At 50.5% G+C, this 57,107-nt stretch carries 62 protein-coding genes (1 of these 62 running past the window's edge); 55 read left to right on the top strand and 7 right to left on the bottom strand.

Translation table 11 applies throughout. The features are described 5' to 3' along the window. The 35 genes from BM231_RS21260 to BM231_RS21095 form a co-directional block, all read left to right on the top strand. Positions 1–611: the end of a phage portal protein gene (locus BM231_RS21260; RefSeq protein WP_093522636.1), read on the top strand. 1,021 nt of this gene lie to the left of the window's left edge; the window shows 611 of its 1,632 coding nt (coding positions 1,022–1,632); its start codon lies beyond the left edge, outside the window; the stop codon is at positions 609–611. Further along, positions 604–864: a hypothetical protein gene (locus BM231_RS21255; protein WP_093522634.1), complete on the top strand. Its 261-nt coding sequence runs from the start codon at positions 604–606 to the stop codon at positions 862–864. Before BM231_RS21260 ends, BM231_RS21255 begins: the two co-directional genes overlap by 8 nt. Before the next feature lie 24 nt (positions 865–888). Then, positions 889–1,965, top strand: a complete 1,077-nt coding sequence (locus BM231_RS21250) for a head maturation protease, ClpP-related (RefSeq protein WP_093522632.1) — start codon at positions 889–891, stop codon at positions 1,963–1,965. Next, positions 1,962–2,312: a hypothetical protein gene (locus BM231_RS21245; RefSeq protein WP_093522630.1), complete on the top strand. Its 351-nt coding sequence runs from the start codon at positions 1,962–1,964 to the stop codon at positions 2,310–2,312. The genes BM231_RS21250 and BM231_RS21245 overlap by 4 nt, the downstream gene beginning before the upstream one ends. Before the next feature lie 13 nt (positions 2,313–2,325). Next, positions 2,326–3,381 (top strand): major capsid protein, encoded by a 1,056-nt coding sequence (locus BM231_RS21240; protein ID WP_093522628.1) that lies wholly within the window; start codon positions 2,326–2,328, stop codon positions 3,379–3,381. Further along, positions 3,381–3,674: a hypothetical protein gene (locus BM231_RS21235; RefSeq protein WP_093522626.1), complete on the top strand. Its 294-nt coding sequence runs from the start codon at positions 3,381–3,383 to the stop codon at positions 3,672–3,674. Before BM231_RS21240 ends, BM231_RS21235 begins: the two co-directional genes overlap by 1 nt. A 2-nt stretch (positions 3,675–3,676) precedes the next feature. Beyond that, positions 3,677–4,051 carry a hypothetical protein gene (locus BM231_RS21230; protein ID WP_093522624.1) on the top strand — a complete coding sequence of 125 codons (375 nt, stop codon included), beginning with the start codon at positions 3,677–3,679 and terminating at the stop codon, positions 4,049–4,051. After that, positions 4,051–4,839: a hypothetical protein gene (locus BM231_RS21225; protein ID WP_093522622.1), complete on the top strand. Its 789-nt coding sequence runs from the start codon at positions 4,051–4,053 to the stop codon at positions 4,837–4,839. The genes BM231_RS21230 and BM231_RS21225 overlap by 1 nt, the downstream gene beginning before the upstream one ends. A 15-nt stretch (positions 4,840–4,854) precedes the next feature. Next, positions 4,855–5,469, top strand: coding sequence for a phage baseplate assembly protein V (locus BM231_RS21220; RefSeq protein WP_093522620.1), 615 nt, complete (start codon positions 4,855–4,857; stop codon positions 5,467–5,469). Positions 5,470–5,481: 12 nt separating this feature from the next. Next, a complete protein-coding gene (locus tag BM231_RS21215; protein WP_093522618.1) occupies positions 5,482–5,682 on the top strand; it encodes a hypothetical protein in 201 nt (66 codons plus the stop codon). Positions 5,683–5,685: 3 nt separating this feature from the next. After that, positions 5,686–6,060, top strand: a complete 375-nt coding sequence (locus BM231_RS21210) for a GPW/gp25 family protein (RefSeq protein ID WP_093522616.1) — start codon at positions 5,686–5,688, stop codon at positions 6,058–6,060. 22 nt (positions 6,061–6,082) lie between these two features. Further along, positions 6,083–7,042, top strand: coding sequence for a baseplate assembly protein (locus BM231_RS21205; RefSeq protein WP_093522614.1), 960 nt, complete (start codon positions 6,083–6,085; stop codon positions 7,040–7,042). Then, positions 7,035–7,775 carry a phage tail protein I gene (locus BM231_RS21200; RefSeq protein WP_093522612.1) on the top strand — a complete coding sequence of 247 codons (741 nt, stop codon included), beginning with the start codon at positions 7,035–7,037 and terminating at the stop codon, positions 7,773–7,775. The genes BM231_RS21205 and BM231_RS21200 overlap by 8 nt, the downstream gene beginning before the upstream one ends. After that, complete coding sequence (locus BM231_RS21195) at positions 7,772–8,467, top strand: phage tail-collar fiber domain-containing protein (protein ID WP_093522610.1); 696 nt, start codon at positions 7,772–7,774, stop codon at positions 8,465–8,467. The genes BM231_RS21200 and BM231_RS21195 overlap by 4 nt, the downstream gene beginning before the upstream one ends. Next, the gene (locus tag BM231_RS21190) at positions 8,464–9,210 is read left to right on the top strand and encodes a hypothetical protein (RefSeq protein WP_093522608.1); all 747 of its coding nucleotides are present in this window, start codon (positions 8,464–8,466) and stop codon (positions 9,208–9,210) included. Before BM231_RS21195 ends, BM231_RS21190 begins: the two co-directional genes overlap by 4 nt. A 48-nt stretch (positions 9,211–9,258) precedes the next feature. Further along, on the top strand, positions 9,259–9,690 hold the full coding sequence (locus BM231_RS21185) for a hypothetical protein (RefSeq protein ID WP_093522606.1): 432 nt from the start codon (positions 9,259–9,261) through the stop codon (positions 9,688–9,690). A gap of 71 nt (positions 9,691–9,761) precedes the next feature. Beyond that, complete coding sequence (locus BM231_RS21180) at positions 9,762–11,162, top strand: phage tail sheath C-terminal domain-containing protein (RefSeq protein WP_093522604.1); 1,401 nt, start codon at positions 9,762–9,764, stop codon at positions 11,160–11,162. A 9-nt stretch (positions 11,163–11,171) separates the two neighbouring features. Further along, positions 11,172–11,678 (top strand): phage major tail tube protein, encoded by a 507-nt coding sequence (locus BM231_RS21175; RefSeq protein WP_093522602.1) that lies wholly within the window; start codon positions 11,172–11,174, stop codon positions 11,676–11,678. Positions 11,679–11,687: 9 nt separating this feature from the next. Beyond that, positions 11,688–11,996 carry a phage tail assembly protein gene (locus BM231_RS21170; RefSeq protein ID WP_093522600.1) on the top strand — a complete coding sequence of 103 codons (309 nt, stop codon included), beginning with the start codon at positions 11,688–11,690 and terminating at the stop codon, positions 11,994–11,996. Positions 11,997–12,164: 168 nt separating this feature from the next. Continuing rightward, positions 12,165–15,314 carry a phage tail tape measure protein gene (locus tag BM231_RS21165; RefSeq protein ID WP_093522598.1) on the top strand — a complete coding sequence of 1,050 codons (3,150 nt, stop codon included), beginning with the start codon at positions 12,165–12,167 and terminating at the stop codon, positions 15,312–15,314. Between the two features lie 44 nt (positions 15,315–15,358). After that, positions 15,359–15,787 carry a phage tail protein gene (locus BM231_RS21160; RefSeq protein ID WP_093522596.1) on the top strand — a complete coding sequence of 143 codons (429 nt, stop codon included), beginning with the start codon at positions 15,359–15,361 and terminating at the stop codon, positions 15,785–15,787. 19 nt (positions 15,788–15,806) lie between these two features. Then, entirely contained in the window at positions 15,807–16,016 is a 210-nt protein-coding gene (locus BM231_RS21155; RefSeq protein ID WP_208860557.1) for a tail protein X, read from the top strand. Between the two features lie 3 nt (positions 16,017–16,019). Further along, positions 16,020–17,012, top strand: coding sequence for a phage late control D family protein (locus tag BM231_RS21150; RefSeq protein ID WP_093522594.1), 993 nt, complete (start codon positions 16,020–16,022; stop codon positions 17,010–17,012). Positions 17,013–17,653: 641 nt separating this feature from the next. Then, on the top strand, positions 17,654–18,121 hold the full coding sequence (locus BM231_RS21145) for a D-Ala-D-Ala carboxypeptidase family metallohydrolase (protein WP_093522592.1): 468 nt from the start codon (positions 17,654–17,656) through the stop codon (positions 18,119–18,121). 34 nt (positions 18,122–18,155) lie between these two features. After that, positions 18,156–18,662: a hypothetical protein gene (locus BM231_RS21140; protein WP_093522590.1), complete on the top strand. Its 507-nt coding sequence runs from the start codon at positions 18,156–18,158 to the stop codon at positions 18,660–18,662. Further along, the gene (locus tag BM231_RS21135) at positions 18,659–18,880 is read left to right on the top strand and encodes a hypothetical protein (RefSeq protein ID WP_093522588.1); all 222 of its coding nucleotides are present in this window, start codon (positions 18,659–18,661) and stop codon (positions 18,878–18,880) included. Before BM231_RS21140 ends, BM231_RS21135 begins: the two co-directional genes overlap by 4 nt. Next, on the top strand, positions 18,843–19,217 hold the full coding sequence (locus tag BM231_RS26975) for a hypothetical protein (RefSeq protein ID WP_159437980.1): 375 nt from the start codon (positions 18,843–18,845) through the stop codon (positions 19,215–19,217). The genes BM231_RS21135 and BM231_RS26975 overlap by 38 nt, the downstream gene beginning before the upstream one ends. Beyond that, a complete protein-coding gene (locus tag BM231_RS21130; protein WP_159437979.1) occupies positions 19,210–19,602 on the top strand; it encodes a thermonuclease family protein in 393 nt (130 codons plus the stop codon). Before BM231_RS26975 ends, BM231_RS21130 begins: the two co-directional genes overlap by 8 nt. 77 nt (positions 19,603–19,679) lie before the next feature. Next, the gene (locus BM231_RS21125) at positions 19,680–19,874 is read left to right on the top strand and encodes a hypothetical protein (protein WP_093522584.1); all 195 of its coding nucleotides are present in this window, start codon (positions 19,680–19,682) and stop codon (positions 19,872–19,874) included. Between the two features lie 110 nt (positions 19,875–19,984). Further along, entirely contained in the window at positions 19,985–20,557 is a 573-nt protein-coding gene (locus tag BM231_RS21120; protein ID WP_093522582.1) for a hypothetical protein, read from the top strand. Positions 20,558–20,795: 238 nt separating this feature from the next. Beyond that, entirely contained in the window at positions 20,796–21,566 is a 771-nt protein-coding gene (locus BM231_RS21115) for a hypothetical protein (RefSeq protein ID WP_093522580.1), read from the top strand. A gap of 169 nt (positions 21,567–21,735) precedes the next feature. Next, complete coding sequence (locus BM231_RS21110) at positions 21,736–22,725, top strand: hypothetical protein (protein WP_093522578.1); 990 nt, start codon at positions 21,736–21,738, stop codon at positions 22,723–22,725. Between the two features lie 277 nt (positions 22,726–23,002). Then, positions 23,003–25,243, top strand: coding sequence for an nSTAND3 domain-containing NTPase (locus BM231_RS21105; RefSeq protein ID WP_093522576.1), 2,241 nt, complete (start codon positions 23,003–23,005; stop codon positions 25,241–25,243). Positions 25,244–25,528: 285 nt separating this feature from the next. Beyond that, entirely contained in the window at positions 25,529–25,786 is a 258-nt protein-coding gene (locus BM231_RS21100) for a hypothetical protein (RefSeq protein WP_093522574.1), read from the top strand. Continuing rightward, the gene (locus BM231_RS21095; protein ID WP_093522572.1) at positions 25,783–26,643 is read left to right on the top strand and encodes a BRO-N domain-containing protein; all 861 of its coding nucleotides are present in this window, start codon (positions 25,783–25,785) and stop codon (positions 26,641–26,643) included. Before BM231_RS21100 ends, BM231_RS21095 begins: the two co-directional genes overlap by 4 nt. Positions 26,644–26,669: 26 nt before the next feature. On the opposite strand, the gene BM231_RS21090 is transcribed toward BM231_RS21095, so the two are convergent. After that, the gene (locus BM231_RS21090) at positions 26,670–27,536 is read right to left on the bottom strand and encodes a hypothetical protein (RefSeq protein ID WP_139226382.1); all 867 of its coding nucleotides are present in this window, start codon (positions 27,534–27,536) and stop codon (positions 26,670–26,672) included. Between the two features lie 105 nt (positions 27,537–27,641). Further along, positions 27,642–28,466 (bottom strand): hypothetical protein, encoded by an 825-nt coding sequence (locus BM231_RS21085; RefSeq protein WP_093522568.1) that lies wholly within the window; start codon positions 28,464–28,466, stop codon positions 27,642–27,644. 141 nt (positions 28,467–28,607) lie between these two features. Between BM231_RS21085 and BM231_RS21080 the strand changes: the two genes are divergently transcribed. Then, positions 28,608–29,696 carry an endonuclease/exonuclease/phosphatase family protein gene (locus tag BM231_RS21080; protein WP_208860556.1) on the top strand — a complete coding sequence of 363 codons (1,089 nt, stop codon included), beginning with the start codon at positions 28,608–28,610 and terminating at the stop codon, positions 29,694–29,696. A gap of 36 nt (positions 29,697–29,732) precedes the next feature. Here the strand turns inward: BM231_RS21080 and BM231_RS21075 are convergent, their stop codons facing one another. Beyond that, positions 29,733–30,260, bottom strand: a complete 528-nt coding sequence (locus BM231_RS21075; RefSeq protein ID WP_093522564.1) for a hypothetical protein — start codon at positions 30,258–30,260, stop codon at positions 29,733–29,735. 560 nt (positions 30,261–30,820) lie between these two features. Between BM231_RS21075 and bioB the strand changes: the two genes are divergently transcribed. The 5 genes from bioB to BM231_RS21045 are packed head-to-tail and all read left to right on the top strand — an operon-like array spanning position 30,821 to position 35,818. After that, positions 30,821–31,822 (top strand): biotin synthase BioB, encoded by a 1,002-nt coding sequence (bioB, locus tag BM231_RS21065; protein WP_244278243.1) that lies wholly within the window; start codon positions 30,821–30,823, stop codon positions 31,820–31,822. Then, positions 31,806–32,945 (top strand): 8-amino-7-oxononanoate synthase, encoded by a 1,140-nt coding sequence (locus BM231_RS21060; RefSeq protein ID WP_093522560.1) that lies wholly within the window; start codon positions 31,806–31,808, stop codon positions 32,943–32,945. Before bioB ends, BM231_RS21060 begins: the two co-directional genes overlap by 17 nt. Then, positions 32,942–33,580: a dethiobiotin synthase gene (gene bioD / locus BM231_RS21055; protein ID WP_093522558.1), complete on the top strand. Its 639-nt coding sequence runs from the start codon at positions 32,942–32,944 to the stop codon at positions 33,578–33,580. The genes BM231_RS21060 and bioD overlap by 4 nt, the downstream gene beginning before the upstream one ends. Continuing rightward, positions 33,580–34,839: an adenosylmethionine--8-amino-7-oxononanoate transaminase gene (locus BM231_RS21050; protein ID WP_093522556.1), complete on the top strand. Its 1,260-nt coding sequence runs from the start codon at positions 33,580–33,582 to the stop codon at positions 34,837–34,839. The genes bioD and BM231_RS21050 overlap by 1 nt, the downstream gene beginning before the upstream one ends. Then, a complete protein-coding gene (locus tag BM231_RS21045) occupies positions 34,826–35,818 on the top strand; it encodes a beta-ketoacyl-ACP synthase III (RefSeq protein ID WP_093522554.1) in 993 nt (330 codons plus the stop codon). Before BM231_RS21050 ends, BM231_RS21045 begins: the two co-directional genes overlap by 14 nt. A 56-nt stretch (positions 35,819–35,874) precedes the next feature. Here BM231_RS21045 and BM231_RS21040 read toward each other — a convergent pair whose 3' ends face one another. Further along, a complete protein-coding gene (locus tag BM231_RS21040; protein WP_093522551.1) occupies positions 35,875–36,816 on the bottom strand; it encodes a c-type cytochrome in 942 nt (313 codons plus the stop codon). A 25-nt stretch (positions 36,817–36,841) separates the two neighbouring features. Between BM231_RS21040 and BM231_RS21035 the strand changes: the two genes are divergently transcribed. From BM231_RS21035 to BM231_RS21025, 3 genes are all read left to right on the top strand, one after another. Further along, positions 36,842–37,438, top strand: a complete 597-nt coding sequence (locus BM231_RS21035; RefSeq protein ID WP_244527201.1) for an RNA polymerase sigma factor — start codon at positions 36,842–36,844, stop codon at positions 37,436–37,438. Continuing rightward, a complete protein-coding gene (locus BM231_RS21030) occupies positions 37,435–38,196 on the top strand; it encodes an anti-sigma factor (protein ID WP_093522546.1) in 762 nt (253 codons plus the stop codon). Before BM231_RS21035 ends, BM231_RS21030 begins: the two co-directional genes overlap by 4 nt. A 108-nt stretch (positions 38,197–38,304) precedes the next feature. After that, positions 38,305–38,763, top strand: coding sequence for a MarR family winged helix-turn-helix transcriptional regulator (locus BM231_RS21025; RefSeq protein ID WP_093522544.1), 459 nt, complete (start codon positions 38,305–38,307; stop codon positions 38,761–38,763). 32 nt (positions 38,764–38,795) lie between these two features. Here the strand turns inward: BM231_RS21025 and BM231_RS21020 are convergent, their stop codons facing one another. The 3 genes from BM231_RS21020 to BM231_RS21010 form a co-directional block, all read right to left on the bottom strand. Beyond that, positions 38,796–40,763, bottom strand: coding sequence for a TonB-dependent receptor plug domain-containing protein (locus tag BM231_RS21020; protein ID WP_093522542.1), 1,968 nt, complete (start codon positions 40,761–40,763; stop codon positions 38,796–38,798). A gap of 307 nt (positions 40,764–41,070) precedes the next feature. Then, positions 41,071–41,565, bottom strand: coding sequence for a ferritin (locus tag BM231_RS21015; RefSeq protein WP_093522540.1), 495 nt, complete (start codon positions 41,563–41,565; stop codon positions 41,071–41,073). Positions 41,566–41,710: 145 nt separating this feature from the next. Then, positions 41,711–42,526 (bottom strand): helix-turn-helix domain-containing protein, encoded by an 816-nt coding sequence (locus tag BM231_RS21010; protein WP_208860555.1) that lies wholly within the window; start codon positions 42,524–42,526, stop codon positions 41,711–41,713. A gap of 308 nt (positions 42,527–42,834) precedes the next feature. Between BM231_RS21010 and BM231_RS21005 the strand changes: the two genes are divergently transcribed. From BM231_RS21005 to BM231_RS27235, 11 genes are all read left to right on the top strand, one after another. Further along, positions 42,835–44,871 carry a TonB-dependent receptor domain-containing protein gene (locus BM231_RS21005; RefSeq protein WP_093522538.1) on the top strand — a complete coding sequence of 679 codons (2,037 nt, stop codon included), beginning with the start codon at positions 42,835–42,837 and terminating at the stop codon, positions 44,869–44,871. Positions 44,872–44,979: 108 nt separating this feature from the next. Continuing rightward, positions 44,980–46,536, top strand: a complete 1,557-nt coding sequence (locus tag BM231_RS21000) for an alpha/beta hydrolase-fold protein (protein WP_208860554.1) — start codon at positions 44,980–44,982, stop codon at positions 46,534–46,536. 156 nt (positions 46,537–46,692) lie between these two features. Continuing rightward, positions 46,693–47,601 (top strand): siderophore ABC transporter substrate-binding protein, encoded by a 909-nt coding sequence (locus tag BM231_RS20995; protein WP_093522534.1) that lies wholly within the window; start codon positions 46,693–46,695, stop codon positions 47,599–47,601. 59 nt (positions 47,602–47,660) lie between these two features. Continuing rightward, positions 47,661–48,614: an ABC transporter permease gene (locus tag BM231_RS20990; protein ID WP_093522532.1), complete on the top strand. Its 954-nt coding sequence runs from the start codon at positions 47,661–47,663 to the stop codon at positions 48,612–48,614. Beyond that, complete coding sequence (locus BM231_RS20985; RefSeq protein WP_093522530.1) at positions 48,589–49,548, top strand: iron chelate uptake ABC transporter family permease subunit; 960 nt, start codon at positions 48,589–48,591, stop codon at positions 49,546–49,548. Before BM231_RS20990 ends, BM231_RS20985 begins: the two co-directional genes overlap by 26 nt. Continuing rightward, the gene (locus BM231_RS20980; RefSeq protein ID WP_093522528.1) at positions 49,545–50,303 is read left to right on the top strand and encodes an iron ABC transporter ATP-binding protein; all 759 of its coding nucleotides are present in this window, start codon (positions 49,545–49,547) and stop codon (positions 50,301–50,303) included. Before BM231_RS20985 ends, BM231_RS20980 begins: the two co-directional genes overlap by 4 nt. A gap of 482 nt (positions 50,304–50,785) precedes the next feature. Next, on the top strand, positions 50,786–51,115 hold the full coding sequence (locus BM231_RS20975) for a hypothetical protein (protein WP_093522526.1): 330 nt from the start codon (positions 50,786–50,788) through the stop codon (positions 51,113–51,115). A 132-nt stretch (positions 51,116–51,247) separates the two neighbouring features. Continuing rightward, entirely contained in the window at positions 51,248–54,589 is a 3,342-nt protein-coding gene (locus BM231_RS20970; RefSeq protein ID WP_093522524.1) for a M10 family metallopeptidase C-terminal domain-containing protein, read from the top strand. Positions 54,590–54,688: 99 nt separating this feature from the next. Beyond that, positions 54,689–55,096, top strand: coding sequence for a hypothetical protein (locus BM231_RS20965; RefSeq protein WP_093522522.1), 408 nt, complete (start codon positions 54,689–54,691; stop codon positions 55,094–55,096). Positions 55,097–55,917: 821 nt separating this feature from the next. Then, entirely contained in the window at positions 55,918–56,739 is an 822-nt protein-coding gene (locus BM231_RS20955; protein ID WP_208860552.1) for a tyrosine-type recombinase/integrase, read from the top strand. Between the two features lie 6 nt (positions 56,740–56,745). After that, positions 56,746–57,107, top strand: a 362-nt coding sequence (locus BM231_RS27235; RefSeq protein ID WP_208860561.1) for a site-specific integrase, incomplete at its 3' end; no start/stop codon positions are given.

Genomic DNA, 57,107 nt, shown 5'->3' with positions numbered 1-57,107 from the left:
ATCCAACGGTGTCACATATCGCGCCGGGCGAAGATTTTGAAATCAAGACAGCTGGTACACCGGGGCCTCACTATCTGCCGTTCTCAGGTTCACTTGGGCGGGAAATGGCACGGGCGATTGGGATTACCTATGGTGGCCTCACCATGGATTATTCCAATGCCACTTACTCCAGTGTGCGCATGGAAAATGCGAGCATCTGGCCGGTTGTGACCAGGCGGCGAGAGCGCATTGCTGCGCCAACTTATCAGGCTGTTTACGAAAGCTGGCTTGATGAGGAAGTGGGAGAGGGCCGTATCCCGTTCAAGGGCGGATATGAAGCTTATTCGGCTTTGCGTGAGGAAGCATCCTGGGCTCAGTGGCAAGGTCCAGCCAAACCAACGGCAGATGATGCAAAAAGCGCCAAGGCTTCCAGCACTCGGTTGGAGAATGGCACTTCGTCCCTTGCACATGAATGCTCTGAGATGGGCATTGATGAAGAGGAGCTGTTTGAGCAGCGCCTCTCAGAGCACCGGCGTTATCTCGAAGCTGGCATGCGCTCGCCTTATGAGCCGAAAACTTCACAAGCAACCGAAGTCACTAATGATGGAGCACAAGGGGTAACCGATGAATGATCAGGTCAAAATCGGTTCTGACATGGTCTCAATCAATCAGCCTTGTGCCATTGCAACCGCGCTTCGCAAGATTGAGCTGGTTGTGGCCTCTGGTGGGCGCCGGGAAACCGTTCGCTTTGGGCGCGATGAAGTGACGTACTCTGCCGCCAACCTGCCAGCTCTGCAAAAACTCATTGCTCAGTATGAGGCCAAATGCAGCTTGGCTGCTGGCGGTAAGGTTCTTCGCCGAGCGCGCTCAGTTCGCTGGTGCTGAACCCAACCTTTAAGGATTTTCAAAATGCCGGAAATTTTACAGGACGGCGAACTCATTCTTTATGGGTTCGTTGGTGAAAGCTATTGGGGTGAAGGCTTTACAGCGCGGGAAGTGCTGAACGCTCTTGCTCTGCATGGCCGTGATGAGCCAATCGCTGTGCGGATTAACTCAGGTGGCGGCTATACCGATGAAGGCATTGCCATCTTCAATGCATTAAAGACGCATAAGGGCAAAGTGTCCGTCATTATTGACGCAATGGCTGCTTCCGCTGCCTCCGTTATTGCCATGGCTGGTGATGAACGGACCATGCGCACCGGGGCCATGATGATGATCCATGACCCGGCTGGAGAAAAACGCGGCACTGCGGCAGAGCATGAAGCGATGGGCGAGCTGCTGCACAAGCAAGCCGATCTGCTTGCAGGCATATACGCAGATGTAACCGGAAAGACAGCTGAAGAGCTACGCCAGATGATGGTTGAAGAAACCTGGATGAATGGCAGTGAAGCTCAGGCTCAAGGTTTTGCAACCGTTGATGAGGCTGCTCAGGCCGTGAGTGTATCTGCCTTTGACTACCAGACTTACAACTGCGCGCCCGACACTTTGAAACAACTTTCCAAGACAAAGAACTGGAGCGCTGAAGCTCAGCGCTCTCCGGCGGCATCCGTCGCACAAACGACTGTCAATCAGGAGATACAGCCTATGACGACACAACCTGCGGCGGATGCCAACTCCGCCAGCCCTAACACCGACAAGACGCAGTCAAACGCTGCCGATGAGGCAACAGCGGAACGTGAGCGCATCGGTAAGATCCTCAATTGTGATGAAGCTGCTGGCCGCACCGAACTTGCGAAGTACCTCGCGTTTGAGACCTCAACGAACTTTGAAGATAGTCAAAAGGTGCTTGATAAGGCAGCTAAAGCTGGTGAGGGCAATGCGCCGAAGAGTGACGGACAAAGAACTCAGGCCAGTACTTACGAACAGCAGCGTCTATCTGCTAGTTCCCAAGCATCTAGTTACAGCAACCCATCAGATTTGACCGACGATGACAAAGGGACACGCCTGGTCAATCGAGCAAAGAGCATGTTTGGAGGTGCTAAATGAGCCAGCTGGCTGGAAATACCAATCACGGAACGTCTCCCGTCGATAATCTTCATGGTGGGAACGTTAAAACCCAACCTAACACAGTTGCCGCAGGTACTTATAAACGCGGCCAAGTGCTTGAGTATGACAGTGCCAACAAGGTGTTTGTTGCGCTTACCGATGCGAGCAAGGCCAGTGTTGTGATGACCGTTGGCATTACGCTGGAGGCCGACAGCTCCATGGGCGTTTACGTTCAAGGTGAAGATTTCAACCTAAATGAAATGTACTTTGGTGGCCTGGATGCTGAAGTGGTGAAACAAGCGCTACGCGGCAACGGTATCTTGGCGCGTTATTGGCAAGCGGCTTAAGGAGATTACGTTCATGGATATTTACACCCTAAGCGATCTGATGACCGTGATCGAAACAATTTTCACGCCTAAACGGCATTTCATTGATAAGTTTTTCAAGCTTGAGTATCTCTCCGACAAAGAAGAGATCCACTTTGATAGTGTATTCAGAGACCAGGTATCTCTTGCACCTTTCGTGATGCCTCTGAATGCGGGCAAGCCGCAGGAGCGTGCTGGATATACGGCTAAATCTTTCAAACCTGCTTATGTGAAGCCGCTGAATATGATCAAGCCAAACGATGCTGTTACGCGTATGGCTGGTGAAAAGTTCTCTGGTGAACTTACTGCTATGGATCGGTTTGAACGTGCTGTTTCCATCGCCCTGTATGAGCAAAAAATGCAAGTTGAAGCGCGATGGGAATGGCTTGCGCGTTTCGCTTTGAAAGACGGCAAAGTCACTATTGCTGGTGAAGATTATCCCGCTCGCCTGGTGGATTTTGGCCGTGCACCTGAAATGGTGGACTTGATCACTGATGATGACCAGAAATGGTCCAATGCTGACTACGAGCTTTTCTCTCTGCTGGAAGAAGGTTCTGCGGAGGTTGCTAAAAAGACAGGGTCTCGGGCAACAGAAGTTTATATGGCGCCGGATGTGTGGCGACATTTCAAAGTGAATAAAAGCGTGAAGGCAGAGATGGATCTGACCAAGCGCAATGACAGCACTTTGACGGCGTCCCCATCTGCAACAGATCCAGAAAATCCAGTTGAGTTCAAAGGAACCGTTGGCAACTTTAACATCTATGTCGATCACAGCACTTATCGTGATGTTGATGGGACCGAAAAGCCTTATCTGGAATCCGGTGAAGTCATGCTGATTGCACCAGTTGGTGAAAGTGGTACCTCTGGCGTTTACGGGGTTCGTGCATTTGGCACCATCATGGACAAAAAGGCTGGTCTTCAGGCGATGCCTATGTTCCCGAAAGTGTGGGAGCAAGACAATCCGTCCATTGATCAGGCAATGACGCAGTCCGCACCATTGATGATCCCTGGTCGACCGAATGGTGTCAAAGTCTGGAAAGGGGTGGTCTGATGGCTGGAGCAGGTACAGTCAAAATCGCAACTGCTCGGTTACGGACCTCTAAAGGCGTGATTAAGCCCGGTGAGCAACTGCCGACAGGTTTGAAAAAGGCTGAGCTAAGCAAACTGGATGCCTTTGGCGGACTTACTGAGGTTTCACTTCCTCCGAAACCAACAGCTGTGCAGAGTGACACCTCTGGGTCTCAAGGTGGTAAGTCAGCAAAGGGTCAATCTGGAGAAGGTGATGGCTCTGGTGGCAAAAATCCAGAAGACCAAGCCAGCACTGGTGGCTCAGCACAGGACTGATCATGTCAGAACTTGATGACCTTCGGGCCGAACTCACCGAAGAGGTGGATGGCGTCATGGGAGAGCCGGTTTTGCTGGCTTTCCTTGATGGTGAGCAGCAAAGCGATCCTACCCGCGAAAACACGGCGCTGAACGCGGTCTTGCGCAGTGGTGCAGGGCATGTGTTCAACCTTTCCAAGGGATCGAAAAAAGAACGCACCAGCCTTTCTGCTGAACCATCCTTTTTAGAACTTGCCCGCTCTGATTATGACGGACCGATGCCCAGGGCTGGCGACAAGGTGCAAGCCCTCGCGCGCGCTGGCAAGCCGTGGTTTGAAGTCCTTGATGTTTCTGATCGCGGTGCTTCGCGCATCATCTTAGAACTTGGAGAAGCCTGATGTCTCTTGCCCGAATTGCTGTGCGTTACTGCGTAGTGGAGGCGCTCAAAGCTGCTGGAACACTGGTTGGTACCAATATCCTTGATAGTAAGGTAGCTGCGCTTCAGGTGAGCAGTGACGGCAGTCTGCGCACCGATGAAGAAGGCCCCTTCATTGCCGTTTACACGGATAGTTCCAAGGCGGCTGAGCTGAGTGGGCGTTCGCTGCGCATGAATGGTCACCTGGATCTGGTCTTTAACTACGGCATTACAGCTGCAATGACCCAGACCAATGAGAAGGGTGAGAGTGTTGTGGTTGGGCTGGAGGTGCCTGCAACCAGTCCTAACTTTGAGTTCTTTCTTGATGCCTTAACCCGGCAGATCAAGTTTACTCTTCTTGATCCAACCAACCCATGGTCTGAGCTGCTGAAGGGCTTTGCTCCTGATTTCACCTCTTGTGAAGAGATGCGCCATGGCAATGTCCGCGATGGGGTGCGATTGGTAAGCGGTCAGTTGCGATTGACTGTTGAGCTGGTTGCAGATCCGGTTCCCGGCGCAGCGCTGCCGGAGACCGGGATCTGGAGCCGGTTTTTTGCAAAGCTTGCCGAGACGGATCCTGAGCACTGTGAGCGCTTGCAAAGTTTACTTGCCTGGGATGGGCAAGCGCAGGAACACCAGTTGCTCTCACTTTATGGTCTGACTGGCCTTGAAGCTGATGCCTTACATCTGACCAGTGCATCTGCGCTCAACCCTTCAGCTGCCTTTTCCAATGACCTACCGGAGAGCTCTCATCGCGCCGGTTCCCCCTAAAATGGAGCATGTGCAATGGCGCAGGATATGCCGGACCTATTTGCCGAGCTATATTTTGAGGTTACTGAGATTGAGCGCCGCCTTGCCAATCGTACGCGCGAAGGAGTGATTGCTGAGGTTGATGCGGCCAAAGGTAAGGCACGGGTCAGGTTGACGGATTCTGATACGCCCATGCTGACGGGCTGGCTTCCTTGGACGGAGCCGGCAAGCGGGGCCAATAAGACCCACAACCCGCCCTCAATAGGTCAGCAAGTCTCTCTTACCAGTGAGAGTGGGGATTTAACCGATGCCCGCATTGGGGCAGCGCTTCCAAGTGACGAGAACCCAAGGCCGAGTGCAAAAGGGGATGATCACGTTCTCGCGCAGGTCGGGGCGACAAAAATAATCATTTCAGGTGGCGGCGATAAACTCCAACTCAGCGTAGGCAATGCGTCCATTGCTCTGGTTGATGGGCAGATGACTTTCAGCGTTGCCGGCACCTCCATCACCTTAACGCCGTCGGGCATCACAACCGCAGGTGATGTGGACTTGAACTCCGGCTATGTGAAGTCGGAAGGCACCACAATTGATCACACCCACATTCATTCTGGAGTGACACCTGGTCCATCAAAGACTGGGACTCCTGTTTAATTGGAGAACACTATGGAAAAGAAACGCTACCGTGTTTTGAGAGCAGGCTTTTTGCATGGCACCTATCGCCGGGAAGGTGAAGAGGTTGATCTGTTTGAAAAACAGGCCAAAGTTGATCTTCCGCCGCTTGGTAGCCGGCTTGCTGAAGTGAGCACGAAGACCACGAAGCCAGCAGCTGCAAAAGGCAAGGCTTCCTCCCGCAAGGCCGGATAGAACATGGCCGGCAAAGACCTTGATGAGATAACAGGCGGGGAAGTTTCTGGTTGGGCTCACGTGGTCCAGTCCATCAACCGGTTGTTCTCAACTCCAAAAAACACGCGGGTTTTCCTGCGTGAGTTTGGATCTGATCTACCAAACTTGGTGGATGTGCCGTCCAATGATGCAGGTATTCTGGCGCTTTTTGTGGCTGTGGCCACAGCACTGGAACAATGGGAACCAAGGTTTTCTCTCAGCTCATTGAGCGTTTCGCAGGTCGGACCTGGCAAAATCCTCTTAAACCTGGTTGGTACCTATGTGCCAAGAGGTCACCAGGGCGACACAACGCCTGAAGGTGAGACCCAGACCCTATCTGTGCCGGTTGCCGGCCTTTAACTCCTTACATCAGGATATCACCATGAGCCGCTACGCTGCGCTTGATCTGGCAACTTTGCCAGAGCCCTCCGCCGTGGTGGAGCTGGACTATGATGCCTTGCTTGAAGCCCGCCTTGTTGAGCTGGACCGTCATTTGCGTGATGGTCGCTTTGAACAGGCTGAAGCTGATGAGATCATGGCACTGGCGCGCTCCATTGCCGCTTCGCCCGCACGCTATTTGAGTGAAGCTGGCGCTTCTCGCGAGCTTTACATGAACGCGCGCATTAATGCGGCAGTGAAATCAGTTTTGCTGGCGACTGCAAAAAGATCAGATCTTGACCACCTGGGAGCAGGCCGCAGTGTTACCCGGCTGGTGCTCGATGACAGTGACCCAGACAATATCATTTATGAGGATGATGAGAGCTACAGGGCGCGTATTCAGCTGGTACTGGAAAGCTACTCGCCCTATGGGCCGGAAGGCGCTTATGTGTACTGGGCTTTGCAAGCCTCCGGTGACGTGCTGGACGTTGTCCCTTATGGGCCTGATGACAATCTGGACCCGCCAGTTCCGCCTGCTGAGCCTGTGATTTGCGTTCTTTCGCGAATTGGAGACGGGGCTGCAAATGCGAAGCTGTTGGATCGTGTTTATCAGAACCTGAAAGCTGATAAGCGCCGGCCTGTGGGTGATAAGCTGACGGTGATCTCTGCAACGCCTGTTCATTATGAAGTGGAAGCTGAGCTGCACGTGGTCTCTGCCTCAACAGCATCTATCGTTGAAGAGCAGGCACAAGCCACTTTGCAAAAATTCATCTCAACCCGCCTTGCAATCGGTCGCCCGCTTTACCGAACCACTCTTGCAGCTGCTTTAAAGGTTGATGGTGTGGAGGAGGTGCTCATCACAAAGCCTGAGGCTGATGTGATGGTAAGCCCTTTTGAAGCACCTTTTGCAGCCTCAGTTAAAATCACTGTTTCCTCCATCACCGGAGGGTGGCGCAATGTCTGATGAGCAGCCTTCACGCCGAACCATGCTGCCGCCCAACTCTGCGGCTGTTGCCGTGGCGCTGGATCTTGTTGAGGATCGCATGTCCGGCCTTCCTGCGGACGTCATCCGCGATTGCCTTGACCCATTGAGGGCACCGGCGAGCTTGCTCGATCATTTGGGCTGGGAACTGTCTGTTGATGTGTGGGACCGGGCATGGCCTGAACAAGTCAAGCGCAGGGTGCTCTCCATCTCTGAAGAGGTGCATAAATACAAAGGCACTCCATATTCAATCAAGACTGCGCTCAAAGCTCTTGGGGTCACAGCGCACTTGTTGGAGTGGTGGCAGGAGGGCGGCTCCGGTGTTCCTGGCACGTTTGAGATTACAGCTTATGCAAATGAGCAGGTTTTCGCAGATGGGCCGGTGCTGGATGCCAGATTGCAGGAAAATATCCTGAGCACAATCTCAGCAACCAAACCCAAATCGCGGGGCTTTAGCTTCCAGATTGGTGCGCAGTTTGAAAGCTCGCTCAGCATTGGCCTTGCGGGCAGGTCTAACGCTTTCACGCAGCCCATGGGCGCAATGGTTCTTCCTCAAAGCGGGGCGATGCTGGGTGCGGGCACAATGGCGCGTAGCGTGGCTTTTTTACCCAAAACAGCCGAGCCGGTTTTGCCGCAGATGGGAACAGACCTCGGCTGCGCTGCGACTGCTCGTGGGCACTCATTCCTTTCACTTCATGGAGAGCTTTTGACATGAGCCTTAAGGCCATCAATCCAACACTCACTCGTGCCGGCATGCGAGCAATATTTAGTGCTTCAGATGCTGGACTTCATGCCAGGATCACACATCTGGCTTTTGGGAGTTCGCGTTATTCGCCGGCGGGTGATGAAACCAGTTTGAAATCAGAAAAAGCCCGTGTCGAGATTATCGGATCTCGCTATCTGGATGATTTTCAAATGGAGATCACTGCCCAGATTGACGGAGACACAGGGTTCACTCTGGCAGAACTTGGCGTGATGTTAGAAGACGGTACGTTGCTGGCTGTCTGGTCTGACCCTGATACGCCTTTGGCTCAGTATACACCTGGCGTGCCGATCTCGTTTTCCTTCGTGCTTGCTCTAACCGGCCTTCCGCAAAACGTCATCCAAGTTACAGGCGATGTGGATCTTCAGCTTTTCTTTGGGGAAGAGTTTGCTGGCTCGGCCACTTCTATGATCGCCCTTCAACTTGAAAACTTCCTGCTGAACCAAACAGCGCGTGGTTTGAGCAAGGAGCTTTCTATTGCTCAAACCGCTCGTGCTGAGTTGCTGCGCCGCCTGGAGGTGGTGGAAGCAAAAATAGACCAGCAAGCTAACGCCCACACCGAGCAGCTTACTTTAGATGCTTCAATCACATCCTCACTCCTCACAGTTCAACGCCACACTATTGAAAAGGATCAGTTGCAATGAGCCTGACACAAAGCCTGAATGAGGTGGTTCAATCCACTAAAGATCTTATCGAAACGGTCAAAACAACCTACTCGCAGCACGATGTTGAGATCCAGAAAATTTTGGCAGTCGCGCCCGAGCTACAACGGGTATTCTACGTGGATGCCGTAAATGGGTCTGATGAGAACGACGGATCTGAAAACGCTCCCTTCAGACGCCTAAAAAAAGCTGCTGACTTGGTTCCTCGTCATGGTCGTGGCCATATCTATTTGCTAAGCGACTACCACATGACAGAGCCCGTTTTTGCGCATGATTGTCACCTCAATATTTTTGGCAATAAAGATGTTTTTCGCAAGGTGACGTTCGAGCAGTACTCTCATGGAACAGATGGCAATGATTATCGCGCATTCCAAGGGTTCCGTTGGGTTGGTTCTGGCTATTTCAACTTCTGTTACCTGGATATGGTATTGCCGGTACTTGACCCGCAGTATAACGGGCTTCCGACCAGTAATTACGCTTCCATTGTAAGCTGTGCAACCTCTTCACATACAGGCAACCAGGGTGTGACATTCCGTTATGGAGACATTCGCATCCCAACTGCTGAAGAAGGCACACCAGCCGGTCATATCCTTGGGCACTATAGCCCAATTAGTGTCTACCTCTCCAATGTGACTGCTTCAGGGGCAAGTCTGAAGGAGCGTTTCAGCAGAAATGATCGGGCTCGCTCTTACACCATGAACTTCAACTTTGATGAGCTGCCTTAAGCTTAAATCAGTCATCCTTTTTTGCCCCTCTATCACGAGAGTAAAACTATGTCAGATTACTACGATCAACCTGAAGGCCAGAGCCTGAGTCTGAAGCATGCAGGCCGATCTTTCATCGCCTGGGGCGAAGCAGAGCTAAAAGCTGCTGGCGTGCCTCAGGCCGCCATTGATGAAGCCCAAAAAGGTGCTCGTCTTACAACCATCAAAGCGGAATGCCGCAAGCGCATTTATGCGCAGGCAAGCTCTGAGACTCAAATTAACATGGCAACGGCTGCTGCTGCCATTGCTGGCAAAGCCGTTGCTGATCGAAGCGCTGAGGAAGCCACGCTTTTGACCAGCACCAAGGCTGCTCTGGATTGGGTGGGCGCTATGCGCTCCAAATGCCTGGAGCTTGCTGAAGGTCCTGGCACCGATTTTACGCTGGATGCGAGCTGGCCGGAGTGCCCACCTGAAGTGGTTGCTCTGACAGAGCAGTTCTAAACCCGCGCCTCTCATCTTTGAGTTTTATCCGTATCCGGCCTTTTGGGTCGGATTTTTTTATGGAGATTTGAATGGCTGATGTCAGCTTTCATCACGGGGTGCGGGTGTTTGAATCCGCTGAAAACCCGATCCTGATTGAAATTGCCCAAACCTCTACCATCGCGTTGATTGGTACTGCTGAAGGGGCCGATGCAGAAGCCTTTCCCCTAAATGAGCCGGTGTTGCTGCTGGGAGACCAGAGCAAGGCGGCAAAACTTGGGGAAGGCAATCTACGTGATGGTGTGGATGCGGTGTTTAAACAGGTGGGCACTTATCTGTTTGTGATCCGCGTTGCAGAAGGTGCAAATGCAGCTGCAACACTTTCCAACGTGATTGGCGATGCCTCGGCACTTACGGGCATTCATGCACTGAAGAAGTGCCAGCCAGCTTATGGGCTGAAGCCACGCCTCATTGCCATTCCCGGCTTTACGGGCAGTTTTGAAGACAAGGGCCTGCAATCCATCAACGTGACCAATGGTGGGGCCGGATACACTGATGCCACAACGGTGAAAGTCACTGGCGATGGTACTGGGGCTGAAGCAACTGCAATCCTCTCAGAAGGGGCGATAACTGAGGTTGTGATCACCAAAGGCGGGTCAGGCTATACCAATGCAGCCATTACCTTTGAAGGGGATGGTAACGGGGCTACTGCAACAGTTAACATTGGTGCGGTCGGTGATCCGGTGATTGCCGAGCTGGGCGGTGTCCTGCATGAGCTGGAAGCCATTGGCATCGTGGATGGACCTGATACCACCGATCAAGACGCGGTGAACTTTAAAGAAGTGAACGCCCATCCGCGTATTTACATTGTTGATCCAAAGGCGGGTGACTGGGACACGGATCTGAACGCCAATCGGTTCAAACCGGCTGCGCCCTACTTTTGCGGCGTTCAGGCAAATACGGATCGCACCAAAGGCTTCTGGTGGTCACTTTCCAATAAGCCAATCAACGGCATCACCGCAGTGTCCCGCCCAATTGCCTATGGACCGCAGACCGACTACCTCAATGAACGCGGGATTGCGACCATCATCAATGATGGAGAAGGGTTTAAGACCTGGGGCAATCGGCTTTCTGGCGGGGATGATCTTTGGCGCTTTATGTCTGTGCGCCGTACGGCGGATTTTATCAATGCTGCCATCCTCAGCGCTTACATGGAGTTTGTTGACAAGCCGTTCTCCAAAGCCAACCTGCGGTTCATGGTTGAGAGCGGGAATGCCTTCATGGCCAAGCTCAAGGCCGAAGGGGCAATCCTTGGTGGTCGCGTCTGGCTGGATATGGAACGCAACACCAATGAAGCCATGGCAGGTGGCAAAATCACGCTGGCCGTGGACTTTGAACCGCCAGCTCCCATGGAAGATATCCGCTTCATCGCTCACCGCAACATCACCTATTACACCGAACTTTTGAACGGTGTTCTGACCACCTCCGTTTAAGGAAACCCCATGAAAGAGACACCGCAATACATCTTGCGCAACTGCACCATTTTCGTGGATCGCGATTCCAAAGTGGGCAATGCAAGTGAAATCACCATTCCCAAGCTCACGGTGAAAACTGAGAGCATGCGCAATGCCGGCATGATCAAAGAGCGTGACGTGGTCCTTGGTTATGAGAAGCTGGAAATGAGCTTCAAAATGACAGCCTTTGACCCGGAGACGTTGAAACTCTTCGGGCTGGCTGCTGGGGTTGAGAAGGACTTTTTGGCCACTGGGGCGCTGGTTGATGAGGATGGCACCTCGCACAGCGCCACCTGTTACATGCGCGGCTTCCTGCGTGAAGTCGATGCCGGTGGCTGGAAGCCCGGCGATAAATCTGAGACCGATTATCAGGTTTCCGTCCACTCCATGAAACTGGAAATCAATGGCGCTTCTATCGTTGAGATGGATGATTTTGACGTGAAAATTGGCGGTGTGTCGCAATATGACAGCATCCGCAGTGCTCTCCAGCTTTAAGGGATCAAGATGGATCAGATTACGGTAAAACTGACCAAACCTGTTGAGCATGACGGGCGGATTTACAATGAGCTTGTGTTCCGTGAACCCACCGTTGCGGACATGATCACAGCAGAGAAGTTTGAAAAAGACACTCTGGAGAGCAATGCAGTGTTGCTGGCCGCTATGGCTGATGTGAGCCTGCCTGTCATCAAGCGATTGAAGCTCTATGACTACACCATCTGCGATACGCTCACAGTCCCGCTGTTCCTTCCACCAGACGGCAGACCGGGTGAGGGAGAAGACCCAAACGCGGAAGCGGTGACGGAAGAAGCTTAAGCTGGCTACAGGTGGCGGCAGAGATTGCCGCTCACCTGTCCACGCCGCTCAGCCACGTGGAACAATTATCACCGCAAAAAGCCATCGACTATTTTTATGAAGCCCAGAGGATCAAGCGTGAAGCGTTTGAGACCTCTCAGCACTAGCTAAATCAGACTGGAGCATGCCATGCGCAAGATTGAAACCCAATTGAACTTGCGTGTGGTCTCCAATATGACCCGCGAGTTCCAAAAGACCACGGGTGCAAGTGCGCAAGCAGCTAAGAAGTTTGCCGAGCTATGGGTGCGTGAGGTTAAAACCCTCAATAGCAAAATGAACCAACTCGGGGACTTCAAGAAGCTGGAAGGTCAGCTTGATAGCCTGAAGAGCAAAACCAAAGCAGCTTACGACACGCTCTCAGGACGGCGTGAGCAGCTGGCGGGTTTGAATAATCAGGCGACGTTACTAGCGGGATCTTATGAAGCCGCAAGTGAGCGGGTGAGGCAGCTTGCCGACCGTATGCAACGCCTTAAAGCTGAGCAAGCTGAAACCAGTAAACAGCTGGCGAGTAATCAGGCTGCGCGAAAAGCTCTTGAAGAGCAGATGCGGGCGGCGAAAAAAGCCAAAGAGCCGATTGATGGTCTGAAAGCAGCTATTGCAGAATTAAAGGCAGAAGAGCAGGGCCTGAAAGCAACTCGGGCTGCTCAGAAAGAACAGCTGATTGGGCTTAATGCTGAAACCAAAGAGGCTGGACAAGAGGCCAAAACCCTTTCCAAGCAACTTGCCAGTACAACGCGCGAAGTTAAGAAAGTTGGCCGGGCTTATCATCAGGCTGAGGAGGGTGCTGAAAAGCTCTCAAGAGAGACCAGGAAGGTTTCTAAGTCTCTTACAGATATGAAAAACGGTCTGCGTTCAGCTGGCATGAACGTGAAGGACCTGACGGCAGAAGAGCGTAAGCTCACCGCTGCGATGGACAAAACCAGTGAAGCGATCGATGCGCAAAATACCAAGCTCTCTCAGCAGAAGAAGGCTGCACAGGTGCGGGAGCAAAAACAGCAGGCCATGAAGGGCAAGGCTGTTAAGGCGGGTGCTATTGGTGCTGGTGGGGCAGCGGCTTTCTATGGTGGCCAAAGGGCTTTGCGAGCTTGGTACAATCCGGTTGATGTTGCGATTGATGTGGAAGATGCTTTTGCGGGTGTGAAAGCCAAGACCACCTTTGAAAATGAGGAGGAAGAGAAGAAATTCAAACAGGCGACGATTGATAAGTCGACGAAGATTGCCATGCCTTTGACAGAGCTGTTCGCCTTGCAGGAAGAGGGCAGTGGAGCTGGCATTGCCAAGGAGGATCTGATGCGTTTTACGGAGCTTGCTGGTAAAACAGGTGTGGCATTCGATCTTGATGGCGGACTGACAGGTAAAGTTCTGGCAAAGACGAAGACTGCTTTAGGCACGGATCTTGACGGACTGTCGGATTATGTTGATGCAGTGAACCACCTTTCCAATAAGACATCATCCCAGGCTCCTGACCTGCTCAATTACTTCTCTCGTGTCGCTGGCAGATTTGGGAAAGCAGGTTTTACTCAAAATCAAACGCTAGCACTTGGCTCGTCCATGATAGCGAGTAATTTTGCGCCGGAAGTTGTTGCTACTACATTTAAGAATGTAATCAATACTCTGAGCGGTGCTGATACCCTAAGCAAGGATAAGCGGGAGGCCTTTCAGGAAATTGGCATGGACCCTGTCCAGGTTGCTAAGGATATGCAGGTTGACGCTTTTGGTACTTTGCTCAAGGTGATTGAAAAGCTGGGAAGCGTGGAAGAATACCGCCGTTTGGCGATTGAAAATAAGCTGTTTGGTCAGGAAGCGGCTGCTTTTGGCGGTTTGACTGCGAATGTCCAGTTGCTGAAAGACACCTACAAGCTCGTAGAAAATGATGGCCAGTATGATCCCAATAACGACTATGCAGGTTACAAAGGATCGGCGGAAGCAGAGTTCAAGTCTCGCTCAGCGACGACCCAAAATGAGCAGCAACTGATGTTCAATGAGCTTTATGCTCTTAAAGCAGAGTTTGGGGAAACCATGCTGCCCGTTGTGCGGGCTGTCTCCAAAAGTATCCGGGAGTTCCTGGCACCACTTCGGCAATGGGTGCGTGAGAACCCGGATCAAGCCAAGCTTGCTGGTACGATTGCAGCTGTTGTGGCTGGACTGGTTGCCGTGGGCGGGGCGTTGACTACGCTGGTTGCAACCGCAACGGTTGCTGCGTTTGGTCTGAAGATGGCCACCAGTACCATCAAGGGGCGCCGCGCTTCCAGTCTTCTAGGGGAGGTGTTGCTTGGTGAAGGTGCAGATGGCACCGGCAAAAAGACAGGCTCAGCAGGAAAGGCAAAAAAAGGTCTTTGGAGTTCCGTTGGTGGCATTCTTGGTAAGGCAGGCAGGCTGGCAGGAGCTGTAACCGGTGCTTTGGCTTATAGAGAGGTTGCTGAAGCTGGGGCTGGCGGGCTTGATTGGGCGGCAGGAAAGGCATTTCCGTCTCATGCCGAGGCTGGTCAGAAGGCGGATCTGCTCCAGCAAAAACAGGATGAGTATTGGGATACGCGAGAGGATTGGTGGCAGCGCTATAATCCGCTGGCAGAAACGCCAAAAGAACTGACTGCGATCCGCGATCAGATTTATGGACCGCGCGAAACCAAAACCCAGAATGCTTTCGCTGGGGATCTGGCGACCGCCAAGGAAAAGCTGGCGTTCGTTGATGACAAGATTGCTAAGGTAAAGGGCACACCTTTAGAGGCGTCTCAGCTCATGACCCTGAACCGTATGCGCGAGCAGCTGACACAAACCATTGCAAAGCTGGAAAAGGAATTGCAAGCCTCTCAGATTGCCCAGGCTTTGCAGCAAAAGGCAGACCAGATTAAAGCAGTGGCCGTGCAAATGGCTATGCCTCAGGCTAAGCCTGTGCCGGCTTTTGCGAAGGGTGGTGTAACAGGTCGTGGGCCTGCTCTTGTTGGAGAAAACGGGCCGGAATACATCTGGACCGATAAAGGCCAATATGTTTCCAACAACAATCAGCTGAAGCAGATCCGAGCGCTTGCAGCATCTGCCGCGATTGCAATGCCTCTTGGCTTGTCTTTACCGCAACCACCCACTCAGGCAGCTCTGTTCACCCCGCCAGCTGTTCAGCAGCAAGGGGCTGGCGGATCAGCCCGCAGTGCCCCTCTGGTTGGAGAGCTTCACGTGCATGTACCTGGTGGTAGTGGCCGAGATGCGCGCTCACTGGGTAGGGACGTGGGCCGTGAGACCGTTAAGGCGATCCGTCAGTACCATTCAGATGGTGGCATCTAGGCGGGAAGTCTTCTTCTTAAAAAAGCAAACTGGAAGGGGGTGCTATGGCTGGACCAATTCCCATGGCGCTTGGGCCGTTTATGTTCCATGCGCACGGCTTTGGCTACACTGATATTGAACGATCACTGGAAACCCGTTGGTCAACTTTGGAAACTGCCGGGCGCATGGATGCCCAGCAGTGGACTGGACCGGGCTCTGAAACCATCCTCATCAACGGTGTTTTATTCCCGCAGGAATTTGGCGGGCAAACAACGCTTGATGGTGTGCGTCTTGCAGCCAGGCAGGGCGTGCCACTCATGTTGGTCTCTATTGGTGGGCGGGTGTTTGGCACTCACACAATCCAAGGAGTGGAGGAAACTCAAAGCCTTCACGACCGGATCGGTACGCCGGGGCAAAATGAATACTCCATCGAATTGCTGGCCTATCCGGGCAGCTTTTTAAATGTGATTGGGGCAGTCGCTTCGATCTTCTAACTCTGTTTGTGAGGCACCTTTGGCGGAACTGATTAAAGTGGACATGGATCGTCCGTTGGACTTGATCTGCTCGCGATATTACGGACACACAAAAGGCAGCGTTGAAGCGGTGCTGAATGCCAACACGCATCTTGTAGATCTTGCGCAGATGGTGCCGCGCGGAACCAAAATCTCCATGCCGATTTTAAGCCAGAACGGTGCCGCAACCACTCTCAAGCTCTGGGATTAAATCATGCGGCCAATCGTAAAAGTTACCATTGATGGCAAGCCGGTCTCAGGTCTGTTTCTGCAACGTTTGATTTCTATTCGTGTGGTGGATCGGGAAGGAACACGCTCAGATACTGTTGATCTTGAGCTGGAGGACGGGCCGCCCTTTGTCGAGTTGCCAAAGCCGAAAGCCAAGATCAAGGTTTGGATGGGGTATGAGGCCGGTGGCTTGGTGTACAAGGGCGAGTATACCGCTAGCGAAGTTGAAGTGCAGTGCTTGCCGTACCTTCTCAACGTGCCAGGAACTGGCGCGGATGTGACTGAGGAGCTGAAGACCCAGAAAGAGCGCCATTTCGACAATAAGTCCGTCAAAGACATTGTAAAGCAGATTGCCGGAGAGCATGGCTTGAAGCCTGTCATTGATGATGGTGTTGCCGCCCACGTTTATGAGTGGCTTGGTCAACAAAGTGAATCGGATATGCACTTGCTGGAGCGCCTTGCCCGGCGTCATGGAGCCTTGTTTGCGATCAAAGATGGGCGGCTCGTTTTTGCTGAAAAAGGCACTGGCAAAAGCGCAGGTGGAAAAGAGCTGCCGGTTCAAACCATTATCCCATCCCAGATCATTGAAGGTTCCTGCCGGGTGCGGTTTGGCGACCGTGGCCGCTATAAGACGATTAAAGCCTATTACCAGGACCCGAATAAAGCCAGGCGCGTTGGAGTGGAGGCAAAAGGCGATAAGGACGGAAAGGGCACCTACAAGATCCGTGAGACTTTCAGCTCTGAAAGCGAGGCAAGAGAAGCTGCCAAAGCGCGGGCGAAAGAGCTTTTGCGCGGTGAGGTGACCTCAGCTGTCACGATCGAGGGCAGACCTGAATTTCTGGCCGGACAACCGTTCTCCTATGTCGGCGTGCGACCGGGCGTCGATGGGCTGGAGTTCATCGCTGAAAGCGTGACGCACACCTACTCAAAAGGCGGTGGTCTGATAACCGAAATCGAAGGCAGGGCCAAAGCGGCATAGCGTTAGCTCAGCATACTCAAAGATGTTTCGGGCTCAAGGAATTACGAAAACCAACCGAAATTGAACCCGATCAGAATTAGGATCACGATGGAAAGACCGATAGAGGCGATTGCCAGTTTATCTTGCGTTGACATGATTGTGCTCCTATATTGAAAGCCAAGTAGTCCCCCTGTGCTAGAGAGGGACTACCGGCTTCAGGTTACCAATGGTGTATGATGTTCACTAGGAGCATCAAGCCCACGATAATCTGAAGGAGAATTGCGAAGAATTGAAGCTTCATATCGCTTTCTCCTTTTGTGGTGGGGATGGGCCATCCATCCCCCTCACCACACTTCTAACATAGTGGGTCATTCCGAATTATTCATCTCTTAGTTGTTGGCCGAGCTTACTAATCTCCGCGCGATGTTTGTTCTCATCGCGAGAGGGAGCTACGATTTTGCTGATTACTGGATTTAATTTGAATAAGATTACCTCTCTTTCGTTAGTTTATTTGTGTAAGTAATGTTGCATAATAAAATTTATAGTATTTAAACGTACCCCCTGCGAATTAAAGGGATGTGCATTTGCAATTTGCACACCTTAATCTTTAAAGTAACTGCTCACCCGCCTTCCGAGGCGGGTTTTTTATTGGAGAAATTCCCTTGATCATCACTGAACTTAAAAGCGTGGAGGGCTTTGCCGCCTTCTGCGAAGGGCTCAACTTGCGCCATTTTTCACCACATGAGCTGCTGAGCAAAGGGCAAGCGCATGAGACACCGGGGCATCGTGGATACGGTCTCAACACAGATCCGCCTGCGGAGCTCTGGCCCAATGTTGTCCCCGCCATCACCATGGCGGATAGAATAAGAGAACACTTCGGACGTCCGGTTGTCATTCTCTCTGCCTACCGTAATACGGCCTACAACACGGCTATTGGTGGAGCCTCCCGCAGCCAGCACCTGAAGTTTACCGCGCTGGATCTGAGCTGTCCGGGCATCACCCCGCAAGCCTGTTTTGACTGGCTCTGCATCCAGCGCGAGTACGGCGCATTCCGCGGTGGTCTCGGCCTTTACCGCAGTTTCATCCACGTGGACGGGCGTGGCACCAACGCCACCTGGAACAACACCTGACCGTCCCACCTCAACCTTGAAAAGGACATTTCTGATGCAACGGATCTATTCCCTTGCAATGGGCCTGTGCGCCCTTTGCCTTGCGCTTCTCAGCTTTACCGGCACTGTCTGGGCGGCAACTGAGGCCAGCTACACCATCGACCTTGCCCCGTTGGCAGATGCTGTCATGCCAACGCTGATTGCGCTGCTGGGAGCGCTTGTTTCTGCCGCCTTGGCATGGGCCGCGCGATTGCTACACCGATACCTGGGTGTATCGCTGGATGAACGCCACCGCAAAACTCTGGAGGAAATTGTCGTTTCCAAACTGCGCCAGATGTTGACGGATGCTTATGAGGGCAACCGGGCGTCCATGCGCATCCACTCCAGATCTCAGCTCGTGGCCGAGGTTGCAGGATACGCCACCCGAAAAGCTCCCGATGCCATCCGCCACTTCAAGCTGCAACCGGCAGATCTGGCGGAGTTCGTCTCCGGACGTGTGGGGCCCCGAACCTTGCAGAAGATCCAGCAGGGCGATCGGGCAAATGGGCAGGGCAGCACATGAGCCAGCTGCTGCGTCTTTTCCTCAAAGCCATTGCCGAGGCGGTGTTTGACCGCCTTGACCAGAAGCGCACGCAGGCCCGCGCCGCTCAGCTTATCAAAACGGAGGAGCATCATGACTTCGAGCAGCAGGCCAGGGCGGCAGAGGCCGCCGCTCTTCAAGCTCAGCTGGAGGATAGCCCTGATGACCTGCCTGAGCGCCTGCGCAAGCACGGGCTCTGATCCGCCAGAACCATCCCAACGCTATCACTGGCGCTTTCCTACCCCAACGCTTCAGCCGTACAGCCTCACATACTCTGCCGCGGTTGCGCAGGAGCTGGAGACTCTGCCGCGGCATTCAAAGCTGCGGCAGATCACTGCGCACTATCAGGCTCTGCGGCGGGCTGTGTGCGCAATCGACACATGGCAGCAACCGGCCTGCCAAATCCTGAAAGGTCCCCATGAAACATCTTCTGACAACCATCCTGTGCCTGACGATCTGGGCGGGCGCACAGCAGGCGCTGGCCAAGAGCCGGACGCTGCCCGGGCCCTACACGGCCAAGACCATCAAGGTGATTGATGCTGATACCCTGCGTGTGTTTGTGGAAGTCTGGCCCATGGACTTTAAACGCGTGGATGTGCGGCTGAATGGCATTGATACGCCGGAAAAGCGCAGCACAGGCTGCGCCGCGCTCTATGGCGGCAAAGCTGCGGATGTGCCGGTGCATATCAAGCAGCGGGAGAAGCAACTGGGCCTCAAAGCCACGGAGTTTGTAAAGGCCCATGTGAAGCCACAGGACACGATGGTGCTGACTAATGTGAAGCTCGGCAAGTATGCAGGTCGGGCCGTCGGCAGGCTGGCTCTGAATGATGGCAGGGATCTGGCAGAGCTCCTCATCCAGAACGGCCACGCAGTGCCCTACGACGGCGGCACCAAGACCGCGCCCTGGTGTCTGGATCAGTAGGCAGACACCCAGAACGATGCTTAGACCCGGTCTCACAAAAGGCCGGGTTTTCTTTTGCTTTTTAAGGAGAGGGCTGCATGATCACCCGCAATGAGATTTCTACCGCAGCAGCCTTAGGCTCTGCCTGGGTCGCCAATATCTGGGAGGGCTATGCAGAACCACTCCTGCAGGCCGCGATCATTCTGCTGACCGTGCTCGGCGCTGCCTTCATGGTCTGGCTGCGGTTTCTGGATATTCAGCTGAAGCGCAAGCAACTGCGGGAAAAAGGGTAGTTTGAAAATTTCGGTAATCTGCATACCTCAACAACTCAGGGAGAGCCTTCAATGGCAAGTTAAAACCTCCAGCACATGCTTTGGTTTGCAATCAACAAAAAGGAAAAAGCATGATTGGACGTATCGCATTTGCAGCGGCAACTCTCCTGTTCGCAACCTCAGCAATGGCAGTAGACAAAAACGGTGTGACCTTTAGCGGCGCATCATCTGTGACTGTGCTAAAAACCATCAACTCCTACAAGGACATCAAGCCGACTAGCAGCAAAAACAAGCTGACGTTTGCAATCGATCGGCATGGCAATTCGGATGCTGCAAACTTGTTTAAAAGCGGTCTTTACATGATGAACATGGATAACTTTCTGCCAAGCTTCAAAAAAGCCAATCTGGCCGCCGAGATGGATTTGAAGTTCACCATCAACGGTAAAGATTACACAGTAAGCAGTCTGCGTCTTGCGCAGTACCATGATGGCTGGAACAACCCATGGGCCATCGGTGGCAAAAACTGCATCATGCTTGGTCGAAATGTCACCGTGAACAAGTCGAAGGCTTCCACTGTAATGGGCTGTAGTGCTCTTGATGAAAACAACAAGCGCGTAACCTTGTTCTTCCAGACAGTGGCTGACAACAAGAGCCTTAACTATGACGAGATCAAGGTGTCAGAAGGGGCCTATGGATCCCTTTGATGTGAGAAGTAAGTCTCCTGAAAAAGAGCCGGTCTGCACATGTGGGCTGGCTCATTTCATGTGCGCGAAAAACCGAAAGTCGCGCACAAATGCAAGCAGCATAAAATGCGGGGGTGTAGGTAAAAGGGGTGTACACCTTAGGGTGAGATAGGGCTTGGGTGTTGGTGCCGACAAAACTTAGGGTTGGCGCGTTTATATCTGAACAACTCCAGAAAAAGACCAATAAAGGAAACTGGAAATGTTATTGCCCATCAATTACCGCTCTGTTTTGGAGTGTGCACAGAGCTTTGTTTTGGCGAGCGAGCAGGTGCTCAATGTCTATGCCTATCACGAAGTTGATTTCCTCAAAAATGAGAGGTTCTCAAACTTTGACAATCTGAAGAACAGCAGTTTCCTTGAGCAGCTCGATGCTGCCACAGATGAGCTCACCAGGCGGATACAGTCCGCTTACACCGTCTCCACCTTTGGGGTCTATGGCATGGCGGGGAGTGGAAGTAATCCCTGTATTGGCATTGTGAATGAGGCGCCGTTTGTGCTTACCGATTGCTCCGGTTTTATCAATCACGTGGTCTCTCATGTGAGCGGCGGTGTTGGGGCGGCGCTCAATGCGCATGGAGATAAGAAGCTCGCGGATGACTATGCAACGCAAGGGTCAGACGAGTTTTTCGTGAAGCAGAACATCACGGCGCTGAAGGACGGCAGTGTCAACATCGGGCCCTATTACATTGCCCGTGGGTCCATCCTGGCGTGGTCGCTGCCCAAAGATGAGCATCCGACGGATACCGGGCATGTGATGGTGGTGGCGGAAGATACCGTTCTGCACACCACAGGAGAGACCCAGTATCTGACCATTATTGATTGCAGTGAGGTGAGGGCGGACAAGTCATCCGGCGTCAGCCAAAGAACCATTTCCATGAAGCCATACGATGGCAGATGGCATGTGTCGCTCGCCTGTGATGACGATCCTCAAAGCGAACTTGATCACATCAATGTCCTGAGGCTCAAGTAGTCTTGTTTTAGACCGCAGCCAATGTGGTTTGGCTGCTGATACAGTAGGTGCAAAATCTATTTTCGTAGTCGCAAATTTCTGGCTTGTTAAGAGATTGCAAACAATAAAAGTAAGCTCTATTACTCAACCATTAATTGTAAATACACAAAGCAAACTGAATATCTAACATATGCAAGAAATTACAGATAATCTCGAAGAATTATACGAAAAATATCGAAAGGTATCTGAGGAGAATTCGTTTCTCAAAAGAGATCTTTCTATTAATCTGGAAATTATCAATCAAATGATTGTTTTTCAGGAGGCTTATAGCAAACGTAACAAGCTTACAGTTTCTATTTTTGCACTTTCATTTCTATCTATAGTTATTTCATCTATTACTATTATTTCTCAAGGCGGATTTTATGCTGCTACTGGTGTTTTTAGCGTTCCAGGTTTTGAGATTGTATATGAGAACCGACACATTTTGTTATCTATCTCGTTAGTGCTTCTCATCGTATCTCTGTCTTTGGCATACCTTCGTCCAGCCTTGCCGTCATGGCCGAAGTTCGATCCAAGCTCAGAAGATACTGGAGCCGCATTCAAACCAGCGTTTGAGGTCAGGGGGGCACCGTCTTTCTCACAACAGAAAACTGCTCAACAGTTTACGCACCAAGGGTCTTTTATAAGATTTAATAAGGAAATAAGTAGGCTCGAAACACGAGGCATGTTCAATTTGATAATTGGGGTGGCTGCAACTTCAATTTCAAGTCTGATCATCGGCATAAGTGTTTTCACAATTGAGGCACAGGATTTATTATCAAGCCTATCTACACTTATTCCTCGAGTATTGTTGAGCTTACTGATTCAGAGCTTTGCTGTATTCTTCTTGCGGCTATATAGCCAGTCCCTTCGGGATATCAAGTACTATCAAAATGAGTATACCAATGTTGAGATGCGCGTAGCGGCTTTGGATATATTGGAAGAGGCTCAAATTCAGGATGAAGATAAAATCTTAAGCGCAGCAACAATACTCTTGAATACCGAACGGAACTTCATTTTGAAAAAAGATGAGAGCACTGTGGACTTGCAAAAGCATAAAACTGACGCTCATATGCAAGAGCAGCTCTTTGAACTCTTAAAGTCAAGTTTGAGCAAAGTTGAAAGTAGCAATAGCGGTTAAACTCCTGCTGCTCCAGCAGGTTCTACTAAGCTTAGTACCAAAATAGAACTGCTTCACGAACTCTTCGTTTGTTGTTCAAGATGAGTACAGCTCAGAAATTGCTCAGACAGAGAGTTCGAAGCCTTCTTGATTTCAACTGCTCCTAATCATGTGACCAGAATTCACAAATTCTGTACTCTGCACTTTACTTCATCTGCTAACATTTTCACATCTTGAAGTTGCAGTGTTTGTCGTATTAATTTGACTTTAGGATTCACTACTTAGATCGAAAAAACTGATGTCCAATTATACGTTTGACACCATCAACGACAAAGAGTTCGAGCAAATTGTTGCAGACCTTCTCTCTAAAAAACTTGGTGTAGACGTCGAGACATTCAAGTCCGGTAAAGATGGAGGTGTGGATGGCAGGTACTTTGACGATGATGATCAAGAAGTCATCATTCAATGCAAGCATAGACCTAAAACGAGCTTAAGCAAACTGAAGTCTATTTTGAAAAAAGATGAATTGCCTAAGGTTAGAGAATTAGATCCCGCAGGATATATTTTCGCTACATCAACAGAGCTTTCACGAACCGACAAGAAACAAATAAAAGAAATTTTTAGCCCTTATATTAAGAAAGTAACGGATGTTTATGGTCGCGAGGACTTGAATAAGTTTATTGCTGATTATCCAAATATCGAAAAGAAGCACTATAAATTATGGCTTCATAGCACTAACGTATTGCAAAATTTGTTCAATCACGGGATCTCCGAAAGAAGTCGCGAGGTTCTTGAGGAAATTCATGAGAAAAGTACGCTCTTTGTTGAAACAGACGCATATGATAAGTGCATCAAACACCTTAGCAAAAACAACAATCTGATCGTCACAGGCTCTCCGGGAGCAGGCAAAACGACGACTGCTGAACAGATTTGCTTATACCTTGCTGGCCAAGATTACGAACTCGTTGTTGCTGCGGAGCATATTGAAGAGTTGGAACAAGCTTTTGTATCGAGTCAAAAGCAAGTTTTTTACTTCGATGATTTCTTAGGTCGGAACTATTTCGAAGCTTTGCAGCAACAGCAAGACTCTAAGATTTATAGATTTATGAAAAGAATAGAGAGGGGTAATAAGAAGTTTATTCTTACCTCCCGCACCAACGTCCTTAATAGAGGTAAGTTCTCTACCGACATATTTACAGAACTTAGATCTGAAGATTTTGAATTTGAGATTGATGTCGATGATTACACTATGTTTGAGAAAGCTCAGATCCTTTACAATAGAATATGGCACTCAGAGTTGGATAACTCATACTTAGAGGTGCTTTATAAAAATAAAAGGTACCTCAACGTCATCAAGCACAAAAACTACAACCCTCGGATTATAGAATATATCACGACAAAAAAGCACGTCCGGTGCGAGCCTGATGAGTACTGGCAGTTCATAAAAGATAAGCTCCAGAATCCTAAAGATATTTGGGCTAACTTGTTTCGCACTGGTATCGACAGTCTCTCTAGGGATTTGATAATATTGATCTTCTTCTTTGGAGGAATAGTCAGCGAAAAAACCGTTAGAAGTTTGTTTGCTTCGTTGCAGAAGGTTGGTGCTTATACCAATGCTCACGAAACCTTTTCTGAGCAGATCAAATTTTTAAACGGGAGTTTGCTTGATCGAACAATAGAACACACTGGCCGTGTCACTTATGATTACGTCAACCCTTCAGTTGGTGACTTTATATTGAGCGAATACATCAGCGATGAAGTATTTTTTCGTAGAATTATCAAACACATCCCTAATGCTCAGTTCATTCACCAGACACAGTCTTTAATGCAGAACCGAATAATTCAATCAGACTGGGTACTTCAGGAGGTTTACAGTAGATTAGATAAAGCAGCCAGCTTCGCTCTTAAAGAAAAAATTGAGTTCTATAATGTCCTCAAACAACTCACTTCAAAACGGAACGAAGAGCTTTCCACTTTAATTTGGTCTAACATTTATAACGGATATGCCGACGGTGCACACGGTTACGTCCTTAAGTTCATCACCGATGAATTGAATTTTGACACTCGGACTGTTGATGAAAATAAACTTAGAACGAAAATTCTGGAGTGGCTCAAAGTTCAGGATTTTGACTTGCTTCTTGAGGAAGATATCGCATTCCTAAATGATTACTGTTCGAAGTTCGATGATAGCGGTGAGCTAGGAGAGCACATTAAAGAATGCATCAAAGAATATGCTGAAGATCATATTACTGAATATTATCTAGGTTGTGAGTATTTTGTTCCTGCTTTTGACACAGTCGATTTTGATACATCTGATGTCGTTTCTGTGGTTTCAGACTTGTTTGATGATACGGTATTCTCTCTTTCTAATAGCGAGGTATTTGATATCGCGTTTTCGTGCGATGAAGACAGTGTAGTTGAGAAATCTAGATCTGAATATGACGATCATTATGATGACGATCGTTATGAGAGAGGAGAGGCCTTCAATGGCGATGAGGCCATTGAAACACTATTCGGGGACGAGCCTCCTCAACAATAAAACTTGGTTGTTTCCACCTCCCTTGACAACCTTCCCATCCTCCGTCAACTTACCCATGCTCACTTCAAAGTGGTGAGCCGGGTTTCGCAGCCTGTTTGTTGTGTAGGGCGTCGACGCGCCAGAAAACCGCTTTTTGAGCGCGTTTTTTGTTGCGCTTATGGTCAGACGTTATGGGAGGCTTTGTGCCTGCCGGTATGCCTTACACACCGGTCTGCGAACCCGTGGCGTCTGGCCACCATTTTCGCAGGTGGAGGTCAGACTAAATCCAAGTGTAGGGAATTAGTCATGACAGAAATTTCCCGGAATACCTCACTTCAAGCCCTTTCCTCCAGCCATTCGGCACTGTTGAGCCTTGCAGCCCGCATTGAGGGGCTGTTTCAAGCTCTGGGGCATGTCTCCAACGAAATCTCCAGCCCAAGCCCGCTGTGGAATGCAGCCGTTGCCTTGCAGGATGAACTCTCCGAGCGCCACGGCGATCTCATCAAGGAGCTGGATGTCATGGAGCGCAAAATCAGCTCTTTGAACCGGGGAGGGCAGGCATGAGCGCGCTCACCATCTTCGATTTTGAAGAGCAGCCCGTCCGCACATTATCGGTAGACGGCCTGTTCTGGTTCATCGCCAAGGATGTCTGCACCGTACTGGATATCAAGAACAGCCGGCAAGCCGTCGCCAAACTTGACAGAGATGAACAGGGTGTCATTTCAAGTGACACCCTTGGCGGCCAGCAAAAAGTAACAGCAGTGAATGAGAGCGGTCTCTACTCGCTCATTTTCAGCTCTCGCAAGCCATCGGCCAAAAAGTTCAAAAAATGGGTGACGGCAGAAGTGCTGCCCGCGCTGCGCCAGTCCGGCACCTACTCCATGGGCCCCACACCCCAAAAGCAGGAGGACGCAAAGCAGGTTCTGCTGGTCAACGAGATGAACGCCCGCGCCAACCTCCTCAAAGAAGCGCGCTACATCTATGGCCGCGAGGCCGCCATGGCCCTGTGGGACAGGCTCGGCCTGCCAGAGATCGCAGGAGAGGGCGTCAACGAAGTCGCCGGCACCGCCGCCGATGACCCGGAAGGCTGCCTGACCCACCTGATCAACTTCACCTGCGGCAAAAACCTCTCCGTCCGCATTGCCCTGGCCTTCGCCCTGGCAGATGACATCGGCGCCCGCCGGATGGAGCAACTGGGCATCAAACTACGCCCCCACGCCTATCCCGACGGCGTCGCAATCGCCTACGATCACGACTACCTGTGGGAGGTTTTCCGCCTCACCCAATGGCACGGCAACTGGAAACTAGCCTTGCAAAAACTCCCCGCCGCCCACCAATCCCAAAACGCCATCACCATAGACGGCAAACAAAGAAGGGCAGTGATACTGCCCCTCTCATTGGTGGAGAGTTATGTGGGGTAGGAGGGTGGCCTCACCACCTGGCGGGGTTATTGGACAGCAGTTGCACAATGCTTTTGATCATGAGGACTGAAGTAAGGCAGGCCTGGTCCACATACAGTCCGTAGGTTGCCAGCCATATACGCGTAGTATTCTGCAATGCTAGCACTGCCTTGTTTCGCTTCTGGAGAGGTAAAGTCAGCAAACATTGTATCAATGAACCTCAGGAAATCGTTTCCTTCCGGAGCTTGAAATGCGGATTGCATGGCTTCAACACAGCCTTCTTTAGTTGAACCTTTTGGATAGTTGGGCAGCTTTCTTTCCAGCCAGATCTGCGAGATATTGGCCTTCAAGCTTTCCATACGGTCTGCCACCTCTGGTAAGTTAAATGGAGCGTGTGCGCCAATGTACCAGTGTTCAGGGTTCTCAGAGTTGTTTCCGATAATGCCAATCTTTCCTTTGATTGCCATTATCGTGGCATCTGGAAACTCCTGAGTAAGTCTGAGAGATGGGCCGTTCTTGCCGATCGATCCTGCATAGTCGGTTTCCAGAAAAATACTCGCAGGTGAGTTTCCTTCAAAACCCTCCCGCAAATTTTGGGTAAACTTCTCAGAACTCTGATCCAGAACCTCTTCCGAACTACCGTTACCTAAGACTATTAGGCGTGTGGTCTCTTTAAACGGAGGCGCATCCGGTACCAATGCCTGTACGTATCCCTCTGCAGAAATGGCGTAGACAGTGGCATCATTCTGATACTTCAAGTGCCAATAAAGCGAGGTGGGCGTAATCGGCATGTCTTCCTGACACGCTGTGTTTGAAATCAGAATAGATGAGTGTGCAGAGGCATTCTGTATGCCTGACATCGTCATCGCAAGGGTTGCAGCGAGAGCTAGTCTCGAAGTTATTGACAGGACCATTCGTCACTCCTTTTTTTGTTGTCTCAGGAATGACGGATGCGAGGATTGGTCGTGAGCCAAACCCTTACGGCCTGGCTAACAGTGCGTTAAAATAAAAGGGTTGGACTAACCGATAGACATCGCCTCAAGACGATACACATAGATCAAGTACAAAAAGAAAAAGCCCAAAGCGAGAGTAAACAGAATGAGCCCCGTCGCCGCAGTTGTAATCTGCGCGGATGTGGCAGAGAGCTTCAGTGAACTTGCATTGTCTTTCCCATCGGATCCCTTCAAAAACTCGAGCATAACCTCATCAGATGCACCGTTTTCTTTAAAATGCATCAAAACTGTACGAAGTCGCTTCTGAGGTAAAAATACTGAGTAGACAATTTCATAGCCAGCAACAATCAAGGCCGTTAAGCAAATTATTGAAATTATAGCAAGAATCCAGAGAGACCACTCTTTTTGCTCTCTAATAACTTCAATCTGTAAGCCGTATACATTCTTCTGGTGTTCTGCAAAATTTTTCCTAATCTCGATCTCTGTTTGGAAATAGCTATCTAACGTTTCAGAAGATACTTTCCAGCTACCCACATCGTTTTGATTGGTTGGTTTTGAGCTGCCAATACTATCATTATTTTGATCTCCCCCCTTCATTGCGCCAATGTTAATACGGCGAGGGCAACTGGATCCAAAATTTTTACAAATATCAATGTATTGCCAATCACCAATTTTAGTCCCTGTTCCATTGATTGTAGGAACAACGACCTTATCACCACCAACATTTAGTTGAGGGTGTTCACCTGTCGTAATTTCGCCTATTTGAAGTGGCTCGCTCTGCGCAGAAGAATAAGCAATTACAAAAAGCATGAAGCATGCAAAAATATTAAACCTCTTCAAAGCACTAAAATTGCGAACTGACATAAAATTAAAAAACGCAATCACGACCATTACCACCTGATTTAACGTTAAAAATACTGAAACTAATCATCCGATCTCAAATTATAATCAATTTTTCGACAAATCACTAAGTTTATTCTAGATTTCAGCTTTGATTTACTGGCTCATGCTTCACATCACGAGGAATTTTCAATGGATAAAATACTCTTAGCGCTCAGCTTCAGCGCACTTATAGATTCAACATCAATGGGTTTTGCGAGCGAAACCTCACTCTCCGTCATGAGCTATAACGTAGAGAATCTGTTTGATACCGCAGATGATCCGAAGAATCCTCACGATGACACTTATCTGCCTAAACCTGAAAAAGATGCGCGTGGCTCTGCTCACGTGAAGTCCTGCAAAGACAACAATAGCCGTGAACGATACCTCAATGAGTGTCTGAGCATGGACTGGAGCAAGGGCACCTACGAGACAAAGCTCTCTGCTTTGGCAACGGTGATCTCTTCATTCGATGAGCTGCCAGCTGTGTTGGTCCTACCAGAAACAGAGAACAAACAGGTCGTGACAGACCTGATGGCAAAACTGCCAGCGGGCTCTTTCTCAGAAGTGATACAACTCAACTCCAGCGCAGAGAAGGGCAATCGCGGCATTGACGTCGCTATGGTTTCAAAGCTGCCACTCAAATCAGAGCCCAAAGCAATCAAAGTTTTCCCTGAAAATGGCAGCGAGGGCACCTGCCGTGTAACTCGTGACATTGTCCAGGCCGAGTTTGAACTACCAACAGGCGAAAGCCTTCATGTTTTCGGTGTTCATTTTCCTTCAGGTGGCCGCGGTTTAAATTGCCGTCTCCAGGCCTTTGATGTTCTTAATGACGCTTTCAAAGCCTTGCCTGCAAACTCCCTGGCGATCGCAGCCGGTGATTTCAATTTCAACTGCGGTGACTGGACACGATCGGACAAAATTGTCCAGAAGAAAGCCGCCGAGATCGGCTGGGCCTACTCCGACAAAGTGAATAGCTGCGAAGCACCTGGTAGCTCCTTTTATTGGGGCAACAAGACCTGGTCATTCCTGGACGTGATCATGGTCTCCCCAGCAATGGTCGAAGCCTCCGCCTCATGGAAAGCAGATGTCGGCTCATTCACGGAGGTCATCACCCATGACAGCCAGATGCGTACAGACGCAAAAACCGGCCTTGTCGTTCCAAACCGCTTCAACATCAAAACCGGCAAGGGCGTAAGTGATCACTTGCCAGTGGCTATGACCTTTTCATCTGAAAAATAATCAGCCAGAGAGCAGGGGGCATTTAGCTCCCTGCCTTCACTTGCAGAGCAAACTACTGTCATAGGCTTCTTCGGCTGCCAGAACAGCTTCTTCTTTACTATTTCGTTGCCCGTCTTCAATGAGCTCTCGGCCTTTGGCCAAAAGGAAATACCAAAAAACCTGGCCTCCGTCCTCTGTGTATCTGTCAACACGCATGAGTATGTCTGGATCGTCTGGAACACGGCCAATGCCTTTCCCGTCCCCAATCCTTGCCCCTTCAGCCGGCCCCCAAATGTACTTCAGTTTCTTCATTTCTTCTCTCTCAGGCGCATGTGCAGTAAGAGCACCAACATAATGGGAGTAGGCAATCTGAGCGGCGATCGTCCCAAGGGCCTTAGTTGCTTCTCCTCCGGATGCTTTCACGAGGGCCTTATGCAAAATCTGCCATTGCCACATAAAGGCAGGTGGCATTGCAAGCTCTTCCCAAAGCAAAATTGCCACTTCATAGGACTGCATGGACGCGCCCACAAAAGTGTTTCTCTTGCCTTCCTTCTCTTTCCAATAGAAACCGGGTAGCCACTGCATCTTGCTCTCAAGGCGTTCTCTTTTTGTTCTTTTTATAGTTTCCCTTCAATCGAAGCAATACTCAATAGTTTGAGATTCGACGCCCCAGCTACCGTTTCCCGTAACAAATCCCGTAACAAATCCCGTAACATTTTGGAGACCGCTTTCATGCTTTTGGGTACTGACAATGCTATAGCCAGTTGAATTAAATAGATTATTTTCCATCAGAAATCGAATAAGCATTGTCATAGAAAAAGCGCCAGAGTCCTGCAGGGATCGCCACTTTTTCTTCCCGAAAATCACAAAACAGAAATCAACGCTCTCAAAAGCGAACGGTTTTCTGCATTCTGGCGCTTTATGAGCAAATGCATCTCATCTTTTGAGTTGTGCAGCTATTTATTCCAGGTCGATCCAACCAAATAAACTCCGCAGTTTTGAAATGCTCCAAATCCCAGCAAAACTGAGGGGATGTAAGGTGTTCAATCAGCAGCAGTTTTAATAAATTCCTCTAATAGATCATTGTGCACGCCACATTTTTGCTGTATTTGACGGCAAAACACGCCCTAGGGGAAATCAACGAGTTGAACTGCGTGCAAAAATCATCTGACATTCGTACGAACTGGACGCGTGAAGAGGCTGAGTCTCTTTACAACCTGCCGTTTAATGACCTGCTGTTTAAAGCTCACTGCGTTCATCGCGAGCATTTTGACCCCAATGAGGTCCAGCAAAGCCAGCTCTTAAGCATTAAGACAGGCGGTTGCCCGGAAGATTGTGCTTATTGCAGCCAGTCGGCTCGCAACAACACCGAGCTCTCCGCCTCAAAGATGCTTGAAGTGCAAATGGTGCTTGAAGAAGCCAAAAAGGCGAAAGAAGGCGGCGCAACCCGGTATTGCATGGGCGCCGCCTGGCGCTCTCCGAAAGATCGCGACATGCGCGCCATTGAATTGATGGTGGAAGGTGTCAAAGATCTTGGCATGGAAAGCTGCATGACGCTCGGCATGCTGACGCCTGAGCAAATTCTGCGCCTCAAAGATGCTGGCTTGGATTATTACAATCACAACATCGACACCTCAGAGCGCTACTACAGCGAGGTTATTACAACCCGCAAGTTCTCTGATCGTATCGATACTCTGAATCTGGTCAAGGAATCCGGCATTAAAGTCTGTTCTGGCGGCATCGTCGGCATGGGTGAAAAAGACATGGATCGCCTCGACATGCTGGTTTCTCTGGCAACATTGGAAGAGCATCCGGACAGTGTGCCGATCAACATGCTTATCCCAATTGAAGGCACGCCGCTTCAGGATGCTGAGCCAGTCGACCCGATTGACTTCGTTCGCCTGATTGCTGTTGCGCGTGTCATGATGCCAAAATCTCATGTTCGCCTGTCTGCGGGCCGGACAGAAATGTCTGATGAGACGCAGGCAATGTGTTTCTTTGCCGGAGCAAACTCCATCTTCAAAGGCGACACGCTGCTCACAACAGACAACCCGGAAGACTCCAAGGATGCAGCTTTGTTCAAACGCCTTGGTATCCGCCCTATGGGGCTGAAAAGCTGTGCGGCTGAGCATGAGCCTGCTGAATAAGCATCAAGGAGCGCTAGAGCGTCTGGCAGAACGGGGCAGGTCCCGTTCTCTGCTCAAAGCGTATGGCTGCGATTTCTCATCCAACGACTATCTGGCGCTGACAACAGCGCCAGAATTGCGTTTGGCGGCAGAACATGCGCTTGCGCGTGGTGTCGGTCTGGGTGCTGGTGGCTCACGTCTCTTGCGTGGCAATGACCCGGAGCATGAAGCCCTTGAGCTGGAAGCAGCAAACCTGTTCAACACAGAACGGTCTCTGTTCTTCGGTGGTGGATACAACGCCAATGTGGCGCTGTTCTCAACACTGCCGCAGCAGGGCGACCTTGTTTTGCACGACAGCCTCATCCACGCCAGTGCCCATGACGGCATGAAGCTGGGCGCTGCCCAGTCCATGGCCTTTAAGCACAATCAGGTTGAGGATGCGCAAGCACGCATTGCCCAGTGGCGCCAACAAGGCGAAACCGGGCGGATCTGGATCGCCTGTGAAAGCCTTTACAGCATGGATGGTGATCAGGCTCCAATCAAGGACCTGATGGACCTTGCAGACACACACGATGCATTCTTGCTGGTTGATGAAGCCCATGCAACAGGCGTGCTGGGTGAGGGCGGCAAAGGCCTGGCAGCGAAGTTTGAAGGCCGCGAAAACGTCATTTCGCTCCATACCTGCGGCAAAGCTCTTGGAGCCTCAGGCGCACTTGTTTGCGGACCTGCTGTTCTGATCGACTATCTCATCAACCGCGCGCGCGGGTTCATCTATGCAACCGCGCCATCGCCTCTGGTCGCAGCCATCGTGCGTGCCTCACTAAAGCTGGTGCAGGATCAGCCAGAACGACGTGACCAGCTTGCTGACCTCGTGGCCCATGCAAATGCTGAGATGAACCGTGTGTGCGGACAAAAGGGCAGCGGAACGCATATTCTTCCGTTCCTTATTGGCAATGACAAACGCACGATGCAGATTGCAAAGGCACTGCAGGAACGCGGCTTTGATATCCGCGGCATTCGCCCGCCAACTGTACCACGGGGCACATCCCGCTTACGAATTGCGTTGACCTTGCATGCAAGCAAGCAAGATGTATCCAGCATGTTTGAAGCGCTTGCTGAAGAAATGGACCTTGTTCCGTCATGACAAAACCAATCGTAGTTACCGGAACTGATACCGGTATCGGCAAAACAATTTTCTCTGCAGCGCTAACACAGGCACTGGCCGCCACTTACTGGAAGCCCGTTCAATCCGGACAGGAAGAAGAAACCGACACACAGGCTGTGGTGCGTCTGACGGGCTGTAAAGCACTGCCAGAGACATACCGTTTGCAGGTTCCCGCATCTCCGCATTTTTCAGCCGAAGCAGAAGATGTCCTGATCGACACGGAGAGCCTGACAATGCCTCAGGTCGATGGACCGCTCGTTGTTGAAGGGGCAGGTGGCCTCATGGTGCCGCTCACACGGGAGACGCTGTATATTGATCTCTTCAAAAAATGGCAGGCACCAATTGTGCTATGCGCTCGCACTGGCCTTGGCACCATCAATCACAGCTTGCTTTCCATTGAAGCGCTGCGAGCACGTGGCTGCAATCTGCTCGGCATCGTGTTTATCGGTGAGGAAGTGGCAGATTCTGAGCGTACGATCGCAGAGTATGCAGGTGTCAAAAAACTTGGGCGCTTGCCACTGCTGAAACAAATCACCCCAGAAACAATAAGAACAGCGTTTGCAGAGAATTTCCGCCTGGAAGACTTCTGCCTGCAAAACGGGGAGAACGTATAATGTCTAAGCACTCACCAATCTGGCATCCCTTTACCCAGCATGCTGTGCTGACGGAAATGGCCAAGATAACAGGCGGCTCTGGCGCTTACCTGACGAAGGATGACGGTGAAAAGCTGCTTGATGCCATTGCCTCCTGGTGGGTCGTAACCCACGGCCATTGCCATCCCCATGTTATTGGCGCGATCAAGGAACAGGCTGAGAAGCTGGATCAGGTGATCTTTGCAGGCCATACCCACGAGCCCGCAGAGCGCCTTGCGCAGCAGCTGCTCAAATGCACGCCTCACGGATTGGACTATGTCTTCTTTTCAGATAGCGGCTCCACCAGCGTGGAAGTGGCACTCAAGATGGCGCTCGGCTATTGGCACCATCTGGGCGAAAACCGCCAACGCATTGTCGTCATGGAAAACAGCTATCACGGTGATACCATCGGCACCATGTCCGTTGGCGAGCGTGGCGTTTTCAACCAGCCTTATAATCCGCTGCTGTTTGATGTGGCCAAAGTGCCATTCCCAACTGCAGGCAATGAGCAGACTACAATTGATGAGCTGGAAAAGCTTTGTGTGCAAGGCGATGTCGCAGCCTTCATAGTTGAGCCACTCGTTCTGGGCGCTGGCGGAATGCTGATGTATTCCGCTGAAACCCTGCGGGCGCTTTATGAGGTCTGCAAGAAGCATAACGTCCTGTTCATCGCTGATGAGGTGATGACTGGCTGGGGCCGTACAGGCAAGATGTTCGCTTGTGAGCACGCCCAAATCACACCAGATATCGCGTGCTATTCCAAAGGCCTGACGGGTGGTTCTCTGCCACTTGCCGTTACCATGTGCTCCTCCGCGATCTACGATGAGCATTATTCCATGGACAGAAGCAAAACCTTCTTCCATTCCAGCTCTTACACAGCAAACCCAATCGCCTGCGCCGCTGCTGTCGCCAATCTGGAAATTTGGGAGAATGAGCCCGTCTATGACCGCATAGCAAAGCTCATGCAAATGCAATCCGCAGGCCTTGCACGCTTCAAAGACGATGGCCGTTTCACCAACATCCGTCAAACCGGCACCATCGCCGCCATGGATATCAACGTGAAGGATCACGGATATCTGTCTGACGTCGGTCCGCGCCTCTATGAGTTCTTCAAGTCAAAGAACCTGCTGCTGCGCCCGCTTGGCAACACACTCTATTCCATGCCGCCATACTGCGTCACTCAAGGCGATATTGACCAGATCTACGACGCAATAGCTGAGGCTGCTGATGAACTCCTTTAAGGACCGCGGCGGACTAATCGGCTTCGGACATTACGCACCAGAACGCCGCGTACTGAATGCGGAAATCGAGCACGATCTGGGACTGGAAGAAGGCTGGATCGAACGCCGTACAGGCATTCGCGAGCGCCGCTATGTCTCGTCAGACCAGGCGCTGACAGACATCGCCCTGCCAGCAGCTCAAATGGCCATTGAAGATTCAGGTATTGATCCTGCTAAAATCGGCCTGACACTGCTGGCAACCAGCACACCAGACCATCTTTTGCCACCCTCAGCACCTCTGCTCGTGCACAAACTAGGGCTGCCAAACTCCGGCGGTATCGATATGGCAGGCGCTTGCGCAGGATTCCTCTACGCACTGGCCATGGCGGATGCCTATGCCAAGGCGCAAGGCATTGCGGTTCTCGTGGTCGCAGCCAACATCCTAAGCCGTCGCATCAACCCGGCAGAACGGGCCAGCCGCGTGCTTTTTGCAGATGCCGCTGGTGCCGTTGTGGTTCTGCCACCAGCACACAAAGAACAGGGTATCCTTGCTGCAGATCTGGCATCTGATGGTGCTTATTACGATCTCATCAAGATCCCCGGCGGAGGCAGTCGCACTCCATACAGACCGGATATGGACCCCAATGAATATCTGATGAGCTTGCAGGGCGGGCAGACGGTTTTTGCCAAAGCGGTCAACACGCTTACTGACTCAGCAATGAAAATTCTGGGGCAGGCGGACGTCAAACCGTCGGAGGTAGACCACTGGGCACCCCATCAGGCCAACTCTCGGATCATTCAGGCTGTCGGAACCAATTTTGGAATAAACGCAGATAAAACGCTGATGACCCTGGGGGAATACGGCAACAGCTCTGCAGCCACTATCCCATTTAGCCTCTCCAAGTGTCGGGAAAATCGAAGCTATAAGGCGGGCGACAAAATCCTATTGTCTGCCATTGGCGCAGGTTTCGTCAGCGGGTCTTTGTTGATCGGCATGTAATAAATGCGCCCACTCGTGGTGGAAAGACGAGCGGGCGCGAGCGCATCAAACCGCAGCTATTTTGATGTGCTGTCCAGATAAGCCAGCAGATTCTCGATATCTGCTGGCTTCTTCAAACCGGCAAATGCCATACGGTTTTTTGGCAAGAATTTCTTCGGCTTAGTGAGAAACTCGGTCAGAGACTCTGTATCCCAGGTTACATCGGCGTTTGCCATGACCTTGGAATATTTGAAGCCCTCAACAGCAGCTGCCTGACGGCCAATCACACCATGTAGGCTCGGGCCAACGTTGTTCTGCCCTTCCTTCACGCTGTGGCACGCCTTGCACTTCTTAAAAACTTTCTTCCCCGCCTTCACATCACCCGCAAACGCCACCTGAACCGGAGCAGGAGCGGCAACTGGTTCAGCTGCGGCCTGCTTTCCCTCTGTTGTCAGCATAAGGCGAAGAGTAACCGGCACCGTCCGTGTAATCCCATTCAGCTTGGCAAGTGTTTTCAGCTGATCCACGCCCGCGTTCACGCCCGCTTCCTCAGTTCCTAAAAACACCATGTCATTGGTGGTCGCCAGAACTTTGCTATCGGAAATGCGCGCTACGAAAACTTCCGTTTCCACCGGGATCTCAGTGCCCAGCAAATTGAGAGTGGCTTCCAGATCAACAACAGTGGTTGCACCAACCGCGAGCTGGCTCAGCTCAGCAGCGTCCAGCTGTGCAGTCAGATCAGCAGACCCGATGCTTTGAAACACAATTTGGCGCATTCGTTCATTGCGGATATCGATGTTGGTCTCAACAGACCCCAGATCGATCTTCAATTGCAGCTTGCCATCTTCCGAGACAGAGCCCGAGAGTTTCTCAAAGCTGTTCACTTCACCCACGGAGTTTTTCTTGATGGTCCCGTAAGAAAGCCGTGAGTTGTCGCTGTCCACGGTCCAGTTTTGTGCAAGGGCGCTGCCAGACAACAGTAAAAGCATCGCGGAGGTGCGGAAAAAGGTTTTTACCATAGGTATGTCGCCTTCGTGATTTGATGTGATTGACGATTTTTGGTTGCTATCAATTGAGAAACACACGACAGCTGGCTTTTATTCGATGTATTTTGGAAAAAAATATCAGAAACGTTTTCAAAGTGACCTAATCACCCTCATGCCTCGACTCTGGCGCTTTGCACTTTCCCTTGCAGGGCAGAAGGATCTGGCCGACGATTTGGTGCAGGCTACATGTCTGCGGGCATTGGAACGTGAAAGCCAGTTTCAGGCAGGTTCAAACTTTGCCGCGTGGACCATGACAATTTGCCGGTCCATCTGGCTGAACGAAATGCGCAGCCAGCACCTGAGAAAGACCGGACAGCTCGACACCGCCATCGAATCCAACCTGATTGATCCGTCTCCATCACCTGAAACGAATATTTTCGCAGCTGAAGTGTTTAAACAGGTGATGCGACTGCCAGAAGGTCAGCGATCAGTGGTGGAACTTGTCTTCGTAGAGCAATTCACCTATCGCGAAGCAGCCGCAATTTTAGGTATTCCTATTGGCACGGTTATGAGTCGCTTATCTGCAGCCCGTAAAACGCTTGCTCCTTTACAACAGGAACAAGCCAGTCAGATGAAGAAAGGAGAGCTGGCATGACATACCCCGACGAACACCTACGGTCTTATCTAGCTGGCTCTTTAGACCCTGAAACCGCGCAGCAAATTGAAGCGGATCTGGAAAACGACCCAATCCTGGAACAACGCCTGCTGGCACTTGAAGGCCTGCGCCCCGTCGTTCAACAAGGCTTCGCAGAAATCCCTGAAACAGATCACCTGAAAGAGCTGGAACATAAGATCTTCGCACAGCCAACAGCTGCAAACGATCATGCATCCGCTCCATCCTTTGTCCGTACATGGGGGGGCCGCGCAGCAACGCTTGTGGTCGGGCTGGCCATGGGAACAAGCCTCATATACTGGGCAGATGACACTCCAGACTGGCGTCAGGAAGTCGCAAGTTATCAGGCGCTTTATGTCAAAGAGACAATTGCATCTCTGGACAGGTCTGAACACGAGTTGAAACAGGAGCTTGTTGCAGCTTCAACCGTCGTGGGGCAGCAGCTGAACCTTTCAGACCTCAATGACCTGGACGGATTAAAACTACTGCGAACGCAGGTTCTGGGCCACGAAGGCGCACCACTCATCCAGATCGTTTTTGCTGACCCCAACGGCGCTCCGGTTGCGTTCTGCATCCTCAAAGACACCGATGCTGCCGGAACCTCCATGCAATCCACCAGCCTCAAAGGCATGGCCTCAGCTGACTGGACCGGAAACGGCTATCGTTACCTCGTCATTGGCGGCCAAAACCAAAGCCGCATCGATACGGTCGCCAAGCAAATCCACTCTCGCGTATTGTAGATAAAGAGAGCCTCTCGCAAATCTTTCTGTCAGTATCTGCCAGAGCGGGCGGCGCAAGTGTTATCAGTATGCTAGGTCTTTCAGATTGCTGATTGGGACTTTGCATTGATGAAGACATACGACGAGATTGAAACGGAGGCTGAAGACAAGCTTGCAAGCCGTGTCTGGTTTCACCTGATGCGCGCCCACCGCTATCTTTACCCACGCTTTGAACGCAGTTTGCGAACACATGGCATTGATAATCCGGTCTGGTACGAAATTCTGCTGGAGATTGAGCGTGCCGGAGAGCAGGGGGCCAAGGCCGCTGATTTGCAAGAGCACCTGCACATGGCACAGTTCAGCATGTCACGGCACATCGCCCGTATGGAAAAGAAGGGGCTGATTGAGCGCCGCCCCGATAAACAGGATGGCCGCGCGCACCTGATCTTCCTGACACCTCAGGCCGCTCATGCTCACGAGGAAATCTGGCCGCATTACTTCAAAATCATCCAGCAGGAAGTCGGAACGCGCCTCAACAAAAAAGAGGCGTTTGAACTCTTCAAACTGCTGACCAAACTCTACGAATAAAAAGGGCCGCTAAAAAGCGACCCTCACGTTTCCTAGAACCGGTAGTTTGCCGTAAGGCTAAAGGAACGCCCCGGTTCCTTCAGAGTGCCAATAACGTTGTAATCGCCCCCATAGGTTCCCCGGTCTGAGTAATCCTCATCAAAAATGTTGTTCGCTTCAACACGAAGTTTCAAACCATCAATCTGCTCTGGTTCATATTCCGCAAACAACCCGACAACCGCATAGCCTTCCAGTGTTCGATCTGAATCTCCGGTTGCTCCGGTGTCATAATCGAACGCCCCTTGAATATCACCGCCAATGGTCAGATCATAATCATCCAGCCGATGAGAAACATTGAATGCAAGGACTTGCCCCAAAGGTGCAGCCAGATCCAATGCAGAATATGAACTGGCATGACTGCCTTCCACCTCAGCCTCGGTATAGGAGTAGGTCAACCTGGCAAAACCGGATTGCCACTGATAGCCCGCAGCAAGGTTAAAGCCTGTTGTCGTCACGTCTTTAGAAACAACATGGTAAACCTTTGTAGGTGTTTTGATCTGCTCTTCTCCACGAGCATTCTTGATCTCGGTTCTAAAAATATTGCCGGAGAAAGAAAGGCCTTGCCGTTCAAACTCAAACCCTGCTGTAACGTTTTGAGAGCGTGACGGCTTGAACTGTGCGTAGTTCCAGTCAGTCCAGAAGAGGTAGTTATCCTCCAGCGCGTATCCACCAAACACATTGGCATATCCCGCTTTCAGCTTGAAACCGTCTACAAGCTCATAGGAGACGGACGCATTGCCGCTCGCTCCCGTCGCTCTGGCATCAAACTCTGAAATACCTTCAAAACTTTGATGATCCACCCGCGCACCAACGGAAACTTCAAGGCCGGAGAGTACCTCTGATCGAACTTGCCCAAACGCACCAAAGTTATTGGCAGTCTCTGTCGGATCTTGGGCTGAGTCTTCGAACTGGGAGGTCTTACGATAAAAATCGACGCCAGTCGTGAAGCTGGTCACATCATTAAAGTGGAAGGTGTTTGCCAGCTTGCCATTCAAAGTGTTGGAAGTCCCTTTGCTCTCCTCCACATCGATGTTGCTCTCACTGAAGCCAAGCACGATCTCTGGATCATAAAGGTCCGTAGGTTCCAAATGCTCATAACGGAACGAGAAGCTCTTACGCATCGTATCGTAAATGCGGGTCGGTGAAGTGCCTTTGAAAGCACCAAAGTTAGCACGATAAGGACGCTCTTCCTTATCCTTCAGCATCATACCGGAAATCTCAAACCGGTGTCCGCTCTCTGAGGAGTAGCCGGCTTTGAGTAGGCCGGTCTGCAAGTTTGCTCCGGTTCCCGGGATTTCCCAGTCGCCGCCAGAGGTGTAGTCCTGCCCCTTGGCGTTTTTAGCGAAGGCCAGAATATCAAAGCCGTTGTGCTCCGCAAAGCCAGTCAGAGCTTGGGAGAACGTGTTGCCGTTTGTATCGAAGCTCAACGTGGCTTTGCCGCCCATGGTCTCGCCATCTTCCAGCAGGTCCAGTGCGTCAATCAGCTGAAAGGCGATCGAACCGCCCAGAGCATTTGGTCCAGAATCAGCTGCTGCAACACCCGCATCCACACGCACCGCACGTAACAGTGCTGGATCAATGGCATTAGCTGTCACATGGTGGAACGCACGGTTGTTTTGCATCGCACCTTCAATGGTCATGTTCAGGTTGAGAGCATCCACACCATTGACGAAGATTTTCTGGGCAATCGGGATACCGCCACCAACCGTTACTGAGGCATTCTCAGCAAACACATCGCGAAGATCGCCCATCTCTGCGGCTTCAATCGCTTGAGTTGAAACGTAGATTGAGGTGTTTCTGTCTGCAGCCACTGCAAAGCGGTCATTGTTGAAACTGTAGACAACAACAGGGTCCAGCTCCTCGCTGGCATCCACACTATCCTGTGCTGCAGCCCCGATAGAAAAATAAGCGCCGTTTAAAACACAAACGGAAACAAGCAAACGCCACCGAAGTTTCTTCATTAGGATCCCCACCCGCATATTGGCCGTATTACCTACGGCGAATCAAATATGAGATAATTACTCATGTTTATGCGCGAGGGTATATTGGAGCGCAATTATAGATGCAAGTGCATCTATATGTATATACCTGTGCGATTTGATCGCTGAACTGAAATCACCATAAAATGCAATGTGTTATGTGTTTCTCATTAAAATTTGATCTGTGTGTATCTGCCGAATTTGACAGGGGGTGTCCAAACATCACCGCGCACAAAACAAAAAAAGCCCCCGCTAAAAGTATAGCGAGGGCTTTACAATAAAAAGAGATTTAAGCCTGGCGCTGGCCCATCTGATCATCAAGTGTCAGCAGGTGCCAACGGTCATCACCAGCAGCTTTCACTTGGTCAAGAACACGGCGGAACAGATCTTCTTCTTCAATCTGCTCTTCAAGGAACCAGTGCAGCATATTTTGTGTGCCGTATTCCTTTTCATCATGAGCAAGATCAAACAGAGCATGGATTTGCGCTGTGACCTTCACTTCCATCTTCATGGCCAACTCAATAGCAGCCTCTGCTGAATCAAATTCAACAGTAGGAGCGGGTATGCCTTCCAGTGTAACGCGAGAGTCGCGCTTTACGATGAAGTCGTAAATCCGCATTGCGTGGTCAGTTTCTTCTTTTGAATGAAGACGGAACCACTTTGCAAAACCTGGCAGCTCAATAGAGTCAAAATAAGCAGCCACAGCGAGATAGACGTAAGAGGCACTCAGCTCAGCATTGATTTGCTGGTTAAGAGCTTCTGCGACTTTTGTGTTGAGCTTCATCGGATTCTCCAATCAGTAATTTTGTGGAGACAGATTTGAAGAGCTACAAACTATTCGCTTTGACTAAAGTCAATTTGAGAAGAATTATCTTAGCAATTGCAAGTGATTAGCAGTTTCAGAAATGCCTATTTCGCGAGCTCATGTTCTATGTTCGCCAGGTCTTCGGCGCTGAGCCATAGACCCGCTTAAAGGCATTGCTAAAGCTGGACGGGCTGTTATATCCCGCCATATAGGCAGCTTCAGAAACAGTAATGCCGCCTTTATTGATGGCTTGCCGGGCCTTCTCCAAACGTTGTTTGCGAATGAAATCAGAGACTGTCAGATTGTATTTATCTTTGAAGTGGCGCTGAATGCTGCGTTTGCTGAGGCCCGTTTCTTTGGAGATCCGCTCGATCGAAAGGTCTTCCTCCAGATGCTCCAGCAGAAACTCGCGCACCTTCAATCCTTTGATCCGTAATTGGCTGTCCGCTTCCGGCTTCTCGGCCTGTACCGCCCCTTGCAAATGCGCGCAGCTCTGAGACATCAGGCTTAACGCTTCGGCTTGCCTTTGTAGCCCGCTGATTTCGTCAGCCTCATCATCGGTCATAGCCAAAATTCGCGCAGCACAGTCCACCATGCGCTCATCTGGCTGCCAGATGAAGTAGTTCAGATGGCCATTCATAAAGCTCCGCACTTCCTCAGAAAGAGCAGAGGCCTGAAAACCAATTGCACCATACCAGTCCGGTTGAGCGGCGATGCCGACCTTGCGCAAGGAGTGACCGGCTTGACTCGGCTTCAAGCGCAGATTGGCAGGTTTTCTTAGGTTGAACAGCAGCGCCTGAGGTTTGGGTGCTTCGTGATCCCCGGCATCCAGATCAAAATAGACATCATCAATGTAAAATTGCTGCTGACCTTCCAGATAAATGAAAATCTGGAAAATAGGTGAGAGTTCCACCAGACCGTCATGTTCATGGTGGCCCATAGTCTCATCCAGGACTCTGACTCGGATCTGCTGCTCAATCTGCACGTAAAGTGCCCCCTGACTTTTCACTGGCGCGAATGAATATGTTTTTGGCGCACGCGCCAATGCATTTCCAATCGACGAACACCCCCTCATAAATATATTATGAGTTTTGAAGTCAAGTTTAAAACTTCGTATAAATGAAGTAAGTCCAGCGCGACCTTCCAGCTCATGAACATCTCGGTAAAGAGGTGCCCAAAGTGCTTGCTACGTAATGCGAGCGCTCATGGTGCTGTGCTGTCGCGCGGATACGATTGGAGAATGTCTCGATGTCTAGCCGCGACGTTGATAGAGCACTTAAGAACGCCCGTTTTACGCAAAAAACGCAAATGAACGCACTAAACCTCTTATTGGTTTCAACCGCGCTGACTTGCGCTTCAATGGCGTCCGCACAGGAGAATAAACTGCTGGATGAAGTGGTCGTCACAGCCTCAGCTTCTGAAGTGACCTACAAGAACGCGCCTGCAAGTATCTCCGTTATCACCGCAGAAGACTTGGAAAATCAGGGCGCTCGAGACGTTCGTTCCCTTCTGGAAAGTGTAGAAGGCCTCACTTTCAACAGAGCTGGCAATCTCAACAAAGTGCAGATCCGCGGTCTGAACGAAAATTACACGTTGTTCCTGATCGATGGAAAACGCGTCACCTCTGCTCCAAACGCGTTCCGCGGAAACGACTACGATTCCGGCTGGGTTCCTCTCGAAGCGGTCGAACGTATTGAAATCGTTCGCGGTCCCATGTCCTCGCTCTACGGTTCCGATGCAATTGGCGGTGTTGTCAACATCATCACCAAGAAGGAAACTGAGGAATGGCACGGCTCACTTACCAACGAATATACCCTTCAGGAGAACCGCAAATCCGGTGATTATGGCCGTACGGGCTTCAATCTTTCAGGTCCAATCCTCAAAGACAAACTCTTCATGAGAACTTACGGCAGTTGGGATTTCCGCCGCAAAGATTCAAGCAGCTTGAATCCTGACAGCCCAAGCGGACGAGCCAATGCAGGGTTCGCCAAAAGTGATAACAAACACCTTGATACGACGGTCACCTGGGACGTAAACGAACAAAATTCCGTTGATTTCAACGCAGGTTACAGCAAACGCACGCACGATAAGACCACGTTGGACAGGTATTCAGCGGGGATAACTCATCATGGGTCCTACGAATTTGGTGAGACAGAACTACGTGTCTTTGGTGACCGGATCGACAATTCCTACGGCCACGGAAACACCGCTGGTGTCGATATGCCAAACACAGCCTACAACTTTAACGGAGACGGCAAAGTCAGCTTTGATGCAGACCTCTTGGTCCCGAACTTCATCACCGTCGGCGCGACTTACCAACATCAATCCCTCGAAGACAAGTATGTCCTTGTAGGCGAGGGTGGTTCAGACAACTCCCTCTGGCAAGCCGCAGCTTTCGTTGAAGATCGCCTTGAAATCACTGAAGATTTTGAGGTGACACTTGGAGGGCGCCTGGACAAACACGAAAAATTCGGCTGGAATGCCAGCCCTCGCATTTACGGCGTTTATCACCTCACACAAGCCCTGACATTCAAAGGCGGTTGGTCCTCATCCTTCAAAGCACCAACCCTGCTGCAGATGTCCCCAAACTGGAACCAAGTTTCTTGCGGTGGCAGTTGTTTTCTTGGAGGGGCAGAAGATTTAAATCCGGAAGTTGGCAGCAGCTTTGAGGCTGGTTTTAAATATAACGAAGCAAAATGGAGTGCTGGCATAACCGGTTTCCATAATACGATCAAAGACATGATCCAGTTTCCACCTGCCAGAATAGCAGATGTAACTGTTGCTCAGACCTATTCGAATTATGTTGGCCTTACCGCAGATGGCAAACCGATCTTCAAGTTTGAGAACATTGAAGAAGCCCGAACAATGGGGATCGAGGCCAACCTGACACTGCATCCAACAGACGAGCTAACAGTCTCTGCCAACTACACCTATCTGGACGCGAAAAATACAAGCGCGAATGATGCTCCACTTGCATTCCAGCCAGAGCATACTGCAAACATCAAACTGGATTACAGTTTCAACGAAAAGCTCAGTTTTGCGTTATCTGCCAATTACGTAGGCGAGCAATACACTTCAGTTCCGGCCAATGGAGACATGGCATTTGCCCGCAAAGTAGATGGTTACATCACAGCAGACTTCACAGGCCGCTATGACATAACCGAGAACTTCACATTGCGCGCTGGCGTGCTGAACATTGCAGACAATCAGATCCTGAAAACAGACTGGGATGAGTTCAATGTCGATGGTCGCCGCTATTTCATCTCAGGCACCACTCGTTTCTGATTTCCAATGATGAAAGGGCAGGGAGGTGGACCCACGTCCACCTTCAATACGTATAGGTGTATCGCTATGTTTTCACTCAGGAAAACTCTAATTGGGTTGATCGTTTTTATGATGTCTCAAAGTGTATCGTCAGGGTTCACACTCGAACTTTCAAAAGCGGACACCCCGGCTGAAGTACGTTTTCTTCAACAAGGTCACGAGGAGACCTTTGAGCTGAAAGCAAAACCAGGGGACTACGTCCAACTTGGTTGGCGAGTGGATTCGGGCCGCTTCAATCTGGACAGTATTGATCGTTTGACCGGCGCTCATATACGCAGGTTTGTCTCTGCCAACACCGGACGTGCACCATTCCTGTTGGTCGCTGGTGATGCTCCAATAAGCCTCAAGGTATCCGCGATTGAAACTGGAAACTTCACACTCTCGGTCATCAAACAAGTTAGTATTAGACACCAGGAATCCCAACAGATCAAATATCTTAGCCCGCGTCTTTCTCACCTTGCAGATCAACTAAGAGCAGGCAGTTCAACCGATACCTTCTGGACAGAGGTCGAGCAGAAAGGCACACCGTTGATCGAAGACAACGGGAATGGCGAAAGCATCCTGACATTCCTTGCAAGAGGTGCCAAAACCGGCGTCCGTCTTCTTGGTGCCCCAACAAGCAATCATGAGGAACTTGAGCGACTTACAGGCAGTGATGTCTGGTTCAAGTCATTCATCGTTCCAAACACCACTCGTCTTTCCTATCAACTGGCTATTGATGTGCCCGTGATTTCAGGCACATGGGTGGAGCGCCGCAGAGCAATTCTGGCAACTCTGGCAGCAGATCCACTCAACAAACATCCTTGGCCTGCTGATGCAATCGATCCCTACAATCAGCACTCAACAGTTCTGCTACCAGAAGCAGCATCTCCTCGTTTCCTTGGTGATCAGGTAGTCGCAAAAAGCCAGATCAAGCAGTATGAAATTGAGAGTAAAGCCCTTGGGAACAAACGGGATATCTGGCTATATCGTTCCGAAGGCTATGAAGCATCTAAAGCAACCGCTCCGTTGCTCATCATGTTTGATTCAGAACACTATAATGGCCGTGTCTCAGTTCCAGATATTTTGGATAACATGGTCGCAGACAGTGTAATTCCGCCAATAGCTGCCATTTTCATATCTCACATAGATTCTAAAACACGAACCGTTGAGCTCCCCAACAACGCTCAGTTCGCTGCCTTTATCTCCGAGACACTACTGCCATTTGCGCAGGCGGAACTTGGCACATCCATAGCGCCAGAAAGAACCATCTTGGCAGGTTCCAGTTTTGGTGGACTTGCATCAAGCACCATCGCTCTGCGCTACCCACAGCACTTTGGAAACGTACTCTCCATGTCTGGATCCTATTGGTACTCAGAGAATAATAACGAGAATTACGTCGCAAGCCTTGTTGCTAATGCCCCTCGCCAAGATGTCCGTTTTTTCCTCAGTGCAGGTCTCTTTGAGAAAAGTGTAGCCGGTCGAGGAGTTGGAATACTTTATTCCAACCAATATCTTAGAGATGTTCTGATTGCTAAAAATTATCAGGTGAAGCTGGAAACCTACGCTGCGGGCCATGACTTATTCTCGTGGCAAACCATCCTCAGTGATGGTCTTATTCACCTGATTGGGAAGGACGGGCCATGACGCATCCGGAACCTGTTTAGATGCAACTGCATAAATATCTGAGTGTAAACCTCAGGTATTGTTGGACTTCCTCATTTTTTGATTTTAGATAGAAACAAAGCTCAACAGCCAGGCTCTGACGCCAAGCCATGAGACATCTATCCAACGGAGTTAGAAATGTTTCATCGCGTAACGAGATCAGTTGCCGCTTTCGCTTGCCTTGCTCTGGCAGCTTCTCCAGCCCTTTCAGAACAGGTCGAAATCAACACCGCAAATGGCAAAGCCAGCGTCGTTGTTGAACCAAAAAACCTGGTCGTGTTTGATATCGGAGCAGTCGACAACCTCAACGCTTTGGGTGTCCAGCCGGCAGGCGTCGTCAACAAAATGTATGTCGACTATCTTGATGGTGTTCAGTCTGAGGCAGATGTCATCGGAACTCTCTTTGAGCCAGACTTTGAAGCAATCAATGCGCTTGAACCTCAGCTGATTATCGTTGGTGGCCGCTCCAGTAAGCAAGCAAAACCGTTGTCTGAGCTTGCACCAACCATTGACATGACACCAAGTTCCTCTGAAGTTTCAGTAACACTGCTTGCGCACCTGGAAGCCTACGGTAAGATCTTCAACAAGCAAGATGAAGCTGCCGAACTTACCCGCAATTACAATAGCTTGCTAAAACAAGTGAAGGCAGCGGTTAAAGGCAAAGGTAAGGCTCTGTTTGTTCTTACCAACGGCCCCAAGGCCTCTGTATTCGGCCCGGGTTCCCGGTTTGGATGGTTCCATGACGAACTGCAAATTGAACCAGCAATGGCTGAGGTTGCAGTCGCTTCTCATGGTGAAGCAGTGTCTTTCGAGTACATTCAAAAGGCTAACCCAGACTGGCTGTTGGTGATGGACCGTGCAACCGCAATCGGCAGTGATGCTGAAAACGCGCGCCAGGTTCTGGATAATGAACTCGTGGCTAGCACAGCAGCATGGAAGAAAGGGCAAGTGATCTACCTTGATCCAGCCGCAACCTACATTGCGCAAGGTGGTTATCAGGCAACCACGCGCATCTTCAAACAGCTGATCGAAGCCTTCAATAAATAATCGTTCTCGCCAAGAGCTGGGCACATGTTGCTCAGCTCTAGCCATTTCCTTGGTGTCCCATGAAAAACATCGGCGTTGCTATCGTCGCTCTGTTCGCACTTTCCTGCTTCAGTTTATTTGTCGGTGTCAAAGAGATTGCCATCTCTGATTGGTGGCAAAGCCCTCAGAACATTGACCTCTTTTTCATCAGTCGAATACCACGCACATTAGCGGTTATCCTGACAGGCGCATCCCTCGCGGTTTCAGGCGCTGTGATGCAAATGCTCGCCCGAAACAGCTTTGTGGAGCCCTCCAGCGTCGGCACAGCCCAAAGCGCAGCACTGGGCATTTTGCTCGTCACTTTGCTTTATCCGGGCAGCCCGCTGATCGTGAAGATGATTGTTGCTTCCGTAACAGCGATGATCGGCATGGCAGTCTTTCTTGCGATGATCTCCAGATTGCCGGTAACATCTCCTTTGCTTGTGCCACTCGTTGGTTTGATTTTCAGTGGTATCGTTGAAGCTTTGACCATCTTCATCGCTTTTCAGACAGAAATGCTACAGTTTCAGGGGACGTGGATGAGCGGAGAGTTCTCCGGCATCTTACGCGGCCGCTATGAGCTCTTGTGGCTCTGCGGCGTGCTGGCAATCCTCACTTATGTTGTTGCCGATCAGTTCACCATCATCGGCATGGGCAAAGACGCCAGCATCAATCTGGGCCTTAATTACAAGCAAGTGGTGATCGTCGGCCTGTTCATTCTGGCACTCTCAACCTCCTTGGTTGTTGTAACAGTGGGCATGATCCCGTTTGTCGGACTGGTTGTACCAAATATCGCCCGTCGTCTGATGGGCGATAACCTGCGCGCCAGTTTGCCGTGGGTTGCCGTCCTCGGCGCGCTTTTAGTGCTTATGTGCGACCTTATCGGGCGTCTGGTTCATTTCCCCTATGAGATACCAGTTGGCACAGTGCTGGGTGTTATAGGGTCTTTCGTATTCCTCTATCTGTTGTATGCGAGACCGGCTCATGCACGCTAAAAAGCTCATCATCCTGAGCGTTTTGCTGGCACTTGCTTGCATCGCTTTCATGACCCTTGGTGCCAAAGGCAGTTGGAGTTTCCTGCTGGTCTTCCGTGGAACAAAACTACTTGCACTTTTGCTGGTATCAGTCGCAATTTCTGTTGCGACGTTACTGTTCCAGACCATCAGTGGAAACCGCATCTTAACGCCTTCCATCATGGGCTTTGACGCCTTGTACCTGCTTGTTCAAACGCTGCTGGTATTCACGCTCGGCGGGTTCACCTACGTGGCCCTTGACGGACAAATCAAGTTTCTAGCTGAAATCGGCGTTATGCTGCTCGCAGCGGTATTGCTCTTCTCAACAGTGATGGGAAAAGGTAGGCAAGACCTTCACCGAATGGTTTTGGTGGGCATTATCTTTGGAGTGTTGTTTCGAAGTCTGACAGGTTTCCTGCAAAGGATCATCGATCCGAATGATTTTGCCATTTTACAAGGTGCAAGCTTCGCCCAGTTCTCCAGCGTTGACAAAGACTTGCTGGGCCTCGGCATCCTTCTCGTCTCAGCATGTTGCCTTATCATTTGGCGGCTCAGATACACGCTCGACGTCATTGCACTGGGACGCAGCAATGCAATCAATTTAGGTGTGAGCTATGAACGGTTAAGTTTTGTCGTTCTGGTGCTCGTTGCCACACTTGTTTCTGTCTCAACGGCTCTGGTCGGCCCTGTCGCCTTCTTTGGCCTGCTGGTGACAAGCCTTGCACATTTCATCATGAACACTCACCGCCACGCTATTTTGCTTCCAGCCTCAATGCTAATTGCCGCTCTCATTCTCGTCAGCGGCCAGACAGTCTTTGAACGCATTTTGAAAAGCCAATCCACCTTGAGCGTTACCGTAGAATTCTTCGGCGGCCTTCTGTTCCTGCTGCTTCTCTTTCGAGGAAAAATGAGATGATTGAAATTAATGGTGTTTCTCATAATTACGGGAAGAGTAAGATCCTCCAAAACATCTCTCTATCCATAAAAGAGAGCGGGATCACAGCCTTGATTGGGCCCAACGGGGCAGGGAAGTCTACGCTTTTATCGCTCATGGCACGCTTACAGCCACTACAGACCGGCTCAATCATGTTTGATGGCCACTCAGTGTCTCAAACACCGACGAGAGAACTCGCGAAGACCCTCGCGATTTTAAGGCAAGACAACGCACTCAGCAGCCGCATGTCTCTGCGGGACCTTGTTGGCTTTGGCCGCTACCCACACCACAAAGGTCGCCCGACAGCCAAAGATCATAGAGCGGTAGAGGAAGCGCTGGATTACTTTGACCTGCAAGATATGTCCGGTAGGTTCATTGATGAGGTATCCGGAGGCCAAAAACAACGTGCACTGGTCGCCATGGCATTTTGTCAGGAGACCAAATACCTCCTACTGGATGAGCCTCTTAACAATCTCGATATGTACTATGCACGCAGCCTCATGAAGCGCCTGCGCGAAATAGCCGATACAGGCAAACGCTCCTTTGTCATCGTCCTCCACGACATCAACTACGCCGGAGCCTACGCCAACGAAATCATTGCCCTAAAAGACGGCACCCTCGCCATCCACGGCCCCCCACAAGACGTTCTGGAAACAAACGCCCTCCAAACGCTCTACTCGATGAAAATCACAGTCACCCAACACCAAGATCAACTCGTGGCCTTGCACCATTTGTGAGGTTGGCCCGCAGCGACTGACTGCGCACTGTACTCGCTTAGGCGCTACCTGACACTGATCCACCTCTGTTTTAATTTTAACAATCAGCATCAAAGTAGGATAGTTGAGGCGAACAATAAAATGTGCTGCAAGGGTCACTAATGTCCTGAACGTGAAATTTCCTCAAGATCATTGATAAACCGCAAACTGGTTATATTCAAATTATTACACAACCTCAGATTGGCAATGATTAAACCGAGTCGCATGAAATAGCGATAAAGTAATTTATCGTATTATTGATTAAATATTTTAGCATTACGTTTGGTAACTTAAAAATTATCATCTTTAACGGCGTTGACTTTAAACCTCATTTAAAAAAGAATTCTAGCACTGCATGCAGTGTGCTTAGGTTAAATCTACACAAAGCATTGAAGAACCAAAAGAATTCTGATTGTGCTTGCTCTTGAGGGGACGGCACTTCACCTGAACTTGGGGCTGTCGAAATGTTTGATTACTATGAGGAATTTCTTGCCGAAGGTATCGATAAGCACACACGTTCTTTGCGGGTTGCAATTGGCAGCATCGCTAGCCGGTTCTTGGGAGGAACCGACAGCACAGAAAACTTCTGGGAACCTCTTAGCGGCAGCATTTATGCAGCCAGTATTGCTCTTGCTTGCAGATTGAAGCCCACGCTTTTACTCAGTCTGGTTTCTTCAAATTCGGACAGTCTAATCAGCTCTTGTCGAGCTCATTCTGAGGCATTCACTACTGCAAGATCTAGGGCAACCTTCAAGCAAAAAACGCCTCAAGCATTAGCTTTCATAGCCTCTTAGCCAATCAATCCCTTCAGTCATTCTTCAATGCCATTGAATGCATTAGTGCATGCGATGTCAGGCTTTAATTGGCCACACCATAAAACCAAGCAGCATTAAACACCCAAACTTTGTATAACGGGAGAGACAAAGATGCCAAATTCAAACCAACCCAACGATCAGTGGTGGGTTAATGACCAAACGCCAGATAATCCGTTTGGTAAAAGTGAAGACTACGAAGCTTATATCGATTACGTCAGCGCATTGCCTCGCAGCCTGACACCTGAGATCGCAGCACAGCCGCTGGTGATCAATGTCAGCGGACTGAATGATTACCCGGAATACAAGGCAGCGGCTATCGGCGCTTTGGAGGTGTGGTCTGCTGTTACTCCTCTCCAGTTTGAAATTGTCGATGATGTGCCATTCGACTCTGAAACACAGTGGATGGAGGTTGTTAGCCCTGCAATAGGCGAGCAAAGCGACGGTAGCGCTTTCTCAAGCAATCGCTTTGTCAGTATCGGTCAGAAGTTCCACGATACAGAACCTAACAAAACAGACATCGGCGGTTATGTTTTTGACAGCTTCATCCATGAGTTCGGTCATGAATTCGGCTTGAATCACCCTGGTCTTTATAACTACAGCGGCCCTGGAGGCGTTCAGATTAACTATCTGAACAATGCGACCTGGATTTATGATCGTCAGCAATACAGCGTTATGTCCTACTTCGATGGCATTGACGTTGGAGAAACAACCCGCTGGTCAGCTTCCACGCCATTGATGGCGGATATCGAAGCCACCATCCGTCGCTTCTTCTCCGAAGTCGACGAGGATGGTGCGCGAACTTACCAGAAGATCGATCTCAACACAGGTGACAACACGTACGGCTTCAACAGCACAGAGTATGGCTATGAGCTAACATCCTCTGGCATGCAGCACGATATCGGATTTACTATCCACGATACCGGCGGTGTTGATACCATTGACTTCTCTGGATCAACCGCAGGCACGATCCTTGACCTGCGTGCCGGACAGTTCTCCAGTGTTAATGGGCACAGCAACAATGTGTCTATCTTTGCCGGCCATAATGCAGATCAAACCGAATACTACATTGAGAATGGCATCGGTAGTAACTACGATGACATCCTGATCGGTAACGATGGCGACAACGTTCTGGACGGTCGCGGTGGCGCTGACAAAATGGCTGGTGGCAAAGGAGACGATGTCTACTTCGTCGACTCCGCTGATGATATCGTGCGAGAAGAAGCCGATGGCGGAAACGATACGATCATTGTGCTGAACAGCGATCTGGACCTTGGCGAAGTCGAGAACGTTGAAAACATCATCTACGTGGGCGGTACACCAACCGAGCCAGTCACTGACAGTGGAGATGACACTTCAACGGATTCCGGCGATTCTCTGACCAGTCTCATCTTTGGTGATGAAGACAACAACACCCTTGAGGGTGGAGCTGGTGGCGACACGATTTTTGGTCTTGATGGTGATGACCTTATCATTGGTGGTCGTGACTCTTTGGCGAGCCGTGATATCAACAACACCATCGCATTCGAAGATCTTGAAGATCAGACCGAAAGCGATGACGGAAATGATGTGCTTTATGGTGGTCGCGGCAACGATACCATCTTTGGTGGTGCTGGTGACGACATCCTCGATGGCGGCGACGGCGACGACACACTGATGGGTCAGGATGGTGTTGACATCTTCCGCGGTGGTGACGGCGTTGACACAGTGGACTACAGCCATGAAAGCCCGTTCCAGCTGCTTGTCAATCTTGAAACCAATGTTGCCAGCGGTGGTACTGCATCAGGTGACACGTTCTATAGCATCGAGAACCTGATCGGCTCTGATGACCGTATTGACCGCTTCATCGGTACAGACGACAACAACCATTTCTGGGGTCGTGGCGGCGGCGACGTCTTCAACGGCGGCGGCGGCGATGACATCCTCGACGGCGGTAATGATGGTGACCTGCTGTACGGTGATGAAGGCAATGATACGCTCATCGGCGGTTCCGGTCAGGATTATCTTGACGGTGGCGAAGGCATTGACACGGTCGTTTACTCTGGAAGTTCTGAAGGAGTAACGGTTGACCTTGCCAACGGCACAGCACGCGGTGGCGACGCAGATGGTCCAGTTCAGATTGTAGGACGAGGCACAGTCATCAGGCATGATATTATCGTCGACGTTGAAAACGTTGTCGGGTCTTTCTTCGATGATCACCTCATTGGCAACGACCAGACAAACGAACTCTCTGGCGGTTCAGGTAACGACATTCTGACCGGTGGCGAAGGTGCTGACGTCCTGAACGGTGGTCGCGGCAGTGACACTGCGGACTATTCCGACGCAACCAGCGGTGTCAATCTCAATCTGGGACGCGGTAAGTCAGAAGGTGACACGTACATCTCGATCGAGAACCTCTCAGGTTCTGGACATAATGACCGCATGAAGGGTGATAATGCTGCTAATACCTTAACTGGTCAGGGTGGCAACGATGTTCTTCGCGGTGGCAAAGGCGATGATGTCCTCTTCGGTGACTTCGCTGATCAAGGTGAACCTATCCCACGCCCAGGCATGGGTACAGGGTACGCAACGCTTGGTCCAGATGCGACGAACAACTCAATCGCAACTGCATTCGATATCTCCAATAACTTCTCTCTGACTGAAGATCCTGACATCTTCGATTCAACAACTGTTCTTCATACAACAGTTAATGCGACCGGAAATGGCCAGGGCGGATACTATGGTATCGAGCTTGCTGCAGGTACGACCATTACAATCGATATCGACGGTATAGCAGATCCAAACGTCCATGACAGCTGGGTCAGACTGCTCGATGCTGATGGTAATATTGTCGAACAAAACGATGATGGTGGCGGAGATCCCGGCTCTACAAGCAACCGCGATTCAAGCATAGTCTTCGTTGTTGAAGAAACCGGTACCTATTACATTCTGGAGGGTGCATGGTCACCGGACGTTCCAGGTGATGGTTGGTCAGAAGCAGTGCCAGAGGGCTCTACCTACAAACTCAACGTATCAGTTGAGTTCCCGCCTGAGCCAATTCAGCCGGGTGAAGCTGGCAACGATAAGCTCTACGGCGGAAAAGGTAGTGACTTCCTTGACGGCGGCCTTGGTGCAGACATTCTGGTTGGTGGCGCAGGTGAAGATTCCTTCCGCTTCTCAACAGAGCTTGGCAACGACAATGTCGACAAGATCAAAGACTTCAGTGTTGGAGAGGATCTGATCCTTCTCGACAATGGTATCTTTGCTGAACTGGGTGGCACTGGCGCTCTTGATCTGACTGCATTCCACATGAGTGCTGCAGGTGTTAGCCAGGATGCTGCTGACCGCATCATCTACGACAGCGACAGCGGTGCTTTGCTGTATGATGCAGATGGTTCAGGAGACATTGGTGCAATTCAGTTTGCACAGTTGCAGACTGGTCTGTCACTTTCTGCAGATGACTTCGTTATTGTCTGATAACTTACAGGAGGGGGGCTCCCGTGCTCCCCTCTTGCTATCTTCATAGCTACTTATGCCTCTAAACCGTTTTGATGGCGTAATCCAAAGGGGAAAAGAATGAAGCCTCTGATCAATCGTAGTGCAGCTTTGTTGGCAGCCGGTCTACTGGTCGCCGGAACCGGAGCCGTCTCGAAGACCACAGAAGCGCAAGCGTCAGATATCCGCGGTACGCTCACATTCGCAGGTGATACAGAAATTCCCAAAGGCCAAATCAAGATCTACATCGAAGACACTGCCATCAAGGACAGTAAGCGCGAACTTACTTCCCAATCCCATCTCAAAAGCACAGGCAAATCAAAAAATATCGCCTTTTCCGTCACACGCCCCGCTAATATCCAGACCTCGCCCACACTCCGGATCATAGCCCAACTCCAACGCCCCGACGGCTGGCTCCTCGCTGAAGGCCGCACGAAGATTAAGGACGATAAGCCTGTAGATGTAATGCTCTACGAGGCTATGTATTAATAAGTCACTGTTGGTCTTACGCTTAGCGTTTCTTTCCAAATAGAATAATGCGCTCGCCCTATGGATGAGGACATCTCTCTGAACTCAGTGCAAATTATACGGGTACTTGCTCTAAGTGCTCACAGACCGATCTGTACAATCACATTTGTAATCGTAGATGTATCGATCTGAGGGCCGAACTATGACCAAGCGTATTGGTTTGGAGGTGAGGTTGAGCGAAATGGTGCAAACTGTAGAGAAAAGTTGCATTACTCATATGCCAACGATAAGCGATAGGGTTCAGCGCTCTTCTTGGAATTTGAGAAGGTTGTTGATGGACCTGAGAAGGGTAGTGTGCGGTTGTCGAGCGCTGTCATTTGCTTACATCGTGCTGACACAAGGTACAAAAGCAAAAAGCTCCCGGGAGGGAGCTTTGCTAAACCTCTTCATATACCATGAGGTTAAATGGTGAGCCCGCACGGGTTCGAACCGTGGACCTACTGATTAAAAGGCACTTCAGTACAGAACGCTCATTTGCGATGAAGAGCGATTCATTACTATGAATCAAATAGTTGTAGAAAATTATTTGCTCTGTCCTACCTTGCTTTTCGCGCTCAATCTCATACATTTGCTGACATAGTGCTGACACAGAACGGTAAGCAGCTAGGTTTTGACCTATGACGGTTTGGACGCTGTTTTACACAGGTCCTAAAAGAAAACCTTAAAGGTCGTCACAAGCTGTCAGGCCGTCAGAAACAGCAGCAATCGGGAACGTATTTCAACTGACATTTTCGTAGGTGTGGTGGATCCTGTCAGGAGCCGTCAGCGAGAGAGGTGTGTCTATGCCAAACATAACGAAGCGAACGGTGGATGCGGTAAAGCCAACAAGCAAAAAACAAATCCTCTGGGATAGCAAGCTCAAAGGCTTTGGTCTTCAAGTGATGCCGAGCGGTGCAAAAACATTCATTGTACAATATCGCACACATGAAGGCCGCTCTCGTCGTATGAGCCTTGGCAGATATGGTGAGCTAACCCCAGATCAAGCCAGAGACTTGGCGACCAATGTGTTGGCAACAGTCCGTAACGGAGATGATCCCCTCTTAAAGCGGGAAAACAAACGAACTGCTCCCACAGTGAATGTGCTCCTTGATCTCTATATGAGTAAACATGTGCAAGTTCACAACAAGCCTAAGACAATGAAAGATATTGAGCGTCTTCTTAAGCGGTGTGTTCGTTCACGATTGGGGCTCATGAAACTCAGCTCTGTCAGACGACAGGATATTGCAAAGCTGCACCACGCGTTGAGAGCAACACCTCGTCAAGCCAATCAAGTTCTGGCGGTCTTATCAAAGGCGTTCAATCTTGCTGAAGTATGGGGACTACGGCCTGAGCACAGCAACCCGGTTCGGTTGGTCAAGCGTTACAAGGAAACCGAGCGTGATCGCTTTTTATCAGAGGAAGAGTTGCAAAGACTGGGGCAGGCTCTTGAACTAGCGAAACATGAAGGTCTTCCCTGGATTATAAAAGCCGGGAAGGACACAGCCAAGCACTTGCCTAAGGATGTTGCAAAGCGGGCAACACCTGTAAACCCGAGAGCTCTTTATTGCTTACGTTTGCTCCTTTACACCGGTGCGCGCTTGAGTGAAATCGCAACCCTGAAATGAGAGCATATTGATTTTGAACTGGCCACGATTGCACTACCTTCAAGAAAAGGGGATGAACGTAAACCTCATCCGGTAAGTAGCAGTGCCATCGACATCCTCTCTGTTATTCCAAGAGTGGATGGGGCACCTTATGTTTTGCCCGGCTGTAAAGATCCGACACAACCAATTTCGATTGAAGTAATTGAAAATGCATGGCAGCGTATCCGCATCCATGCCAACATTCCTGATGTTCGTATTCACGATCTGCGCCACACGGTTGGCACCTTCGCAGCTCAAGCAGGCAGCAACGCCTTCCTCATCAGTCATCTCCTGCGCCACCGCAACGTGACGATCACCAATCGCTATGTGAACCATGATGCCCATCCAAT

This window comes from Pseudovibrio ascidiaceicola, from assembly GCF_900114245.1.
GTDB classification, from domain to species: Bacteria; Pseudomonadota; Alphaproteobacteria; order Rhizobiales; family Stappiaceae; genus Pseudovibrio; species Pseudovibrio ascidiaceicola.
This window is presented reverse-complemented; position numbering and strand designations above follow the sequence as displayed.

Bases quoted from the DNA above. Each gene is read 5' to 3' on its own strand.
- BM231_RS21255 (WP_093522634.1), top strand. From the start codon at position 604: ATGAATGATCAGGTCAAAATCGGTTCTGACATGGTCTCAATCAATCAG.
- BM231_RS21250 (WP_093522632.1), top strand. From the start codon at position 889: ATGCCGGAAATTTTACAGGACGGCGAACTCATTCTTTATGGGTTCGTT.
- BM231_RS21245 (WP_093522630.1), top strand. From the start codon at position 1,962: ATGAGCCAGCTGGCTGGAAATACCAATCACGGAACGTCTCCCGTCGAT.
- BM231_RS21240 (WP_093522628.1), top strand. From the start codon at position 2,326: ATGGATATTTACACCCTAAGCGATCTGATGACCGTGATCGAAACAATT.
- BM231_RS21235 (WP_093522626.1), top strand. From the start codon at position 3,381: ATGGCTGGAGCAGGTACAGTCAAAATCGCAACTGCTCGGTTACGGACC.
- BM231_RS21230 (WP_093522624.1), top strand. From the start codon at position 3,677: ATGTCAGAACTTGATGACCTTCGGGCCGAACTCACCGAAGAGGTGGAT.
- BM231_RS21225 (WP_093522622.1), top strand. From the start codon at position 4,051: ATGTCTCTTGCCCGAATTGCTGTGCGTTACTGCGTAGTGGAGGCGCTC.
- BM231_RS21220 (WP_093522620.1), top strand. From the start codon at position 4,855: ATGGCGCAGGATATGCCGGACCTATTTGCCGAGCTATATTTTGAGGTT.
- BM231_RS21215 (WP_093522618.1), top strand. From the start codon at position 5,482: ATGGAAAAGAAACGCTACCGTGTTTTGAGAGCAGGCTTTTTGCATGGC.
- BM231_RS21210 (WP_093522616.1), top strand. From the start codon at position 5,686: ATGGCCGGCAAAGACCTTGATGAGATAACAGGCGGGGAAGTTTCTGGT.
- BM231_RS21205 (WP_093522614.1), top strand. From the start codon at position 6,083: ATGAGCCGCTACGCTGCGCTTGATCTGGCAACTTTGCCAGAGCCCTCC.
- BM231_RS21200 (WP_093522612.1), top strand. From the start codon at position 7,035: ATGTCTGATGAGCAGCCTTCACGCCGAACCATGCTGCCGCCCAACTCT.
- BM231_RS21195 (WP_093522610.1), top strand. From the start codon at position 7,772: ATGAGCCTTAAGGCCATCAATCCAACACTCACTCGTGCCGGCATGCGA.
- BM231_RS21190 (WP_093522608.1), top strand. From the start codon at position 8,464: ATGAGCCTGACACAAAGCCTGAATGAGGTGGTTCAATCCACTAAAGAT.
- BM231_RS21185 (WP_093522606.1), top strand. From the start codon at position 9,259: ATGTCAGATTACTACGATCAACCTGAAGGCCAGAGCCTGAGTCTGAAG.
- BM231_RS21180 (WP_093522604.1), top strand. From the start codon at position 9,762: ATGGCTGATGTCAGCTTTCATCACGGGGTGCGGGTGTTTGAATCCGCT.
- BM231_RS21175 (WP_093522602.1), top strand. From the start codon at position 11,172: ATGAAAGAGACACCGCAATACATCTTGCGCAACTGCACCATTTTCGTG.
- BM231_RS21170 (WP_093522600.1), top strand. From the start codon at position 11,688: ATGGATCAGATTACGGTAAAACTGACCAAACCTGTTGAGCATGACGGG.
- BM231_RS21165 (WP_093522598.1), top strand. From the start codon at position 12,165: ATGCGCAAGATTGAAACCCAATTGAACTTGCGTGTGGTCTCCAATATG.
- BM231_RS21160 (WP_093522596.1), top strand. From the start codon at position 15,359: ATGGCTGGACCAATTCCCATGGCGCTTGGGCCGTTTATGTTCCATGCG.
- BM231_RS21150 (WP_093522594.1), top strand. From the start codon at position 16,020: ATGCGGCCAATCGTAAAAGTTACCATTGATGGCAAGCCGGTCTCAGGT.
- BM231_RS21140 (WP_093522590.1), top strand. From the start codon at position 18,156: ATGCAACGGATCTATTCCCTTGCAATGGGCCTGTGCGCCCTTTGCCTT.
- BM231_RS21135 (WP_093522588.1), top strand. From the start codon at position 18,659: ATGAGCCAGCTGCTGCGTCTTTTCCTCAAAGCCATTGCCGAGGCGGTG.
- BM231_RS26975 (WP_159437980.1), top strand. From the start codon at position 18,843: ATGACCTGCCTGAGCGCCTGCGCAAGCACGGGCTCTGATCCGCCAGAA.
- BM231_RS21125 (WP_093522584.1), top strand. From the start codon at position 19,680: ATGATCACCCGCAATGAGATTTCTACCGCAGCAGCCTTAGGCTCTGCC.
- BM231_RS21120 (WP_093522582.1), top strand. From the start codon at position 19,985: ATGATTGGACGTATCGCATTTGCAGCGGCAACTCTCCTGTTCGCAACC.
- BM231_RS21115 (WP_093522580.1), top strand. From the start codon at position 20,796: ATGTTATTGCCCATCAATTACCGCTCTGTTTTGGAGTGTGCACAGAGC.
- BM231_RS21110 (WP_093522578.1), top strand. From the start codon at position 21,736: ATGCAAGAAATTACAGATAATCTCGAAGAATTATACGAAAAATATCGA.
- BM231_RS21105 (WP_093522576.1), top strand. From the start codon at position 23,003: ATGTCCAATTATACGTTTGACACCATCAACGACAAAGAGTTCGAGCAA.
- BM231_RS21100 (WP_093522574.1), top strand. From the start codon at position 25,529: ATGACAGAAATTTCCCGGAATACCTCACTTCAAGCCCTTTCCTCCAGC.
- BM231_RS21095 (WP_093522572.1), top strand. From the start codon at position 25,783: ATGAGCGCGCTCACCATCTTCGATTTTGAAGAGCAGCCCGTCCGCACA.
- BM231_RS21090 (WP_139226382.1), bottom strand. From the start codon at position 27,536: ATGGTCCTGTCAATAACTTCGAGACTAGCTCTCGCTGCAACCCTTGCG.
- BM231_RS21085 (WP_093522568.1), bottom strand. From the start codon at position 28,466: ATGGTCGTGATTGCGTTTTTTAATTTTATGTCAGTTCGCAATTTTAGT.
- BM231_RS21080 (WP_208860556.1), top strand. From the start codon at position 28,608: ATGGATAAAATACTCTTAGCGCTCAGCTTCAGCGCACTTATAGATTCA.
- BM231_RS21075 (WP_093522564.1), bottom strand. From the start codon at position 30,260: ATGCAGTGGCTACCCGGTTTCTATTGGAAAGAGAAGGAAGGCAAGAGA.
- BM231_RS21060 (WP_093522560.1), top strand. From the start codon at position 31,806: ATGAGCCTGCTGAATAAGCATCAAGGAGCGCTAGAGCGTCTGGCAGAA.
- bioD (WP_093522558.1), top strand. From the start codon at position 32,942: ATGACAAAACCAATCGTAGTTACCGGAACTGATACCGGTATCGGCAAA.
- BM231_RS21050 (WP_093522556.1), top strand. From the start codon at position 33,580: ATGTCTAAGCACTCACCAATCTGGCATCCCTTTACCCAGCATGCTGTG.
- BM231_RS21045 (WP_093522554.1), top strand. From the start codon at position 34,826: ATGAACTCCTTTAAGGACCGCGGCGGACTAATCGGCTTCGGACATTAC.
- BM231_RS21040 (WP_093522551.1), bottom strand. From the start codon at position 36,816: ATGGTAAAAACCTTTTTCCGCACCTCCGCGATGCTTTTACTGTTGTCT.
- BM231_RS21030 (WP_093522546.1), top strand. From the start codon at position 37,435: ATGACATACCCCGACGAACACCTACGGTCTTATCTAGCTGGCTCTTTA.
- BM231_RS21025 (WP_093522544.1), top strand. From the start codon at position 38,305: ATGAAGACATACGACGAGATTGAAACGGAGGCTGAAGACAAGCTTGCA.
- BM231_RS21020 (WP_093522542.1), bottom strand. From the start codon at position 40,763: ATGAAGAAACTTCGGTGGCGTTTGCTTGTTTCCGTTTGTGTTTTAAAC.
- BM231_RS21015 (WP_093522540.1), bottom strand. From the start codon at position 41,565: ATGAAGCTCAACACAAAAGTCGCAGAAGCTCTTAACCAGCAAATCAAT.
- BM231_RS21010 (WP_208860555.1), bottom strand. From the start codon at position 42,526: ATGGGCCACCATGAACATGACGGTCTGGTGGAACTCTCACCTATTTTC.
- BM231_RS21005 (WP_093522538.1), top strand. From the start codon at position 42,835: ATGTCTAGCCGCGACGTTGATAGAGCACTTAAGAACGCCCGTTTTACG.
- BM231_RS21000 (WP_208860554.1), top strand. From the start codon at position 44,980: ATGATGTCTCAAAGTGTATCGTCAGGGTTCACACTCGAACTTTCAAAA.
- BM231_RS20995 (WP_093522534.1), top strand. From the start codon at position 46,693: ATGTTTCATCGCGTAACGAGATCAGTTGCCGCTTTCGCTTGCCTTGCT.
- BM231_RS20990 (WP_093522532.1), top strand. From the start codon at position 47,661: ATGAAAAACATCGGCGTTGCTATCGTCGCTCTGTTCGCACTTTCCTGC.
- BM231_RS20985 (WP_093522530.1), top strand. From the start codon at position 48,589: ATGCGAGACCGGCTCATGCACGCTAAAAAGCTCATCATCCTGAGCGTT.
- BM231_RS20980 (WP_093522528.1), top strand. From the start codon at position 49,545: ATGATTGAAATTAATGGTGTTTCTCATAATTACGGGAAGAGTAAGATC.
- BM231_RS20975 (WP_093522526.1), top strand. From the start codon at position 50,786: ATGTTTGATTACTATGAGGAATTTCTTGCCGAAGGTATCGATAAGCAC.
- BM231_RS20970 (WP_093522524.1), top strand. From the start codon at position 51,248: ATGCCAAATTCAAACCAACCCAACGATCAGTGGTGGGTTAATGACCAA.
- BM231_RS20965 (WP_093522522.1), top strand. From the start codon at position 54,689: ATGAAGCCTCTGATCAATCGTAGTGCAGCTTTGTTGGCAGCCGGTCTA.
- BM231_RS20955 (WP_208860552.1), top strand. From the start codon at position 55,918: ATGCCAAACATAACGAAGCGAACGGTGGATGCGGTAAAGCCAACAAGC.